Source organism: Gilliamella sp. X-60 (assembly GCF_057063585.1).
This window is the reverse complement of record NZ_JBXSQJ010000008.1, coordinates 1-57,671: the sequence shown is the minus strand read 5'-3', so window position 1 is coordinate 57,671 and position 57,671 is coordinate 1. Positions and strand designations below refer to the sequence as shown.

Genomic DNA, 57,671 nt, shown 5'->3' with positions numbered 1-57,671 from the left:
AATTTAAAAGGAGTATTATTTTGCTGGCCTTATTCGGGTTACATAGATAAACTAAATCGTCACGTAGCTAGCCAGTTATAATGATAAATAAATCATGCGAATACCATTTATAAAATACAATCACCAAAAGTACCTTGATGAATTAGCAAAAATTCAACAAGATGCTAAGCAATACCACATATGTGCTAATCCGAAAGCGTACCGACTTGCTTTAATCGAAAGTATAAAAAAAGCTCAGCACCGTATTTATATTGTCGCGCTCTACCTAGAGCAAGATGAAGCGGGGCAAGAAATTCTTAACGAACTGTATCAAATAAAACAACAGCGCCCAAATTTAGATATCAAAATATTTGTTGACTGGCATCGTGCGCAAAGAGGACGAATAGGCGAAGACAAAGCCCATACCAACGCTAATTATTATTACCAATTAAAACAGCAACACCCTGATATCGACATTCCCATTTATGGCGTGCCAGTTAATCGACGCGAAATACTTGGTGTACTGCATCTAAAAGGATTTATCATTGACGACACTGTCATTTACAGCGGTGCTAGCATTAACAATGTCTACTTGCACAAACGTGAAAAATATCGTTATGACCGTTACCACTTTATTACTAATCCATTATTAGCGGACAGCATGGTACAGTTTATTCACGACCACTTTTTGCCTTATCAAGCGCTGCAACTGCTTAATACGGGTACGCACAAAACCCGCAAACAAATCAAATCAGAAATTAAAACCCTACGCCAGCATTTAATGGATGCTAGCTATCAATACAATGCCAATACTGATAACCAAACCTTGTCAGTTGCGCCAATTATGGGGCTTGGACGCAATAACGCATTAAATAAAATTATCCATCATCTCATTAATGTAACCGAGCAAAAAATCACCTTTTGTACGCCTTACTTTAATTTGCCAAGCATTTTAGTACGCGACATCATTCGCCTGCTACGTAAAGGCCGACAAGTCGAACTGATTATTGGCGACAAAGAAGCCAACGACTTCTATATTCCACCAGATAAACCTTTTAATATATCGGGTGGATTACCGTACTTATACGAAATCAACTTAAGAAGCTTTATTGAGCGCCTTCAACCTTTTATTGATAAGGAACAACTCATCATACGCCTATGGAAAGATAAAAACCAAACCTATCACCTAAAAGGTATCTGGGTAGATAAGAAATGGGTGCTTATAACTGGCAATAACCTAAACCCACGAGCATGGCGGCTAGATCTGGAAAACGGCATATTAATACACGATCCCAAACAAGAATTAAGCAATAAATTTAGCCAAGAGCTTAACACTATTCGCCAAAAAACCACGTTGGTTACGCACTTTCAACAAATCCAAGCGAGCCAATTTTATCCTAGCCAAGTCCATAAATTAATAAAACGGCTTAGTCGAATAAAAGTGGATAGAATTATTAAGCGGTTGTTATAAAAGTGTTTCATTTTGGGGGGTGCTGAAAAGCCTTGAAAAAATTAAAAAAACTTTCCTGATAAACATAGCCACGCTAAACATCCCTGTTTGGCGTGCTAATCTCTCTCTGTTATCGGCACATTCCGACGAAGGATTAATGCCTATATTAATCTTTGAGTGTTATAAAAATTGGCGTGTTTTTCTTACAAAAACCATTTAATCATCATGTTGATTTTATTGAACTTTTTATTTGGCGTGTTTGAGTAAAATCAATTTGTTATCGGGTGCTTTTGCGTGTTTTGGGTAGGTGTTAGTTATTGGCAAATTTTCTCGTGCAAAGTACTAACCTTATTTGTCACCTTTTTCTATCATCCGATTTATAGTTAAACCTAAGCGATACCTCCCAACGAGTGTAGGGTGCTTTGCTATTGTTCTTCAACTTTTGAATAAATGCAATATCAATCATTGGAGGATATTTGTTGGGTTGTCCTGCTAAATGATGGGATAGGTACGTTAACGGAAATGCGGCATAATCAGCAAATATGTAGTGATTTAAAAAAGAGAAAAAACAAAAGCCTCAGCGATTTCCAGTAAAACGCCTTATGAGCTTTTAGAGGATTATTTTAATCACGAAGTGAAAACAACTTGGTGTTTTCCTACATGTTTTTTAATGTGATCTGATTAGTTACGTTTATAAACTTGTACCAAACGATATATTCTTTTTGAAGGATTAGAATGATATTTATCTTTAATTAACTCATATTGCCATAATAAAATACCATTTCTTATTTTAATTATAAAGCTATTTGCAATATCATAACTTTGCTTTTTCTCGTCATCATAATAAAAAAATTTGTGATTAATATAACGTATTTTATTTATTGTTCCACCCTCAACCTCTTGAATATCTAAAGCAAAACTAATAGAATCTAAAGCACTTTTGTTTCGATAAATAGTAAAAAATTTTATTTGAGAAAACAAAAATTCTTTTCCCCCCAATTTAGATGATGCAATCGTTATTTTTTCTTTACCATAAAATATTTCCAGATGTTCATCTAAAAATTTTCTACTGTAGCTTGATACATTATACCAATCAAGATTACAAATAAGAAAGGTAAAAATAAAGGAAAAGCATGAAGGGACGAATTGTTTGTAGGGCTACACAAACAAATAAAAAAATTGCTTGTACTACGATCATTGACCAATAGATTAGAAAAAAAGCGGAATATTTCCGATAATTTACTGAATAAAATTGATAATAACGATCCATTGTTTACTTTTGCCCATTTTATTAATTTGAAAGTTTTTTAAAATTAAGATTTTAAAAAAAAGCTGCACTAACTCAATCACGTTCAATAGTGTGACCTTTAAAGATTCAGTCACAATTTATTCCCTTACTTTTGAGCCAAGGGCTGTGTTGTCTAATTCTTTTGCGAGCATAACAAATTTCTTTGATTACATTTTTATAAAATACATCAACAAGAAAGATACAACATAATATTGAGATGGCTAAATATTATAATATAAGAATCTAAACTAATCGTAAAAAAAGAATTAAATGCTAAATACCCCATTTTATTAAAATACAAAATTGACGTAAAAAATTACGCTGCTAGATAAAGATAAAAAACTTTTTACATTCAAATTGTCGAATAATAAAACCGTATAAACGAGTCTATAATTTAAAATAATAAACCCAATACTTTAAAACACAAATAGATCCATTTTACATTAAGCACCAAATAACCCTCTGTAATAGACTAATAATCAGTTATAATAAAATTATTATATGAATGATTACATCATACAGCTTACATTTATCAAACTTTTAATGACCCTAAAAATGAGGAATCAGTGCAATTTTATGCGTTTTAATGATACTTTGTAAGACTTGTGAATTTGACTTATTACGTTGAAAGATAAAAAACCAAATAATGCCATGATAAATGAAGACAATTTAACCGACCATACCCCAATGATGCGGCAGTATTTAAGATTAAAAGCCGAAAACCCTGATATTTTGCTTTTTTATCGCATGGGTGATTTTTATGAGATGTTTTATGATGATGCCAAGCGCGCCTCGCAGCTTTTAGATATTTCGCTCACAAAGCGTGGCTCGTCTAATGGTGAACCGATTCCTATGGCGGGTGTGCCGTACCATGCGGTTGAAAGTTATTTAGCCAAGTTAATCTCGCTAGGTGAATCGGTGGCTATTTGTGAACAAATAGGCGATCCAGCAACAACCAAAGGACCAGTTGAACGAAAAGTCGTTCGTATTGTTACTCCGGGCACAGTCAGTGACGAATTATTACTAGAAGATCGCAAAGATAATTTACTTGCTTCAATCTGGCAACATAAAAACCATTATGGTTACGCCACACTTGATATTAGTTCTGGTCGTTTTTATGTTTTTGAATGTGACAACTTCGAAGCAATGCAAGCCGAACTGCAACGTACAAGCCCTGTTGAATTGCTATATCCCGAAGAATTTCAATCCATGCCATTAATTGAAAATCGCCATGGTCTGCGCCGTCGTCCACAGTGGGACTTTGATCTTGAAACGGCAAAACAACAGCTTAATTTGCAATTTGGCACCAATGATTTAGTTGGATTTGGTGTAGAGGCGTGCAATTATGCACTTTGTGCAGCTGGTTGCTTATTGCAATATGTTAAAGATACCCAGCGCACTGCTCTGCCCCATATACGTTCCATTATTAAGCAATCGACAAATGACTTTGTTGTGCTAGATGCTGCAACTCGCCGTAATCTGGAAATTACCGAAAACCTAACGGGTGGAACACAAAATACCGTTGCTGACATACTTGATCAAACCCAAACGCCAATGGGCAGCCGAATGCTTAAACGTTGGTTGCACTCACCAATCCGTAATCTGACAATATTACAAAATCGCCAACAGGCGATTAGTGAATTACAAAATTATATTGATGATGTTAATCCGCTATTAAAGCAAATTGGTGATTTAGAACGTATTTTAGCAAGGCTGGCACTGCGTACCGCTCGGCCTCGTGATTTTGCCCGTTTGCGTGATGCTTATAATCTGCTACCGCAATTACAAAAACTATTGACTTGCTTAACTTCACCCGCTTTAATTGGTTTGCGTGCCAAGATAAATCAATTTGAAAGCATCGCCGATCTATTAACGCGCGCCATTGTCGAAGCGCCCCCCGTGATTATTCGTGATGGTGGCGTGATTGCCAGCGGGTATAATGCAGAACTAGACGAATTGCGAAGTTTAGCTGATGGGGCAACCAATTACTTAGAACAGCTTGAAATTCGAGAGCGTGAAACACTTGGCATTGATACGTTAAAAGTCGGATTTAATGCAGTGCATGGTTACTATATTCAAATAAGCCGCGGACAAAGCCATTTAGCGCCAATTCATTATACTCGCCGTCAAACGCTGAAAAATGTAGAACGATACATTATCCCTGAACTTAAAGAGTACGAAGATAAAGTGCTCACCTCTAAAGGGCGAGCCTTAGCACTTGAAAAGCAACTTTACGAACAGCTATTTGATCTGTTAATGCCAGATCTAGCCGATATGCAAATTAGCGCTGAGGCTATTGCCGAACTTGATGTGCTTACCAATCTAGCAGAACGGGCATTAACCCTTAACTACCAAAAACCGACACTATCGACCAATGCCGGTATAGAAATTAAAGATGGACGACATGTGGTAATTGAGCAAGTTTTACAAACACCATTTATTGCAAACTCATTATCACTATTGCCAAATAGGCGAATGTTAATTATTACTGGCCCCAATATGGGCGGTAAAAGTACCTATATGCGCCAAGCGGCCTTAATTGTACTATTGTCTTATATTGGTAGTTTTGTCCCTGCTTCTAAAGCAATCATTGGACCTGTTGATCGCATTTTTACCCGAATTGGCGCCTCTGATGATTTGGCATCAGGTCGTTCTACCTTTATGGTCGAAATGACCGAAACGGCCAACATTATGCATAATGCTACAGAACAAAGTCTTGTTTTAATGGATGAAATCGGTCGGGGTACCTCAACGTATGATGGGCTTTCTTTAGCTTGGGCCTGTGCTGAGAATTTAGCCAATCAAATCAAATCAATGACGCTTTTTGCAACCCATTATTTTGAATTAACCCAGTTACCAGAACATATGCAAGGCGTTTATAACGTCCACTTCGATGCCATTGAACACGATAACAACGTTGCTTTTATTCATGAGGTTTCTGAAGGCGCTGCAAGTAAAAGTTTTGGGATTGCTGTGGCAGGGCTTGCAGGTGTGCCTAAGGCAGTATTAAAACGGGCTAAACAAAAATTGAAAGAGCTTGAAATTATCTCAAAACAATCTGCTAACAGTGGTGTCGATAAATCGCAACTTTCTTTAATCGACGAGCCCGAACCGTCAGAAGTAGAAGAAGCGTTAAAACAGATCGATCCCGATGCTTTAACGCCAAAACAAGCATTAGAGATGTTATATCAATTAAAAAAATTACTATGATCTGAATAACGCGATAGCTGTTGTATCGCGTTGTTATCCGTCTAAAAAAGATTCACAGGAGTTGTTCAATAAAACACCATCAGATAGTATTTTTTGGCGGTTAAATTTCAATACTTGACGGTGTCTACAATTTAACATAACTCAACCATGTATTAAGCCCAATTTTTCTTTTTGGACGTTTTACCTATACCCGGATTAAGACTGTTTGTAGGATCAAGCTCTTGATAGAATTTTTTCAAATCCTCATTGGCATGATACAAATGCCCCACATTGTGCTCGGCTGGATATTGCGCACCACGCTGATCAAGTAATGCTAAAATCTCCTCCTTAACTTTATCGCAATCTACCCCTTTTTTAGCAATATAATCTTGATGGAACACATAACAGAAAAAATGCCCATAATACATTTTGTAAATAAAGTTTTGATCGATGCTTTCTGGCAGTGTTTCAAACCAATCGGTATCATTACGCCTTAGTGCAATATCTAATGCAACAATGTTTTCTACTGTTTTTCTATGTACATTTCGGTAAGACGTTGCAGCCCCCGCTGCTGCAAAACGGTGTAACATTGCCGCTTCGGCCTCTTTTTCATTGCACAAAAAATAATTACCATTTTTATTTTGAAAATAGTCTTTCAAAAAAGCTTCAGCTTCAGCAATCCCATCATCTGCCATCTTTAAAATAAGATGATGTTCATAACGATCACGATAATCACGCAATGACTTTGGTAAATGATTAGGTAAAAATTTGCAGGCGAAGATAGAAAACCGATCCGAAAAGTTTTTGGGGAAAAATGGGATTTTTGCCGTAACACGATCAACCCAATTTTTAAAAACAAACATGCGCGGCATCATATCGGTACCTAACTTCTTAATAGCTAGAAAGGTCGGTTTTCCATAAACCGCAGCAATATCAAACGCCACACGATGTATATATTCACCCGACACAGGCAACGTTTTAAACTGCCCTAAAATATGGCGACGAATACCATTTAGTTCATTAATATCATTGGTACCGATATAAAAGACTGCCGATTTTTGCTCAAGTGGAAAAGTATCAAGACGCACCGCAAAAACCATCAAGCGCCCTGCACTACCTGATGCTTCATAATGACGGGCGGGATCAGCATTAAATCGTGCAGGTGTATCAGCATCAATTTCACGAACATGATCACAATAATGATGATCATGCCCTAAACCAGCATCACGTTTAATATCCTTATCGGTATAGGTATGATTTTGCAAGTTCTGTAAAATCGTTTCTGGATCATCCCCCAGTTCAATCCCTAAATGATTCACTAAGCGCAACTGCCCTTGCTGGTCTAATTGCGCAAACACTGCCATTTGTGTATACGCTGGCCCACGCTGAATAAGTGCTCCACCAGAATTATTACATACACCGCCCATCACAGAAGCGCCAATGCAAGATGAACCAATGACCGAATGCGGTCCACGATGATATTTTTTTAACTCTTTTTCTAACCTAAATAATGTGCTACCCGGCAAACAAACAACCTGCTCACCATTTTCAATCACTTTAATCCCATCTAATCGACGAGTACTGACAATCACAATGGGACGATCATAATCATTACCATCGGGTGTCGATCCCCCTGTTAAGCCCGTATTGGCTGATTGTGTGATAACAATCACGTCCGCTTCAACACACGCTTTTAATACCTGCCACTGCTCAACTAACGTCCCGGGTAAGACAACGGCCAATGCATCACCCTCACCAAAACGAATACCTTGACGATAAGGTAACGTACGGTTAGGGTTTGTTAAAGTATATTTATGTCCAACAATACCTTGTAGCTGCTCAATAAGTTGAGCTGTTTGATTACTTTTCATATCGGTATTTCCTATGCATATTGAAGATTGGGTTGTGTTAATAATGGTTATTAAATAACCACCCATCTTAACCAAAAGCAATACAATAAGCTATCGGTATTTTATTAGAATAAACTAAATGAATTTAAGCTACTTTTTACAACAAAATCTGCTCACTTGAATAACAAAAAAGTGGACTAATTTATTGTGGTTGCTCTGTCTTTTGGGCATTTTTTAACAAAATTTGTTGGCGCTCATGTTGATCAAAAAAAGACCACGCGACAAATCGGCTAATTTTTTGCCCTTGTGCCATGGAAATAATATGGCTTTGAACGACATTGGCTTGTTTCAACTTTTTGTTGATTAATGATAAGGTCTCTTTTTTCGACACTAATGACGAAAACCACAAGCATTGGGTTTTATATTCAGTACTTTCGCGAATCATATTAGCAATAAAAGCGGCCTCGCCCCCTTTGCACCATAACTCTGCATGTTGCCCACCAAAATTAAGTACGGTTTTTGGTTTTGAATGCGTTAATTTACCTAACTTCTTCAGTTTAGTTTGTGCACTTGCCAGCGCATCTTGTTCCGAAGCATGGAAAGGTGGATTACATATCGTTAACGCATAAAATTCGTTAGGCTTAATAATATGCTTAAAAATGGCTTGATTATCTTTTTGTAATCGACACTGCAAAGTGTTTTTTAGTAACGCATTGGCCTGTATTATTAAAGAGGCAACCTTGATAGCCGCTGGATTGATATCACTTCCCACAAACGACCAACCATATTCAGCACAACCAATAATGGGATAAATCACATTGGCACCAACGCCAATATCTAAAACGCGAATTTGCTTACCTATCGGAATGCTATTTTGATTATCTTGTGCCAATAAATCGGCTAAATAGTGAATATAATCCGCTCGACCCGGAATGGGCGGACATAAATAACCATCTGGAATATCCCAATAATTTATTTGGTAATCATTAAATAACAAGGCTTTATTTAATATTTTAACTGCCATCGGATCGGCAAAATCAATTGATAAATTACCATATAGATTCGGCTTTACATATTGAGACAGTTCTGGAAGTCTACTCATGAGCTTTGCAAAATCATAACCATTTCGATGTTTGTTTCGGCAATGTAATTGGGGCTTTTTTAATGAGGTTTGCACGGTTGTCCTATTTTATCCAAAATCAAATAATCGCTATTATAACGGCTTAACTACAATATACGAAAACCCAGCTAACAAATTAATCAAAATTGTTACGGTGGGGTATTGTTTTTTTTTTAGGTTATTATTATGCAATTAAATTCCCAATATAACTATTTTTACCTAATCCCCATATTCAACATTCGATAAATTAAAAACTCTTTGCTATAATCCCTCACCACTTTAAAACCAAAAACAAATCCACAATGAAAGCCCTTATACCTCTTATCACCTTAACCCTCATACCTTTTGACCTTTTTGCTATGGATTTTAACGGTCAAGATTTATCACTCTTTTGGGGTATTCCGTTTGTGGGAATTTTGCTTTCAATTGCATTAATGCCACTATTTTTGCCTCGGCTTTGGCATCATCATTATGGCAAAGTTATTACTTTTTGGACAATTTTGTTTTTGCTGTTTGCTTTGTATGCATTTGGTTTACAAACTACCGTCAACCTGACCGCTCATGCAGTGGTAGCCGAATATATTCCTTTTATTTTGTTATTGCTGGCACTGTTTACTGTTTCGGGAGGAATTTTGATTAAGAGTGATGCGCTCAGTACACCCAAACGCAACGTTACTTTACTGGCAATTGGTACGCTATTAGCGTCGTTCATGGGCACCACAGGTGCTGCCATGTTAATGATTCGGCCATTGATCAGAGCCAATCGTAATCGAAATTGTTCTATGCACACTATTATCTTTTTTATTTTTTTAGTGGCTAATATTGGCGGAGGATTAACCCCGCTGGGCGACCCACCGTTATTTATTGGTTTTTTAAAAGGCGTTAATTTTGGGTGGACAGTTAAACATATGCTGTTGCCAGTTCTACTTAGCTCATTACTATTATTAGCAATTTATTATGTTATTGATTGCCACTACTTTCGTTTGCAATATGGTAATTTATCAGAACTGAATTCCATTTCAAAATCCAAGAACGTTAAAATTTATGGAAAAAACAATATTTTCTTATTAATAGCAATTATTACCTGCGTGCTAATGTCTGGCATTTGGCATTCATCGGTTAGTTTTACAGTTTTAGGTACACATGTTACTTTACCTAATTTAATTCGCGATAGTTTGTTTATTATCATTACCCTCATTTCAATGCTAATCACCCCTAAACAGGTTCGTGCAGGTAACGAATTTAATTGGGAACCTATCATCGAAGTTGCTAAACTATTTATAGGCATCTTTATTACTATCGTTCCGGTACTTACCATGTTACGAGCTGGTAGTCATGGCGCATTAGCCCCAATCGTATCACTGGTAACCAATACACAAGGTGAGCCAATCAACAGCATGTACTTTTGGTTATCAGGTTTACTTTCTGGCTTTTTAGATAATGCGCCAACCTATTTAGTCTTTTTTAATCTAGCTTCGGGCGATGCCACGACCTTAATGACAGTGCTTGAAAAAACCTTACTGGCTATTTCAATGGGATCGGTTTTTATGGGAGCGCTTAGCTATATAGGTAATGCACCCAACCTTATGGTCAAAAACATTGCAACGCAAAATAAAATTAACATGCCAAGCTTTTTTGGCTATATGAAATGGTCAATATGCATTTTAATTCCGGTGTTTATTATCAATAATTTAGTGTTTTTTATACTCTGTTAACTTAGGCGGTTCACAAGCCCCCATTCAAATGATTGTGATACGGCAAATAGCCATTCTATATTCACTAGAAATTAGGTAATGTGTTTCTTAATCCGATCCAGTATAACCCAAGCTTAATTTTTATCTTTAGCCGTGTCATATCATTTTTGTTAAATAGAATTTAAATAACTAGCAATGAATACCATATTTAATTATTTACCATTAACTTTCTTAGGCATGATAAAGTGTTTACAATATTGGTGCTTGATATTACCGATTACACATTATTCATTTTAGCCGTTTTACACTTTATGTATAAATCTTGGTATAATGCCGTATTTCTATCTTTACTTGAGAGTTATATATGTTAAATCAGTTAAAAGCAATTATTCAGTATCTTCTTCCTAAACAGCTATTAACCATCATATTTGGATGGCTGGCAAAAAAACAGTTGGGAAAAGTCACTACATGGATGATTATGGGCTTTTGTAAACTGTATAAAGTGGATTTGAGCGAAGCAAAAATTAACGATGTTAAAGCGTTTAAAACCTTTAATGACTTTTTTGCCCGTGAATTAAATGAGGATGCACGCCCAATTGATGCTACCGATAGTGTCGTTGTTATGCCAGCTGATGGCGTTATTAGTCAGTTTGGTACCGTTCAAGATACCCAACTGTTACAGGCTAAAGGGCATTTTTATTCTTTAGAATCACTGCTTGCTTGTCATCCTGACATGATCAAGTTTTTTAAAAATGGTTCATATGCAACCACTTATTTATCACCTAAAAATTATCACCGCTTTCATATGCCTTGCGATGGTATTTTGCGTGAGATGATTTATGTGCCTGGTTCACTGTTTTCAGTCAATAAGGCGACAACGGAAAGCATTCCAAATATTTTTGCACGTAATGAACGTGTAATATGCCTTTTTGAAACTGATTTTGGACCAATGGCGCAAATTTTAGTCGGAGCAACCATTGTCGGTAGCATCGAAGTACCATGGGAAGGTGTCATTACGCCACCGCGCGAGGGTGTCATGAAACGTTGGACATATTCAGGTGAAGTCAAATTACAAAAAGGGCAAGATATGGGTTGCTTTAAATTGGGGTCAACAGTGATTACGTTATTTGCATCAAATGCAATTGAGTTTGAAAGCCACTTTAAAGTGGGCGATGTTGCACGTGTAGGTCAAAAATTAGCTAATAGGATATAACTTTATGTGGATTCGTGGTTTTTTATGCTTTGCTGCTGTGTTGTTTTCTTCACTAACCTTTGCCGAAGAAACCACGCCCATCATTAATAGCGAGGATGATCTTTCGCAAGTTGTTCAACAATTGAGTGATAAAAATGATGAACTCCGGCAAAATATGGAGTTACAAAAAACGCATTTAACCAGCATTGTTAATGAGCAAAACAATATCACTACGCAGATTTCACACGTACAAAATACGCTAGCAACGCTTGACGAGCAAGGTGAGTGGTTGAGCTTTTCAACCGCTCTGGGCGAAACATTGCGTCAACAGTTATTACGATTACCCGAAAAGCCTAAATCACAAGCACTAGATGCCGAAATTGCTGAGGCCAAAGCCCAACAACTTAATTATAGTAATATTTTAACTGCGTTAGACGATTATCCAACCTTAACAAGTCCGCTTAATAACGTCAAAGAAGCAACACAATATCGCCGTTTAATTCGGGAACAGGCCGAATTACTTAAGACGCTTATTTCAGGTACTGATACCACGATTTTAGAATTGACCAAATTAAAAATTGCTAATAAACAATTAACTAATGCGATTGATGAAGTGAACGATGCCGCACATAGGTACTTCTTTTGGGTGGCGGATGTTAATCCAATATCCTTGAGTTATCCAATCAATTTAGCTAAAGATGTGGTTTATGTCATTTTTTCAATCGATACCCTTTCACAACTTTATAATGCCAGTACTGAGGTACTGAGTGCACCCAAACCGCTATTTTTAATCATTTTATCGTTACTCTTTGTGTTTACGCATTTTAAAATGCGCACCAAATATAATACCTTTTTAACTCAATCAGCCAGCCGCGTGGGTAAAGTGACACAAGATAGTTATTCTTTAACCCTAAAAGTAGTTATCTTTTCATTAATTATGGCGTTACCGGTGCCAATTTTGTGGGCGGTGTTTGGTTATGCATTGCAAATTAATTGGGATTATCCTGTTGCATATGCATTAGGTTATGGTGTAAATGCAGCAGCGCCAATTTTATGGGTGTTTATTATTTCAGCGCACTTTGCATCACCTAATGGGCTATTTATTAGCCATTTTGGTTGGTCTGAACGTAGCGTACGCTCGGCAATGAAATATTATCAGCTTTCGATTTGGCTTGTGATTCCATTAGTGATGATAGTGATGAGCTTTGACGAGTATAACAACCGCCAATTTGCTGCCACAATTGGTCGTACAGCTTTTATTTTTTTATGTTTTGCTTTAGTGTTTATGACTAACGCCATCCATCGCGCTGGCGTGCCTCTTTATATTGATAAAAAAGGAACAGGCGATAATTTATTAAGTCATATTTTGTGGTTTATCTTATTAAGTGCTCCTTGGCTTGCCATTATTGCTGCTTGTTTGGGCTATTTATCAACTGCGCAAGTGTTATTAGGCCGCCTTGAAGCATCAGTTATTATTTGGTTTGCACTATTAGTTATTTATTACATGATTCGCCGTTGGATGTGGATTCAAAAGCGTCGTATTGAATTTGAACGCACCAAGCAACGCCGTTTAGAACGGATGCAGCGGGCAAAATCACAAGAAGATGATCTTAACTCACTGAACGAAAGTGTCGATGAACCTGTTATTAATTTAGATGTTATTAGTGCCCAATCTTTACATTTAGTTAGATCGATTATTATGATGATTGCGCTCATTACTATGATTTTGCTGTGGTCTGAACTGCATTCGGCTTTCGCTTTTATGAATAATATTAAGCTGTGGGGAACCAGTGCCATTGTTAATGGTACCGAAATTGAACAATACATCACCCTTGGTGCGGTATGCATTGCAATTTTAGTGATGACAATTACCGTGCAACTCGTCAAAAATCTACCTGCTTTATTGGAGTTAGGCATTTTACAGCATTTAGATTTAGCCCCAGGAACAGGTTATGCGATTTCGACGGTTTCAAAATATATTACCTTAATGATAGGTAGTATGATTGCGTTTTCGTTTATTGGTATCGACTGGTCTAAAATTCAATGGTTAATTGCTGCACTAGGTGTAGGGTTAGGTTTTGGTTTACAAGAAATATTTGCCAATTTTATCTCTGGTTTAATCATTTTATTTGAAAAACCGGTGCGCATTGGCGATACAGTGACAATTCGCGATTTGACCGGTAATATCACCAAAATTAATACCCGCGCAATTACCATTGTTGATTGGGATCGTAAAGAAATTGTGATGCCCAATAAAGCTTTCATTACCGAACAATTGGTGAACTGGTCGTTATCAGATTCGATCACTCGGATTGTATTAACCATTCCCGCAACTATCGATGCTGATAGTGATCTGGTTATCAAACTTTTACAACAAGCCTCAGATGAATGTGAATATGTGCTTAACGATCCTGAACCACAAGTATTTTTGGTAGATATCCAAGAAGGCATTCAATTATTTGAATTACGTGTTTTTGCTGCTGAAATGGGACACCGAATGGTACTGCGAAGCACTATACATAAGCTGATACTTGAAGCTTATCGTAAACATCATTTGACGCTACCATTTCCACCATTGCAAACCAATTTAGAAGCATTGGGGCGCAAAAGTGGACGTCGTAGTTATACCATAGGCACGCTTTAGCCAAAGAGTGTTTCTAGCCAAGGTACACCAAGCGCACCTGGTGCAAGCAATACAAATGCCCAAACTGGCGCAGAAGCAATATTGGCTAAATTAAATTTGGTGGCTGGCATGTGCATTGCGCCAGCTATTAATGGCACAATTGCGCGTAGTGGTCCAAAAAAACGACCAATAAATACCCCAAATGTTCCATAACTTTGAAAGAATTGTTCGGCACGATAAACTAATTTCGGGTGCTTATTAAGTGGCCACGAAGCAATAACTTGTTGATGATAGTGTTTTCCTAGCCAATAAGAAAGTAAATCGCCAACTACAGCGCCCGCCGTGGCAACAATTAATACCGGTACAAACGATATTGCTCCTCCACCAATTAAAGCCCCTACCCCAAATAAAATGGCAGTTGCAGGAACCAAAAGCGAGATGATTGCCAATGATTCACCAAATGCTAATAAAAATATAATTGGCAATGCCCAAATTTGATGATGCTCAATAAACTGCATAATGGCCAGTGTGATTTCGTGTAATGACATAGGCTTATGTTTGTGAATTATGAATTGATTATGGTCAACTATTTTACCATAATATTGGTTACTTAGCGCTAAGCATGCTATCTATTGATAGAAACTTACACGCGTTAATGTTTATTAGGTTAATTCACATTTGAGCTTGTGCTTATATAGTCGTTTTAATTACAACCCAATTAACAAGAGACAAATCATGGCGATCGGTATTGAATCAATTCTAGTACAAAAATTTAAAAACTGTGAGTTGCAAAACACTCAAACTGATGTGATCGCTATCGAAAAACCTGTTGCGTTAATTTATAACGGTATTTCGCATGTAGTGATGATGGCAACCCCCAAAGATTTGCACTTTTTTGCAATGGGATTTTCGTTAACTGAAAATATTATTCAATCGGTTAATGATATTTATGGCATTGATATTATTGATACCCCAAAAGGTATAGAAGTCCAGATTGAACTTTCATCTCGACGCTTTAGTGAACTGAAAGAAAAACGCCGTAATTTAACAGGACGCACGGGTTGCGGTATCTGTGGCACTGAACAGATAGAGCAAGTTTGTCAAGTCATCCCCACTTTGCCACGAATAAATCAAATTAAGTTAGCTGATTTTAGTGGCAGCTTAAATAGCTTATTGCAAGTTCAACAAGTCGGTCAACAAACGGGTTGCACTCATGCCGCTGTGTGGCTGGATTTGAAAGGCCAATTTATGGCGGGGTTTGAAGATATCGGCCGGCATGTCGCATTAGATAAACTGCTTGGTTTTAGAGCAATGCAATTACCTAATAATCCTAACTATCAACATGGTGTGGTATTGGTTTCAAGCCGCGCCAGCTATGAAATGGTGCAAAAAACGGCCAAGTGTGGTGTGGAATTTTTGTTAGCGGTTTCGGCAGCAACCTCAATGGCCGTTGATTTGGCTAAACAGTGCCATTTAACTTTATTGGGATTTTTTAGAGGCGATAAAGGGGTAATCTATTCTGGCGATGATCGCCTAGCTTAATGACGATTTTAGTATTAACCCATATTGATGGATCAAATTAATTTTTAACTTAATAATTTGAATAATAAAAATAAAAAAACTCATTATTTAATTCATTCTAAGATATCGCAATTCGTACCTTTCTTTATTAAGCAAAAATCTTCATAATATACATCATTACTTTTTTTAATTATTTTATAAGTTTATTGTCTAACTGAACTAATTAATCGGTTCAAACTGTTTATTCATTCTATTTTACTTTATAACATTTAATTTTTGAAAGGATACTATCATGCATCAAACTTCTGATATTCAACAAGCCGTTAACTATATTCAAAAACACACGGACAAAAAACCAACTATTGGAATTATTTTAGGTTCAGGCTTAGGGCCTTTTGCCGATACACTTGAAGATGCTGTTCACATCCCTTATGACACAATTCCACATTTTGCCAAATCAGCAGCAGTAGGCCATGCCAATGAATTAGTTATTGGCAAATGCGGTAACAAAACCGTCGTGGCAATGAAAGGACGCTTTCACTATTATGAGGGATTTTCATTAGATCAAGTCACTTTCCCTGTTCGTGTGATGAAAATGCTTGGCGTTGAAAAATTAATTATCACTAATGCATGTGGTGCAGTCAATACCAGTTTTAAACCGGGAGATTTAATGCTCATTACTGATCATATCAATCTTACGGCTAATAATCCGCTCATTGGACCAAATAATCCTGATTTAGGTGTGCGCTTTTTAGATGTGAGTGAGCTTTATAACAAGCAATTACGCTCAACAGTCCTTGATGTAGCCAAAGAAATTAATATTAATTTACAACAAGGTGTTTATGCTTGGTGGACAGGTCCAACTTATGAAACACCTGCTGAAATTAGAATGATTCGCGTGTTAGGTGCCGATGCAGTGGGTATGTCAACCGTACCAGAAGCAATTATAGCGCACCATTCAGGCATTAAAACCATTGGTATTTCGTGCTTAACCAATATGGCTTGCGGAATTTTAGATCAACCATTAGGACACGAAGAAGTCATTGAAACGGCTGAACGTGTTAAAGCAACCTTTTTACAACTTATTACAAAAACGATTGAACGTTTTTAATCGATACTTTTATATTGGTTTTCTATAAAAAGTTCACTTTATTTTAGGAATAAACAATGGACATACAAAATAGATTAAAAATAATGATGTTTTTCCAATATTTTATTTGGGGAAGTTGGCTAACCACTTTTGGTGCTTATCTATTTAATATCTTACACTTTTCAGGTATTGAAGTATCGATGATTTTTAGTACTAAAGGTTTAGCTGCATTAATTACACCATTTATTATTGGCATCATTGCCGATAAGTTTTTGCAAGCTAAATATCTTTATCTATTTTGCCATTCTGTTTGTGCTATTGCGCTTTTTTACGCCGCATCGGTGAATGATTCAGCCATTTTATTTTGGGTGATGTTAGCCAATGCATTAGCATTTATGCCAACTATTGCCTTATCTAACTCAATCAGTTATCACTGCTTAGATAAAGCAAACTTAGATACTGTTTCTGTCTTTCCTAAAATACGAGTATTTGGCACAGTTGGCTTTATCGTCGCAATGTGGACTATTAGCTTATGCAAATTCGAGTTGAGCAATGCTCAGCTCTATATTGCTTGTTCTGCCTCGGTTTTACTTGTAATTTATAGTGCAACATTACCTAATATTGCTGTATCTAAAAACCAAAAACAATCTTGGATTTCTTATTTAGGATTAGATGCTTTTGTGTTATTCAAAAAACCTGTCATGGCAGTATTTTTTCTTTTTGCTATGTTGCTTGGCGCTATATTACAAATTACCAATACTTTCGGTGGCGCTTTCTTGCATGATTTTGCTAAAATTCCAGAATTTAAAGATAGTTTGATTGTGCAATACCCTGCTATCTTATTATCTGTTTCGCAAATGGCTGAAGTCGCTTTTATCTTAACTATCCCATTTTTTCTCAAAAAATTTGGTATAAAAAAAGTCATAATGATAAGCTTAATTGCTTGGACACTTAGATTTGGTTTATTTGCATTTGGCGATCCAACACCTTTTGGATTTGTGCTATTAATGCTTTCAATGATTGTCTATGGGTGCGCATTTGACTTCTTTAATATTTCAGGCTCTATTTTTATTGAAAAAGAGGTCAATTCTGATATTCGAGCCAGCGCTCAAGGGTTATTTATGACGATGGTTAATGGTATTGGTGCTTATTTTGGTTCAATTTTAAGTGGTATTGTTGTTGACATGTGTACACACGATGGCAACAAAGATTGGCAAACAATTTGGTTAATTTTTGCTTCATATGCACTTGTATTAGGCATTGTTTTTTATTATTCATTTAATTATGACCATACTAAAAGCAATTCTGCTGGATAATGGCAAATCCATTTAAATTAATCGATTTTAAAAGATTATTTATCGCTTAATTATTTAATTTAACTTGTTAAAAAATCTTAGGGGGGTTGTTTGAAATCAACCGCCCTTGAAGATTTTTGTTGTATTTTTATGTCGATAATTTTCGACAATGTTATTTTTTAGTGTGATGAGATTTTGATATGAAAGATAATTTTTTAGGTGGTTTTCTGGTTTTTTTAGGCGCATGCAGCTTTGGTGTACTATCTTCAATTGTAAAAACAGCTTATAAAGCGGGCTATACATTAGGGGAAGTCACGGGTATCCAGTGTTTTTTAGGTATGCTAATGTTGTGGAGTATTCATTTTATTGTTAAAGCTGTACATAAACCCAAAGTATCTTCATCAACTAACACACCATTAGCGACATCGACAACTCAAAATCCTGAATCAACAAAAAAATGGAAGGTTTGTGCCGTTGGACTCTTTCCTGGATTAGTGGGTATTTGTTATTATCAGTGCGTTCAGTTAGTACCTGCATCAATTGCAATTATTTTATTAATGCAATACTTGTGGATTAGCATCATTATCGATTTTGTTATTTTTAAAAATAAACCTACGATTATTCAACTTGCAACAGTAATTGTAATTATATTGGGTAGTAGCTTGGCTGCTGGCATGTTTAACCAAGATATTACTTTAAATTTAACAGGCTGTTTTTTTGGTTTTTTAGCTGCGCTAATGTATTCGCTTTTTATTAGCACTAGCAGCAATATCGGCAATGAGTTACCTAAACTTGAAAAAAGTGCTCTAATGATTACTGGTGCATGTTTTGTTACATTTTTGATTTTTCCGCCGTTGTTTTTCTTTAAACTTGATATTAGCGATAAACTGTATCAATTAGGATTTTTATTAGCATTACTTGGAACGGTGCTACCACCCTTTCTATTTTCGATTGGTATCCCTAAAATTGGTATTTCATTAAGTGCAATTCTTTCAGCCGCTGAATTACCTGTTGCGGTGTCTTGTTCATTTTTTTATTTGCATGAATCAGTCTATTTTATCCAATGGATTGGGGTGGGGATTATCCTACTAGCAATTGCATTATCTAACTTAAAGCATATTAAAAAATCTGATTAATTTTAGATTATTGGGTAGGAGAAGAATTTTCCTACCTTTTTACTTTGATTGAGTTTTGATGTTTCCATTCAAAATTAATGAAGACTCATTGTAATTCAATTAAGCCAATCACGCTTAGATTTACAAAAAATTTGTTGTTCAATCTACTTTAACTTTAACATTCTTAATCTATGTCATATCGTTGAATTAACCTAGCTCGCCTTAATTTTATTATTAATCATTAGCCAAATACTGAGCAGAAATCTCTAATAATACCAATATTTATTATTTAGCAAAAAGTGATAGAATGAAGTGATAATACCTAAAGGTATTGAAAATCTAATCTATCATCACCATTTAAGATCATCTAATAAGTATGATCTACATTGCTGATGTTAACTCAAAAGACAAATGATTCTATGATCTACGCTATTTTAATAGCTTTAATAGTCAAATATATAAAAAATGATTATGGTAGATTTACTTTCTTTTCTGTTTAATTATCGTGAGATTTTAAGAAAAATCTTTAACAAGAAGATTAAATCTAGCAATATTATTGAACTTTCCAAAATTAAATGTGTCTTAGATAAGTATGACTACTGTGAAATGGTATTAGTTTTTTATCTAAAATAGTCGGTCGTTTGCTATTAAGTTATTTTCTCTAATATTAAATTAAGCGTTTTACTGTATTGATAACATCCCGTAATTAGCCTTTAGATAAGGTTTATAAGTAAATAAGACTATTTATTATTAAAATCTAACTATTTTTCGTATAGTAGTTGTTCCCAATAGTGTTTTATTTTTTAAGCTGTTATGCTTTGAAATTTAAATTCATTAATTTGAATATCTAATGGAAAATTTATTAAATTTTTGAATTTTTTTTATTTTTATATTTAAGCATTATATTAACCTGAAACATTTTACATAAAAAAGTAATATTCGCTTTTCTTCATTGGAGGCCTTGTTATCTTTTTATCTTAATTAAAAAGGAAGTTAAAGAATGAAAACATATAAAAAGCCTTTATTTACCTTAGTACATAGTAATGCAGCAATACCCGAGCACAGGACGCTAGCTTATTTAGATCCTACATTAAATTATTATACCGATCATATTGATGAGATTATTGCCTTGCGTGTTAAGGAACTTAAATTACATCATTCTGAATACAGAGAGTACCATGATATGCACAAAGGCAATAATAAAAGTGGGTTTTCTTTTATCTTTCATGAGGTATTTGAGTCAGAACACCATAAAAAACAAATTGGCATGTTGAAAGATGAAATCGCCATTGCCAAAGAGTCTGATAAAGTAAAGGAATTACTAAATACTCGGATAAAAGCAATCGCTAATGTTTATCCAGAATTGCAGTTTAATTTTAATGATATGCAGGTTTTACCGACCAAAGTAAAAGAGTACCTTTTTGCACCGCCTTTAGTCTTAACTGAAGATAATGCCATTATGCTTTGGGATGATTAAAAATATTTACTTAACAATAATTAATAAAAGCCATAATTTACAGGGATCTTCCCTGTAAATTATTTTTCATTTTAACCATTTTTATGTGTAAAAATTAATTAATAACAATTTTACTTAGTGATTAACTATTAAATGCACTTTCGCCGTGGCTGTTAATATCTAAGCCTTCTCGCTCATGCTCCTCTGAAACACGCAAGCCAACACAAAGATCTGCAATTTTATAAGCAACAAAAGAAACAACCGCTGTCCAAATTACACACGTCATAATGCTCATTAATTGAATTCCGACTTGGCTTATCATAGTAATGCCTTCGGCATAACCAATACCACCTAATGATTCTGATGCAAATATACCAGTTAATACACAGCCTACTATACCACATACGCCATGTACGCCAAATACATCACAGGTATCATCAACTTTTAAAATTCTTTTGAGTGTTGATACACCCCAGACACCAGCAAAACCGCAAATAAGCCCAATTAGCATAGCACCACCTACGCCAACAAGGCCCGCAGCAGGCGTTACGCCAACTAACCCCGCTATCACACCTGATGCTGAACCGAGGCATGATGGTTTGCCTCGTAAAGACCATTCAGCTAATGTCCATGCTAAAACCGCAGCTGCTGTTGCAGCAACTGTGTTAATAAAGGCTAAACCTGCGATCTCATCAGCATGCGTTGATGATCCTGCGTTAAAGCCGAACCAACCAATATAAAGAATTGCTGCGCCGAGATAGACATAAGGTAAGTTAAATGGTTTTAGTGGTTCACGGTTATAGCCAAGACGATTTTTAATTAAATAAGCGCCGACAACTCCGGCAATTGCTGCATTAATATGCACAACAGTACCACCAGCAAAATCAAGCGCGCCTTCATCGCCCAAAATTCCGCCCCCCCATACCATGTGTGCCATGGGAATGTACGAAAATGTAAACCATAACACCATAAAGATTAATACGGCTGAAAAACGCATTCGTTCAGCAAAGGCACCAGGAATTAAACAACAGGTAATACAAGCAAATGATCCTTGAAATGCCACCCAAATGAGTTCATAAATCGAACCTGACACATCCGTAATGCCAATACCCGTTAATAGAAAGTGGTTAAAATTGCCATAAAACCAATTTCCTTCACCAAAAGAGAGTGAATAACCATAAGTAATCCATAATACGGCAATCAGTGAAAAGGTTACAAGGACTTGAGATAACATCGATAACACGTTTTTGGAACGTAATAAACCGCCATAAAACAGAGCAATACCGGGCACAGACATAAAAAGTACTAAAGCAGTACAGATCATCATAAATCCATTATCGGCTTTATCAACTATGCCGGCTTCATCAGCAAAGGCAGTACTTGAAAATAAAATAGCTAAAGAAAGAATAAATTTTTTCAACATAATGATATCCTTAACAATAAATTACAGCGCCGAGTCGTCGGTTTCGCCTGTACGTATACGTACCACATGATCAAGTGAGGTGACAAAAATTTTGCCATCGCCAATTTTGCCCGTATGTGCTGCTTTAGCAATGGTACTAATGACTTCGTCAAGCTGCTCATCGCTAATAGCTAAGTCAATTTTAACTTTAGGTAGAAAATTGACATTATATTCGGCGCCACGATATAGCTCTGCATGACCTTTTTGTCGTCCAAAACCTTTGACTTCGGTAACGGTTAATCCAGTGATACCTATATCAGATAAGGCTTCCCGAACTTCTTCTAATTTGAACGGTTTTATAACTACTGTGACTAGTTTCATCAATCGCTCCTAATAAATATGAGATTACAAAATAAATGATGCAAAGAGCATGCCAATAAATGGTTACTTGAACCAAATAGGGTTATTTAAGCTGAATTTATATAAGATAATAAAAGATAGACGTTATAAAAATGTAGGCTATGTAGTTTAGTTTGACATACTAAAAAAGTTATAAATAATCAAGATTTGCTTTAATATATTGTTATCTTGCTATGCACTAATATGGTGCCAATGCATATTCGTGGTGCTCATCCATTATAATCAATTTCTACGAGTTAGAATGTCACCATTAGCTTGCGATATTCGTCATAAGCAAAGTGATCAGTCATACCGCTAATATAATCTTGTAATAAGCGACACCGATAATAAAATTCCATGCAAGCAAAACCTGTTTTATTTGGATGCAGTTTGTTAATTGCTTGTTCATAAGCGACACAATGTTTTGATGATAATTTATGATATAAACGCGTTTCAATAAGATAATCTTTGTGATGTTGGTCTTCAACTAATTTTAAAAAATCTTCGGTAGGCATATCAAGCAATGGGCTATAAATATCTAGCAATCCGCTAATAATTCGGTATCCCTGCAGTTCAATATTTTCGACCGATTCATGATTAAATATATGTTCAAATCCCACTGTTTTAAAAATATTGAGCAATTTATATTCGGCACCGTAATCTTCAAGTAAAGCATGATTAAAAGCGCCGTGATAAATTGCTTCAATATTTTCAATAAATCGTTCGGCTGCATGCGGTACCAGTTTGCCAATGGAGTTGACGCGTAAATACATAAAAAATTGATCGATGCCAATTGCATCATATCCACTCTGCTTTAGGTTTTCATAAGGGTATTTAACCACTGTGTCAAACAAATCACCTTTTTTAATTGGTCCCCATGCTTCAGCTAATTGAATATAAAGCTGTTTTACCGTTAGGATTCTCTTTTCAACAGCATCTTCAAGATCGGCAATACAGTATGAGATATCATCGGCAGCCTCCATAATGTAAGTTAATGGATAACGATGAAATGGTTTGATATCAAGTTGTTTAGAAAGTTCCTCAATAAATGGTTCTTCTGATAAATAATAGCCCGGTTTTTTCATTAAATAAGAAAATTCGATGGGAACCTGCTTAGACCAATAAGCTGGTCTAGAATATTTCAGAATCGAGGCAATTTGTGAATAAGTTAAATTGAGGCGTAATATAGTATGCACTAAACGAATTGCTTGCGCATTACCTTCAAAATTTGATAAATCTTGGCGAATTTTGGTTTTAAGTTCTTTTATTTTGTCATCATCATTGTTATTGATTTCAAGCACTGGATAAATTGTAGATTTGCCAAGACCTAAGCGTTGTGTAAACCATTTATTAATGGCGGCCTCACCAAAATGACCAAATGGAGGATTACCTATATCGTGCATTAAACAGGCCATTTCAACTAAGCTTTCAATCGCCATTATACAATTATCAAGCCCATATTTTTTTAATTTTCCAGCTTTACTCAGGCGGTTGATGATTTCTTTGACAATATAACGGCCCACTTGTTGTACTTCCATAGAATGAGTTAGTCTTGTTCTGACCACAGAATTACGTTCTAATGGGAAGACTTGCGTTTTTTGTTGTAGGCGACGAATGGCGGCTGAGTTTATGATGCGTCCACGATCGCTTTCAAAACAACGTACTATTGAGTACTCATCAGATAGGGGTTCACGCTGTTTACTAGCATAACGTTGATAATTGATTTTTTGATTAAAGTTGATCATGGTTCTATCTCTAATTGCATGCCTTGATTGGTTGAAATTGCTAAATCATTATAAATTTTGCTTTACCCATTCAGCACTTTTTTGATAATCATTAGGCAATAGCAGTATTAGATCTTCTAACGCTTTTAATAATTGATCAAAATGGCTATGAGTTAAGTTTAAATGCCCTACTTTACGCCCCACTCTGACTTCTTTTTCATACCAATGTAGATGCACTAAATTGATAGATAGCCAATTAAGATTTAATTCTGTACCAATTAAGTTGACCATAATCGATGGCGCAAAGACATCAGGCTTAGGGAGTGGTAATCCTAATATTGCGCGAAGATGCAATTCAAATTGGCTTATTGAGGCACCATTTTGTGTCCAATGACCGCTATTATGTACACGAGGGGCAAGTTCGTTGATCAGTAATTCCTCTCCAACAATAAAGCACTCCATTGCCATTACGCCAATATAATTTAATTTATGCATAATGGCAGATAGCATTTGCTCAGCTTTTATTTGTAATGAAGGAGATTCGTTCGGTCGTACAACACTTATTTTTAATATACCATCTTGGTGGAAGTTATTGGTAAGTGGATAAAATACCGTTTCACCTTTTGCATTACGCGCACCCACTAATGACATCTCTTTTTCAAATGGAATGGCCTGTTCAACAATGGCGTTTTGATAAATATCATCTGGGACGGTGGTTGGGTGATTAATGGCTATACGCCATTGCCCTCGTCCGTCATAACCACCAGTCCGACGTTTTATAATTAATAGATCACCCAGTTCACCAAATAACTTTGGCCAATCTTGGGGTTGATTAAGCGCAAACCATTTAGCTGTAGGTAAGCCAAGTTCATCAAGCAGCTGTTTTTGAGTTAAACGGTCAGCAATAAGTGGAAAAACATCCCGATTGATAAAATGGGGATGCTTGGCTAATACCTGTGTAAATGGGGTATCAGACCATCGTTCAATTTCAGTTGTTATTACCGACTGTTGATATGGAATAACTGTCGGATCGACTTCCTGTCCAACTGGATAGACTTTAATACCTAATGGTTCACCAGCTTGCTTAAGCATTCGTCCTAATTGTCCGTTCCCCAGTACACAAACAGATTGAAGTTTCATGTTATGCATTCACTCTTGGATCAGGCTGATTTAATACCTCATCAGTTTGAGTTAATCGCCATGTAGATAAGCGTTGATAAATATCTTTATCATGTAAAGCAAGAATCTGCGCAGCAAGTAATGCCGCGTTAGCTGCACCAGCCTTACCAATTGCTAAACAACCAACCGGAATCCCTTTCGGCATTTGCACGATAGAATAGAGGCTATCTATGCCATTTAGTGCAGCACTTTGTACGGGAACGCCTAATACGGGAACTAATGTTTTAGCAGCTAACATGCCCGGCAAATGAGCTGCACCACCGGCACCAGCTATAATCACCTCAAAACCTTTTCGCTTAGCATCTTCAGCAAAGCGAAATAACTTATCGGGCGTACGGTGAGCAGAAACGATTTCAACATGGTAGCGAATAGTCAATGCATCTAAGATATCTGCAGCTTGTTGCATAGTGTCCCAATCACTTTTAGAACCCATGACAATGGCAATTTTAGGTTGAGTGTGCATAGCGAATGTTTGAATAATTAAAATGAGATGTATGTGAAGTATACACTAAAGTTTAGGGGATTGGGATAGTAACGATTCTATCTATTGACAATAAATGCACCAAGTTAAGGTAGTATAATTTGAATAATCAAAGTGATACCGCCGAATAGTATCGGCGATAATGAAAATGTTAATCTTTTACAGCAGCCACAATTTTAATTTCTATCAGATATTCCTTTTTCATCAAGCCTGCTTGCACTGTGCAACGAACTGGCGCACTCCCTTTAGCTACCCATTCATCCCACGCTTTATTCATTGCAGCAAAGTCACTTTTATTGGCCAAAAATAATGTCGCATCCAATATAAGTGATTTATCACTATCGGCTCGTTCTAATATTTTATCAATTTCAGCCAATGCACTTTTGGTTTGTATATAAGCGTCATTTTCAAGCTCAGTAGGAACACTTGTGTAATAAATCACGTTATTATGAATCACAGCTTCAGACCAGCGATCATCAGGATCAATTCGTGTTATTGTCATCATATTTTCCTTTTTGGATGAGTCATTAAGATACTTTAATAAAATCCGCACGCAATTTTTTTATTTCATCACGTAGTACACCCGCTTTTTCAAATTCAAGATTTTGAGCCGCTTCATACATCATTGTTTCAAGTTCTTTCACTTTTGCTTGTACTTCTTTAACTGAGACATAATGATAAGGTTTACCTGACTCAAATGCTTGTACTTTGGCTGTCGATTTCTTGGTACTTAAACCGGCCTCTAATATATCTTTAATTTCTTTACGTACTGATTTTGGTGTGATGCCATGTGCTGTATTAAAGTTTTCCTGTTTTTGACGACGGCGAGCGGTTTCGTCAATTGTTTTTTTCATAGCTGGAGTAATTCTATCAGCATATAATATCGCTTTACCATTCACGTTTCGAGCTGCACGTCCTACAGTTTGAATGAGCGAGCTTTCAGAACGCAAAAAACCTTCACGGTCAGCATCTAATATTGCTATTAAAGAAACTTCAGGTATATCTAGACCTTCTCGCAATAAGTTAATTCCCACTAGCACATCCACTTTTCCTAAACGTAAGTCTCGAATAATTTCCATTCGTTCAACCGTGTTAATATCTGAATGCAAATATTTGACATTGACATCATGTTCTGACAAATAATCAGTTAAATTTTCTGCCATCCGTTTAGTAAGTGTGGTCACCAAAACGCGCTCGTCATTGTTAATACGAATTTTGATTTCAGATAACAGATCATCAACTTGTGTTGCAACCGGTCGAATTTCAATAATAGGATCTAATAGTCCTGTAGGTCTAACCACTTGCTCAATAATTTCACCACCTGATTTTTCAATTTCGTATTTGGCGGGTGTTGCTGATACATAAATGGTTTGTGGCATAATATTTTCAAATTCTGCAAACTTTAAAGGCCTATTATCTAACGCTGACGGTAAACGAAAGCCATATTCAACTAGGTTAAGCTTACGTGAGCGGTCACCATTATACATTGCACCGATTTGTGGAATTGCAACATGCGATTCATCAATAAATAATAATCCGTCTGGTGGCAAGTAATCGAATAACGTTGCTGGCGGATCGCCCGGATTACGCTGGGCTAAAAAGCGCGAGTAATTTTCGATGCCAGAGCAATAGCCCAGTTCGGTCATCATTTCAATATCAAATAGTGTTCGCTGAGTTAAACGTTGTTCTTCCAGTAGGCGATTGTTATCTAACAATACTTTTTGTCGCTCTTTAAGCTCTTGTTTAATTTGCGCAATGGCATTTTCCATAATATTTCTTGGCGTTACATAGTGTGTTTTTGGATAGATAGTAATCCGTGATACTTCATTGATACTATTACCTGTAAGTGGATCGAACATAACAATACGATCGACTTCATCATCAAATAACTCTACGCGCACGGCAAGTTCATCTGAATCAGCAGGAAAGATGTCTATCACATCCCCTCGAACACGAAACGTACCACGACTAAAGTTGATTTCATTACGCATGTATTGCAATTCGGCCAAGCGAGTTAAGATTGAACGCTGATCGGTTATCGTGCCTTTTGTTAGGTGCAATATCATTGACATATAGGTTTCTGGCGCACCTAAACCATAAATTGCCGATACTGAAGCAACGATCACCACATCACGTCGTTCAAGTAACGATTTAGTGGCAGAAAGGCGCATCTGCTCTATATGCTCATTGATTGAAGCATCTTTTTCAATAAATGTATCGGTTGAAGGTACATAAGATTCAGGTTGATAGTAATCGTAATAAGATACGAAATACTCAACCGCATTTTCAGGGAAAAAAGCCTTCATTTCGCCATATAACTGAGCTGCCAGTGTTTTATTGGGCGCTAAAATGATTGTTGGGCGGTTATGCGTAGCAATAACGTTTGCCATAGTAAATGTTTTACCAGATCCCGTTACGCCCAATAATGTTTGATGAGCAATTCCATCTTCAATATTTTGATTAATTTTTTTTATTGCTTCAGGTTGATCACCAGCAGGCTTAAATTCGGAACATAATTTAAATTTTTTCATTACATCACAACCTAATATTTTACCTATTAATAAAAATTATCCCCAAAAGGACTTGACCTTTAAAAATCTTCTATTTTTCGTTCAGTTCCCTTTCTTATGTATAAAAAAGCCAATAAATTTATACCTTGATTTATGATAAACAATTGATATTAAACAAAAAATATTTTCATGATTAAGTTGCAATCAAATCAAGAAAAATCCTGATAGTGACTGAGGTTAGCGCTTTTTTCAATAAACTACTCACAGAGTTATCCACAGGTAACGGGGATAACTTCATAAGTGTAACCTTTATAAACTTTTTTCAAATATCAAGATAAATTTTCATAAAAAAATCCATTTTATTTTTATGGTTTTCCCTATTTTTAAACCTATTTTTAATAGGTTTAACTAATTATTTCGCTTAACTGTTCAAAGCGATATTGATAGCTATCATCAAAGTCATGAACGAAAGTTAATCGATGAGTGATGCATTTAGGCGCATCTTCTGCATGATGAGACACAAAGAGTAACTGCGTATGTCCTTCACTAATTAAGCGATCTATCCAGCGTTTGACTAATTCTCGATTAAGATGGTCTAGCCCTTGCAATGGTTCATCTAAAATAAGTAGTGTCGGATGTTTGACTAAAGCTCTAGCTATCAAAACTAATCGTTGTTGTCCCCAAGAGAGCGATTGAAATGGATTATCCGCCTGCATCTGTAAACCTAACAACTGTAACCATTCATCAGCCAATTTAGCTTGTCTATCACTAGGAGCCTGATAGATACCGATCGAATCAAAATAGCCAGACAATAATACGTTTTTAACGCTAGAACTAACACGATAATCCAAATGCAAGCTACTGCTGACATAACCAATATGGCGTTTAATATCCCATATGGTTTCGCCCGAGCCACGTTTTCGACCAAATAAAGTAAGATCATTGCTATACCCTTGTGGGTGATCGCCGGTGATTAGACTTAATAGCGTCGATTTACCTGCACCATTAGGTCCAACAATTTGCCAATTTTGTTTGGCTTTGACTTGCCAAGTTAATCCATTAATAATTGTTTTATCGTCATAACGGACATAGCCATTATTTAATATGACTCGATCTAATTGATCTGCTAATCGTGTTGGTGATTCATCAGCTTCTGGTAATGGCATATTGGGTATATTTTCCAAATCAGCTAATTGCTTAACTGTTGCATCGTTTAATATTGTGCTCTTTGTATCAATTTTCAAGAGTTGGCAATCAGCTAATATACCAATATTTTCGATAAAATCAGGAATGTCATTAAACCGATTCAGAACAAGAATAATAGTAATGTTTTGTTTTGCAAGATCAGCAAGTATTTTAGCTAAATTTGCACGTGATGCCACATCTAAACCATCAAATGGCTCATCTAATATCAAAAAATCAGGTTGCTGCATCAAAGCTCGGCAAATTAAGGTTTTTCGTGTTTCGCCTGTTGAAAGATATTTAAAGCGTCTGGTTAGTAGGTGATTAATTCCAAATTGTGTTGCTAATTGCCGACAAAGTTGTTGATTAAAATTATTTTCTTGAATGATTTGTTCAGTAGTTAAGCCTATATCATTTTCACCTTCGCTTAGCATATCTGTATTATTACGCTTAAATTCATCATCAATCAGCTTTTGAAGCTGTTCAAACGAGATACGGATTATAGATTTAAATTGATTGATAACGTTTCCTGTTAATAATTTTTGTTCCCCGGCTAGTGCTTTAGCTAGTATGGATTTACCACTACCATTACGCCCCACAAAAGCAACATGACTGCCTTGATTGATTAACAGCGATTCAATAATAAAAACTTGGTAATCACTAATTTTAAAATGTGCTTTTTCTATTTGTAGCATGGTAACCTCATATTGCTAAACTAATGTCGCAACAATAATATGTTGTGGATGAATAAATAACGTAGTTTGTTTACCTACGGTTAAGGCTGATTGTTTAACTTCATCAGCTAATTTACTAGCATAAAGCACGACGCCAGAAGATAATGAAAAAGTAATTTCGCTCCATTTGCCATCTGTTGTGATCTTTTCAACGGTAACCAACAAGTGGTTCTCATTCTCTACCTCTTTTGTATTTGCCCATTCAATCATCGGAGCTTTAATAAGTAACAAGACAGTTTTATCAATACTCAACTTTAACCGCTCAATACTCGACTGCGTAATGTAAACTGATAACTCAGTTTGATTATCACAGAGTAGTACAGTAATAAAACCAGCAACATCGCTTGTTTGAATCTGCTTAACTGTGCCATATAACTGATTTCGTGCACTTGTTTGCAATGATAATCTTGCAGTAGCTTTTAAAATATCATCCAATGGAACATTATCATCACTCAATATGTTAAATGCAGTTTGTTGCAGCTGAGTTAATAGATCATAAAGTTGAATGAACCTAACAGCATAAGCACTCAGCTTAGTGCCACCACCATTTTTACCGCCAATTGCAGTAATTAAAAAAGGTTTAGGTGCTAATTTGTTAATTTCATTGATAGCGTCCCACGCTGTTTTATAGCTAACGCCAATTTGCTTGGCAGCCTGACTTAATGAGCCGGTTTGTTCAATTGCTTTTAACAGCATAATGCGCCGTGGATCAGTAAATAACCGTTGCTGAATATTCAACGTTAATAAAATTTCAGGAGAGAACATAATTTAACACCATGCACAACCAACCAAGTTGGAGGAGATATGAGTGATTATTGTAAACGCTTTTTAGTATTCCATCAAAATATGCTACAAATCTTATCGATTGCTGTCTGGGTCTGGCATCAGTTTAGTTGTACTTTATAAATAAATTTTGCTAATATCGATATATATTTTTTTATATAGCGATTGTTAGATTATTTACTTAATCACTCGAGATATTCCATCACAGCCAAATATCTACAAAAACATGAATCATCAAAATTAACTTATTTTTATTGTGAGGAAAAAATGAAGAAATTGATTGAAATTATTAGTGCTTTGGCAATGATAGCGATGTCTTTTTCAGCAATGGCAGCTGAAAAATTGACTGTATTTGCCGCCTCGTCATTAACTAATGCGATGCAAGATATTGCGACGCTTTATAAAGCTCAACATCAAGATGTGGATATTGTATTTTCGTTTGCTTCGTCATCAGTATTAGCGAAACAAATTGAACAAGGAGCCCCTGCCGATATATTTATGTCAGCCGATCAAAAGTGGATGGCTTACCTTATTGAGCATAATATTGCGAAGAATAAACAAGACCTATTAAAAAATGCATTAGTTCTTATTGCCCCAAAAAGTTCACCATTAGATAACGTCTTAATTAATAACAATACCAATTGGCAAGCGATTTTACCTAAAAACGAAAGAATTGCCATTGGTGATCCAGATCACGTTCCTGCGGGCCTTTATGCAAAAGAATCACTCACTCATTTAGGAGTATTTGACAAATTATCACCACAATTTGCCCCAGCTAGCAATGTGCGAGACGCTCTGATGTTAGTTGAGCGTAACGAAGCCGCCCTTGGCATTGTCTACAGCACCGATGCCAAAGTAAGTGATAAAGTGAAAATTGTTGGAACGTTCCCTGCAAATACATTCAAATCTATTGAATATCCAATCACGTTATTAAACTTAAAAGCGAACGATTTTTATCAATATCTAAATTCACCACACGCAAAACTCATTTTTGAAAGATATGGGTTCATAACAAAGTAATTTACCACGGGTGGTATAAAAAGATACAACTATGTTATTAAGCGAATTTGAATGGCAAACCTTGCTACTTAGTTTAAAAATAGCCTTTGCAGCAATTGGTTTTAGTTTACCAATAGGTATTTTAACAGCTTGGATATTGGCTCGCTGTCAATTTTGGGGTAAATCACTATTTGATAGCATTGTGCATCTTCCACTTGTTTTGCCACCAGTTGTTTTAGGTTATTTATTACTAATCACCATGGGAAGGCACGGCATTATTGGTGGGTGGTTAAATAACAATTTTCATGTCAGTTTTAGCTTTAATTGGCAAGGTGCAGCATTAGCTTCGGCGATAGTGGCATTTCCACTCATGGTACGTTCGATTCGTTTAGCCATTGACTCAATTGACATACGTCTTGAAAATGTGGCTCGTACCCTTGGTGCCGATAAATGGCGAGTGTTTATTACTATCACTTTACCTTTAGCTTTTCCTGGCATTTTAATGGGAATGGTTCTCGGCTTTGCACGTTGTTTAGGAGAATTCGGTGCAACAATTACATTTGTATCAAATATTAAAGGTGAAACTCGGACCTTACCACTCGCAATGTACACATTTCTGCAAATCCCTAATGGTGAACAAGGTGCATTACGACTTTGTATTATTTCGATTGTGTTGTCACTCATTGCCCTTTTTTTATCCGAATTATTAAATCGATGGCATAAGAAGAAGCTAGCAGGATAATCACTATGTTAAAAATACAGGTTAGCAAACAATTGGCTTCATTTTCTTTCCAATTCAATCATGATATAGATTGCCAAGGCGTTACTGCTATTTTAGGCGTTTCAGGATCGGGAAAATCAACGCTAATCAACCTTATTAATGGATTAATTAAACCGGACCAAGGTTATATCAAACTCAATAACACATCATTGGTTGATTGTGATAAGCGCCTTTTTATCGCTCCTGAAAAACGTCAGATTGGTACCGTTTTCCAAGATGCATTACTCTTTCCTCATTATAATGTGATTAAAAATCTAACTTATGGTGCTAAAAACTTCAATTCTTCAAAATTTGACGAAATCGTGAATGTACTTAATATCCACTCGGTATTAAATCGCTATCCAGCAATGTTATCTGGTGGCGAAAAACAGCGGGTGGCAATCGGTCGAGCACTATTAACCAATCCTCTATTGTTGCTGATGGACGAACCGCTTTCCGCTCTTGATATGCCCAGAAAAAAAGAGCTATTAACTTATATTGATAAGTTAGCCAATGATTTAAATATACCGATTATTTATGTAACACATAATATTAATGAAGTTAAAAAGATAGCCAATAATGTAGCAATTTTAGATCAAGGCAAGCTGATTGAGTTTGGTAAAGTCGAGCATGTTTTACAAAGTGATTATTTAAAAGAATGGTTATAAAGAGCTAAAGTATTACTATTTTGTTCTTGTTTGATATATGTCACGCCATCATGCCATGCCCCCAGCACGATACGAGTTGCTCGGTTGCCTTCAATTTGAAAGTGGTGTGTTGCAGGTTTGTGTGTATGTCCGTGTACCATAATATCCGCATTATATTCAACCATCCTTTCAACCACCTCTTGTTGATTGACATCCATAATAGATTCAGATTTAATTTGATTATGCAGGCTACTTTTTTGCCGCAACTTAGCTGCAATTTTAAGCCTAACAAAGCGTGGAAGTAATAAAAACAGTTTTTGTAACCACTTATTGTGCATAACTTTTCGAAATTTTTGATATTGAAGATCGTCAATACATAATAAATCGCCATGTAAAAAAACAATATTTTTTTCTTGATTGGGCAAGCAGTTAATTTCTGGCAATAAAATCATATCACACTGCTGAGCATATCTTTTACCTAACAGAAAATCACGATTACCATGCACAAAATATTTTTTGATATGACGTTTTGATAAGGCTTGTAATGCCAGTGCAATTTGTTGTTGTATATTGGTTTTGACATCATCACCAACCCAATAGTCAAACAAATCACCTAAAATATACAGTTCGCAATTATCGGGTAGTGAATTTAAAAAAGACAGAAAGCCTGCGGTTATACCCATATAACCATCAGGCTCATTATCAGCTAGATGAATATCAGCGATAAAATAACGAACAGGATTATTCAACCGTAACACTCGTAATAATGACATCTTCCACAGGAACATCTGAATGCATACCGCTACGCCCTGTTTTAATGACTTTGATTTTATCAACAACGTCTAGCCCTTCGACGACTTGTGCAAAAACACAATAGCCATAGCCATTAACATCAGCAGAGCGGAAGTTAAGATAATCATTATCCACTACGTTGATAAAAAATTGTGCAGTGGCAGAGTGTGGATCAGATGTTCGTGCCATCGCTAAAGTGCCACGATCATTTTTTAGTCCGTTATCTGCTTCATTTTTTATTGGCGATTTTGTTTTTTTCTGCTTCATACCAGGTTCAAATCCACCGCCTTGAATCATAAAATTATTAATAACACGATGGAAGATTGTGTTGTTGTAAAAACCGTCTTTGCAATATTCAACAAAATTTTTAACGGTTTCTGGCGCCTTATCGTCAAAAGTTTTGATTTTAATATCACCTAAATTAGTGTGAAATGTAATCATAAAAAATCCCTACTCCTTTTTTAATTTAACGTAAATTTATTAATTCCAAACTCAATGAATTTAAAGTAATTTTATTTATTTGCTAAACTTTTCACAGGCTTCAAGCGTGTTACTCATCAACATAGCAACAGTCATTGGACCAACTCCACCTGGCACAGGCGTTATCCAACCAGCCCGTTTAACGGCAGCCTCAAACTCCACATCGCCAGCTAATTTACCATCTGGTAGACGATTGATACCAACATCAATAACAATTGCGCCTGGTTTTATCCACTCACCCTTAACATAATTAGGAATGCCAACTCCTGCAACAACGATATCTGCATTACTCACATGTTTGGCTAAATCAACGGTACGACTATGGGTAATGGTTGTTGTGCAACCTAATAGCAATAATTCTAATGCCATAGGACGACCTACAATGCTTGATGCACCAACCACAGTGGCATTTAATCCTGATAAATTAATACCTGTTGATTCAAGCATTTTAACCACACCATATGGTGTACATGGTCGTAAAATCGGATCACGTTGTAATAAGTGGCCAATATTGTAAGGATGAAAACCATCAACATCTTTACTCGGATCAATACGTTCAAGCACCTTAGTTTTATCAATATTATCAGGTAAAGGAAGTTGTACTAAAATACCATGCACATCTGATCGTTGATTGAGTTCATCAATTAATGCCAACAACTCATCAGTAGTCGACGCTGGGAGGTCATACGCAAATGAAATAAAACCAACATCATCACAAGCTTTTTGCTTATTTTTGACATAGATTTTTGATGCGGGATCTGAACCCACTTGAATTACTGCAAGCCCTGGAACAGATAGACCTTTTTCAATACGTGTGTTAACTTTATTAGCAATGTCAGTTCGTATTTGTTGTGCTAATGCTTTTCCATCAATGATATGTGCAGTCATAAGCTTCCGTTTAGCTATCATAGTAAAGGCATCATTTTCGCAAAAGTTTTTATTAATGTCTATTTACTTATGAATAGATTGATTAAGTTGAGTTAATATTTCTTTGTATTGCGCATCAATATCGGTAATCACAGAACAAATATGAGCATCAAAAGCTTTTAATTTAGGTTTTTGAGCTTTCCACTCATTTTTAGAGATTTGCTTGATTGCGCCTAAATTTTTAAAGAACTCGAAATGCAAAATACTTCCTCCCACAATATTATAAAAAATGCGCTGACCGATATCTTCGCCATCTTTTTTTAGATTATTGAAATTTTGGTAAGAAAATCGTGTATTGCCATTTTCTGTAATAATCGAAGCATGTAACAACTTGACTAAACGTTTATATAACTTGTTTAATTCACTTTTTAGTTCATTATCGTCGCCCAATTGATTTTTTATCGCCTGTTCAAAAGTCATTTTCACATCTAATAAAAGACTTAACGATTGTTGTTCTAATTGCGGTAACTGTTGGCGTAAATCTTGTTGAAATTGAACTAGTTTTTTTTGTAATGGCGGATTAAGTGTTACTGATTGTTTATTTAAAACCACTATTCCATTTGGCATGATAGTGAAATCATTTTTTTTATTAAAAATATGCACACTTTCTTTGCTAATCGTAATATCATAACTGGGTTTAACGCCACACTCTTTTTTAGCAGCAAATACGGTGATAGGTAGTAATAAAGCAGTCAATAACAATTTTTTCAGCATATTCATATCCAGCTAGTTAATTAATGAAGATTATAACTTCTACCTAACAATTAACATAATAAAATTAAATGAGTGCTATAATTTTAAAAGCGATAATCTTTCAACACTCTAATTGCTTTATATGATATTTTAGCTAGACGCATTATATGCAATTATTCGTATTATCCATTATACGCCCTCTTTAAGAACATCTATACTTTGCTCAGTTATTCAGTTTTTTCCTAAAAGAATCGACACACTCCCGTGAAGTGCTACCCACTGCATCACGGCACTCGTAGTGCTAATTTGCACTTTACGAATAATCGAATATCGGACATAACTTAAGCCAAAACTATTGGAAACTCGATTTAGTTTTTGCTAAGCAGCATTATAAATACTTGTCAAAAACTTTCAGGTAACTATGTGTTTTAGTATAAAATAAAAAAATGGATAATTCTAAGTTTTCGATTAATCATGTATATAATTAAGTTTCACCAAATAAAGCAATTTAATTATCCTTCTTTGATTTGCTATAATCGTTTTAACTCTTTATTAACCGTTGTTCTGAGCCTTTGCTCATTTATTTTTTTGTAAAAATTTTTAAAAATGATATATGATGAATTTTAATAAATAGAAATATTTTAAATATTAAATCTAAATTGCAAAAAAACGAGCAAGTAAATTCAAATTTTTATGAATAATAATCGATCATCTTTCCAATCTCACTATCAATAGGTATAATCTATTTAATTAACTATATTTTACTGTTTTTTTTTCTTTAAAAGTTAAGTATAGTAAGGCTATATTTAAAGATAAACGATTAGAGGTAAAAATGTATACAGTAATTTTTGGACGTCAAGGTTGTCCTTATTGTGTTCGAGCGAAAGAATTAGCTGAAAAACTTTCTCAAGAGCGTGATGATTTTTCTTATCGCTATGTCGATATTAATGTAGAAGGCATTACTAAAGAAGATCTTTCTAAAAGTGTAGGTAAACCTGTTGAAACTGTACCGCAAATTTTTATTGATGAAAAACCAATCGGTGGCTGCACTGATTTTGAGGCCTATGCGAAAGAGCATTTAGGGCTTTATAAATAAAGCGCCCCCTAATTTTAAGCAAAAAAAGCCACATATAAGTGGCTTTTTTGTTTTATATTATTGCCATTATCGTCCTGGCAACTTTTTCCAAGTCACTTCGTTACGTAAATAAGTTGGCTCGACATCTTCAACATTCAAGAGCTCATTCTTTTGCCATTGATTCTTAGCAAGAACAACAAGATCTTGTGCATGAGGTAACAAGATATCGCTTTGTTTTATATCGTTAATCATATCAGGATAAGTTTGCCACCCCGTACCAGCACAATAATCATTTTGACTAATATTCTTCACTTTTTCGATTACTTTTTCAGGCTTAATAACACACTCAGCAATAACCGCTTGCCATTGGTCCTTAACGTACTGGTATTGACCTAAATAGACTTCGTTCATTCTAGCATCAATTGCGGCAATAACGTTTGTTGCTTGCGTTGTTCGATAAACACCTTGAGCCAAAGTCATCAGCGTTGATACACCTATCACGGGTTTATCAATACCTAACGCTAAACCTTGAGCCACGCCAATACCAATTCTAACTCCGGTAAAACTACCTGGCCCTTTGCCAAAAGCGATTGCATCAACTTGCGTAAGTGAACAGTCTGATTGTTTAAGAAGTCTATCAACCATTGGTAATATTTGTTTAGTATGATCACGAGCTGATACAATAAAATCGTGAGTGATTTCGTTACGGTAAAGTAAAGCAACCGAACAAGCTTCTGTTGAGGTATCAATGGCTAAAATAGTACTCATTTTTTTTCCAAAATATTTTATCTATTATCATTTAGCTTTTAGTTATTAAAAAGTTTATAACTTTATTTATGTCCCGTGTTCTTGGTGAAGGTGGCAGGCTATTAATAAATGTTGCACCATAAGGTCGCATTACTAAACGATTATCACAGATAATAACCGCCCCACGATCATTATGATGGCGGATTAGTCTCCCGACACCTTGTTTTAAGGTGATCACAGCTTCTGGTAATTGTACATCATTAAATGCGTCCCCGCCCTGCATTTGACAATCTTCCATACGTGCTTTAATTAACGGATCATCAGGAGACGTAAACGGTAATTTATCTATAATAACACATGATAAGGTATCGCCTCTAACATCAATCCCTTCCCAAAAACTGCTCGTAGCAATAAGTAGCGCATTGCCCGTATGAATAAACTGTTCAAGCAATTTAACTTTACTGGTTTCACCTTGTACTAATACTGGCAATTTGGTTAATTCTCGAAATTGTTTAGCTAGTGCATTCATCATTGCATATGAGGTACACAAAAAGAAACAACGACCATTATTCGCTTCAATAACAGGCAATAAAATATTGGCTAATTTTTCAGCATTGCCTTGCTCATTTGGCGATGGAATATAACGTGGAACACACAAAATCGTCTGGTTAATATAATCAAATGGGCTTTCTAATATTAGTGAATCAGCATTTATTAGCCCTAAGCGTTTAGTAAAATAATCTAATTGATTATCAACCGATAACGTTGCTGACGTAAAAATCCAACTGCCTTTTCGCTGTGTTAATAGTTCAGTAAATTTATCGGCAACAGACAAGGGCGTTAGCGCAAAAACAAAATAGTTATGGCTACTTTCATACCAATAACTAAAACCAGTTACATTTGTCTCCTGCAAGCGTTTTAATAGCGTATTATATTGATTAATTCGTTCAAAACAGTTATCTAATGTTGTCGAACGCCCAACCGTCAATAACAAAACTTCATGACAAAAGTCTAATGCATCGACAAGATAAGAAATCTCTTTTTTAACTGCTTCTTGGTTAAATAAAAAACGCAAGTTACCTTTTGGTGGTTGTTGGTTAATAACAATTCGTAAGTCTTGCGTACATTTTTGTAGTTTATCCGCACATTGCTGTAGCTGGGACATATCTTTGACTTCGGTACGATAAACTAGGTTAATTTCTTTAGCTAGGTCAAAAAGTTGCCGACTGGTTAGCTGCTCACCAAAATAGAGACAAGCAAGATCTGGTAGTTGATGAGCCTCGTCAAAAATCATGACATCTGCTTTAGGAATAAGTTCGCCAAAACCAGTATCTTTTACTACAACATCAGCTAAAAATAAGTGATGGTTAACTACAACAACATCTGCATTTAGGGCTCGTTTGCGCGCCTTGACGACATAACAATCACTATAGTGTTCACAGTCACTGCCTAAACAATTATCATTTGTGCTTGTTAATATTGGCCAAATTTGGTTTTCTTCTGTGACAGTAGTGCATTTGCTAATATCTCCATCTTTGGTTTTAATTGACCAATTTTTTACACGAACTAAATCAACACGTAAATCTTTATCAAGATCTCCTGCTGCTGCATATTGATGATACAGGCGTTCTAAACAAAGATAATTAGCTCGACCTTTAAGCAAGGCTATTTTACCTGTGTAATTTAATGCTTTTTTGATTATTGGTAAGTCTTTACTGAATAACTGTTCTTGTAAATTTTTAGAGCCAGTTGAAAGTATTACTTTTTTATCGCTACGTAATGCAGGAACTAAATAAGCAAAGGTCTTGCCAGTCCCTGTTCCCGCCTCAACCACAAGAGAACGCTGTTTTTTTATTGATTCAGAGACTTTACTTGCCATGTTTCGTTGTGGCTCTCTTGCCACAAATCCATCAATAGCTTGAGCAAGCAAACCATTCTCAGCAAAATCATCAATCACTTAAAATACACCTAATAAAAAAAGATAAGTTCAATACAACAATAAAATGAAGAAAATATATTCTAGGGAAAATACAACATTATGAAAACATCACAACTTATTTCCAATAATGAGATGAATTTATTGTCACAGAATGAAACAATTAATAATATAAAAACTGCTGTACTATACCAGTAACCGCGCGAAAAAGATATATAGGCATCCTTGAGTCACCAAAGCCATCTTTAATTGTGAACGTTACTCATCAAAGTAAATAACGCCCTAGATTTCAAAGAATAAAGAACCAATAAACAAATTTTATTTTGTCAATTTGGTTTTCAAATAAATAAAATAATGCTTAAGTCCTGATAAATATTTTTTTTGCTTAAACATTAATCGAGAATAAGCTCGTATTGAGGAGGTTTTTTTGTCGTTATATAAAATTAAAGTCTCATTTTGCCAAGGTGAACTCAAAAAATAATGATCAAACAATTTTGTTTTATAGGGTCGATGCCATGGCTTATTTTTAGTTATATAATGAATTATTTTTGTATTTCCGCCTACTAAAGCATCTTCATTGCCACCAATAGAAAGAGCTGTTAGCCTATTATAATCAGTGGGTAACATTATCGTTTGATTTTTCATTACAATATTTAAAACATCTTGATCGGCAAACGTATATACTTCTCCGTTATTTATGAGATTAAATGTTTTCTTAGTCAACTGTTTTTTATTCCATAGCGTTGTATTGAAATAAATCACCCCAGCATTAAAATATTTTCCATATTCGATATTATAATGCTTTCCTTGCGTTTTTTGCATATTATCTATATCAGGAACAACAGCTGCAATATGGGTATTTATATCTTTATGGAAAAGCTCATCCAATTTACCTACACATAAGGTATCACAGTCTAAATATAGCACTTTCTCTGTTATTTTTCCGACAATTTCAGGAACCATAAATCTTAAACAAGTAGCAATGGATATACCCAATACTAAAGTATCAGAATTAATCGAAAAATTATTATTCACTATATAACAAATAATTTCACAATTAAGATCTTGCGCTAATACCTTAAATTTAGATATATTTTCTTCGGAAAGTTTATTGACAAACAAATGAAAAGTAATATCCATATGCCTATTATTTTCAATAACTGACATTAAAGATAAACCAGCAGGCATCGCATAGTTATTATCAAAACAATATGCAATGTGAAATGTGTTGGTTCTGTTAGCTTTCTCATTAAAAATTAGGGTGTTTTTTATAAATTTATCGCAAAAGCACATATGGTATTTACCGTTAAACTATGAAATATACAAAATTTATTAAAAATTCTAAATAAACTATTTTTTATTTAATTTATGCTTTAAATAAAGCAAATAATATCTAAATGCAGAGAAATATTTATGTTGGCTTGCAAGAAGCTTAGCGTATCGTCTTGTCGTTGATGGTGCATTCTCATTAGCGAGTAATAATTTATCCTTAGCCCAAGGAGAGGAAGCAATATAACTTTGATAGAGTGGCGTTAAATATAGTTGATACCAAGGCTTATTTCCGGTGACATAATGAATAATCACATTATCTTTATCAATAAGATTGTCCTCTTCACCACCTACTGTAAGTGACGTTAATTTATTGAAACATTGAGGTAAAAATACGGTTTTACCCTGCATTAAAATATTTAACACATCTTGATCGGCAAATTTGTATACTTTGCCACTATTAATCATTGAAAATGCTTTTTCAGTAAGGTTATTTTGCACCCACATATCCGTATTAATATAAATCATTCCTGCATTAAAATATTCGCCATATGGAATATCGCAAGCTGCACATTGTTTTTCTTGCGTTTTATCCACATCAGGGACGACAGCAGAATATTTATCAGTTAAATCAGTGTTGATTAATTCATTAAGATTACGGGTGCATAAGACATCACAATCCAGATATAAAACCCTCGAAGTAATTTTATTTAAAATTTGTGGAACAACAAACCGCAAACACGTTGATGCTGAAACATGTAAAACTAAAGTATCAGGGTTAATGGAAAAATCATCACTAATTTCATAACAAATTATAGTCACATTTTCTTTACTTAATTGATTAAATCTTATGATTTTTTCATTCGATACGTTATTAGCAAATAAGTGAAACACCAAATTTTTATCTGGATTATTCAAAACAACAGAAGACATAGCAATACCAGCAGGCATTGCATAATTATCATCGAAGCAAAATGCGATATGTGTGGTTTGTGAAGATTCTATGGTATTATTAAATAATGTTGTAATTTTACTAATAAAAAGGTTTTCTTTCATCTTATGCTGTCTTAAAACCAAGATTAAAAATTTACAATATTGTAACATACGTTAAATTAAACAATGAAGTAATAATAAATTTTATATTGACATATAATGTCAGTAATGACTAAATAACAACGTTAAGTTTTTAAAGAGTATTGGAAATGGATAAGAGTATTAATATTGCATATTGTACAGACTCGAATTATCTTGAACATGTAGGTGTTTCAATTACCTCTATCATGCTTAATAATATGCATAATAATAATATTCATTTTCATGTTTTTTTATATGATGTAACTGCAGAAGAAAAAGAAAAATTACAACATATTAGTTCATCAATCACGCTCTATTCAATTCCTGCCGATGAATTAAACAAGTATTCAGATACACAAAATAACAAAATAAAACATATTAATCGCTCAATGTACCTTCGATTGTCAGTTCCTAGACTATTGCATGGCATTGTTGATAAATTTATTTATTTAGATGCAGATGTACTGTGCTTTACTGACATATCGCCGATTTTAAACACAAATATAGATTCAGTTATTTGTGCTGTAACACCTGACTCGTTAGATAAACAAAATATGTTAAAAAATAAAGAAAGACTCAAGTTAACGTCTGAAAATTATTTTAACTCTGGTTTTTTATATATTAATGTTAATAACTGGATGCAATTTGATACAGAAACTAAAACAAATAACATCTTATTATCGTTAGAACAAAAAGATTTAATCTACCCTGACCAAGATGCACTAAATATAGTTTTACAGCATCAAGTCTTATTTATCGATCCTAATTGGAATTATTTATTTACTTGGATGGATGATAAACAAAAAGAAACATTTTTTTATAATAAAGAAGATTTACCCTATATCATCCATTTTACGGGTGCCAGAAAAATGTGGTATCAAGAACATATAGGACTTGCGCAAAATATCTATTGTTTTTATAAACATTTTACTCCTTGGACCAATAGTCCACTTAAAAGTTATAAACCTAAAATGCGCGTTAATGATTATCGTATTTATGCCAAAAACAGCATCAAAGAGAAAAAATTCATCACTGGCTTAAAATATTATTTACTTTATTTAGGCTATAAATTAAAAAATTAGATCTAATTCGCTTAAATATATTTACCAATTGACTCTATTAAAGTATCTGGGTCAATCTTTTCCACACTATTAACATAAAAAACAATTTGTTTTCCATTTATATCGTTGGGTGACCAAATATGACTATTTACTTGCAAATTAAGATTCGGACTGTATTTTTTTATATACTTTTTATCTAAAAATAAATCTTGTTGTAAATATTTATAATTACTCAATTCTCGACTATAAACAGATTTCAAACTATTTGATTCAGGAGGTGGTGGTTCCATATAAATTGAAATACATTTAGTTGAGAAAGCTGAAGCAATATGTACTATTGATGTATCAACACTAATAACCAAATCTGCTTTTTTTATTAAGGGAATGACATCAGAAATTGCAGGAGATTGAAATTTAATACAGTCTGGTATAAATAATTTATCAAATTTTTCACCTTGACCAATTAATATTATTTTATATTTCTGATGACAATTTTTTAACAGATCACACAACATTTTAATCTGGAGCTCAGATAAACAACGATAGTTTGAACTACCATAAGGATTTATTACCACAAATTTATTCTGAGGTTTAATATTATTAGTAATAAATATGTCTACATTTTTTTCTTTAACAGAATCAATAAAAATTTCGTAATTAAAAGAACCGTATTTGATACTAAGGTATGTTAAATAATATTTAAGTTGATTTGTAACATGATCTGCCGGCTGATAATAAGGTAAAGAAATATTGAATGATTTTATATTGCTTTTATTGTAACTAAGCAAATGTGTACTTTTAACAAAACAACAAAAAAACAAATGTTTTAAATCTAACCGTCTGTGAAATCTTGCATCAATTGCCAAGTCAAATTTATGTTTTCTGACAGTTTTTAGCGAGTTAACTAACTCACCAAAATTTTTATCATTATACAAAAAACGCCCAGTTATATATGGGTTGTTATCTAAAATTTCTAAGCTACTTTTTCGAGAAGAGATATAAACTTCATATCCATTATCAGCCAAATACCGGATAAATGGCGTTGTAACTATCATATCACCAATACAATCATTTCTAATAACAAGTACTTTCTTTATCGTATTGGCATTAAATAAAGTTTTTTTCTTTTTTAAAAAAAGAGTAAAAATAAACAAAAATTTCATATATAAAATATATTTAATTTTTTTAGTAATAAAATTACGTTTCCAATTTAACTGTCGCAATTTTTGCTTTAAATCCATCAAAATTATTCCTATTCTTTTGATCAACTTTTATAATTTTTCTATTTCTAATTTTAATTGTTCGAGCACAATACCAATATCAAGATTGGCTATCGGATCACCAAGTCCGGTACCTAAATTATCATTAGTAAATATTTGTATTGCATTGGAATAATTAGGTCCCCACACATAATTATTAATAAACTTATTATCAATAATCCGATTATTATAAACACAAAGCATTTTTTTATTATAAATGGAAGCAATATGCACAATTGAAGTGTCAACAGAAATCACCAAATTTGAAAACTTCACTAAAGCAACACTTTCAAAAAAAGAAGATAATGGATTGATAATAATATTTTTTTTAGCTTTAATATGAGATATTTTATTAGGTTCGCCCACGACAATTGTTATACAATTATCATATTGTGATAAAAAGGATAAAGTTGTATCAATTTGAGAATTAGAAAAACTTCTAGCCTCATTTGAACCATAAGGATTAAAAATAATGATATTTTTATTCGAAGAAAGCAACGAACTTATAAAATCTTTAGCCGAAAGCTCAGCTTCTGTTGGAATATGAACAAAGTATCTTATAGGCGTGGACTGAATACCCATAAACTCAAGTATTTTCTGACTTCGCTTTGAAATATGAGATTTGTATTCGTGATAATAAATTGATGTATCATACAATTTATATTTATCTTGATTAAAACCAATTGTATGTAATGGATTGATAGCTTGAATTATTTGAGCGCGCCTTACACTATTTTGGCCTTTATCAACCAGATCAATTGCGACATCAATTCTTATACTCTGTAATTGTTCTTTTATCTGTTTTATGTTTTTATTCCTATCGTAGAATAAAACCCCATCTACAGAAATAAATTTATCAAAAAGAAAGGCTATCCTTTTTTCTACTACGACATAAACCTGAAAGCCATTTTCTCGAAGAGTATTAATTAAATAGGAAGTAACTATTGCATCGCCAATTCCTTGATCATTCATAAGAATTGCTACAGAACGATACTTTTCTGGAAAAAATGCAGACCTTACTTTTTTTTTTCGATTTAACAAAGCTAATTTAATAGCCAATTTAAACGGTTTTACCTTTAAATTTCTCTGCCTATTCAAGTATTTAATACATTCTAGTACTTTATTAATCATATGTCTTTTAATATCCTATCATGCAAAATATATTTATATCTAAATTTTAAAAACTCTTCATCATATTAATTTGTAAAATTTCCTTGATATAACTTTGCATATAATCCATTCATTGATAACAATTCTTGATGATTACCTTGCTCAATAATCTTGCCACTATCAATGACAAGTATTTTATCCGCATTTTCAATTGTTGATAACCGATGAGCAATAACTATTGATGTCCGTCCTGTTTGTAGAACATCTAAAGCTTTTTGGATTGCTTGTTCTGATTCAGTATCTAAGGCTGAAGTCGCCTCATCAAGTATTAGTATCGGCGTATCTCGTAATAAAGCTCTTGCTATTGCAATACGTTGTCGTTGACCACCAGATAATAACACACCACTTTCACCCACTATTGTATCAAATCCATTTTCAAGCTCTATAATAAAATCATATGCATACGCTTTTTTAGCGGCTTCTTCTATTTCATCTCGAGAATATTCACCTACTTTCCCGTAAGCGATATTATTTGCAACAGTATCATTAAACAAATGTACATTTTGTGAAACTAATCCAATTTGATTACGCAAACTATATAAAGTTAAATCTTGAATATTATTATTATCAATTAAAATTTCACCTTCACTTATATCATAAAAACGCGTAAGCAAACTCGCGATAGTTGTTTTTCCTGATCCCGAACGCCCAACTAACGCTACTGTTTTACATGGCTCTACCATAAAGCTAATATCTTTTAATGCTGGCTCTTGTCTATTTTCATAAGTAAAACTGACATGTTTAAATTCAATATTGCCTTTAACTCTCTCAATATTGATTTTTCCATTATCTTTTTCTATTGGCTGTTCAAAAATAGCAAACAAAGTTTGACAAGCCGCCATCCCTTTCTGAAACTCGGCATTAACACTAGTTAAACTTTTTATTGGTTGCATTAATGCAACTAAAGAAGAAAAAACGACCGTAAACTGTCCGGGACTAATACTCAAATCAGGGTTACTCGCCATTAACAAAACAAAAGCAATAGCAAACGAAATGATAAGTTGAACAATAGGCGTTGATAATGCAGAAATAGACACTAATCTCATACCATCGCGACGAAATTTGTTATTCACTTTATCAAAGTTTTTTGACTCTTCATCTTGGGCGCCAAAAAGAATAATTTCTCGATGGCCTTTTAGCATTTGTTCAACAGACATGGTGACATTACCCATTGAATTTTGCATATTTTTGGCTAATCTTCTAAATTTTATAGAAATAAAAGAGATTAACCCAATAACAATTGGCGTAATAATAATCAATGATAAAGACAACTGCCAGCTATTGCTGAACATTGTATAAAATAACCCACAAATAAAAGCTGATTCACGCACTATCGTTATCAAAGCATCAGATGATGATGAAGCGACTTGATCGGTATCATAGGTAATGCGAGACAATAATCTTCCTGTAGAATTTTGGTCATAATAACTTACTGGAGCATCAACAAAATGACTAAAAAGGCGCTGACGAATATTAAGTACGATTTTTGTAGAAATCAAAGATAAAAAGAAAGAATATCCATAATTTGCGATACCACGGAGTAATACTAGTCCGAAAATATAAAAAGGCGCCATCATCAAAAAATGCTGATCATTTTCAACAAAACCTTTATCAAGTAAAGGCTGTAACAACGCAATAAGTGAAGTATCAGCAAATGCACTAAAAACAAGCAATATGACTGAAAAAAACAGAATCAATTTGTGTTTAGCAATATAAGGCCATAACTTAGAAAAGGTCTTCCATGTAGATGAGTCTCGATCAATATCGTGATTGATTGATTGATTATTATTTTTTTTCATAATATTTATTTGGTTAAGAATTAAATTGCATTTGATACATCTTGGCATAAATACCATTTTGAAGTAATAATGAGCTATGAGAGCCATCTTCAATTATCAAGCCATCATCAATAACTAATATACGATCAGCTTTTTCAATTGTTGACAACCTATGCGCGATAACAATAGACGTTCGATTTTTTTGTAAATGCTCTATAGCTTGTTGAACAAACCGTTCAGATTCATTATCCAACGCAGAGGTAGCTTCATCAAGAATTAAAATAGGGTTATCACGTAAAAGTACTCTTGCAATAGCAATTCTTTGTCGTTGTCCACCTGATAATAAGACACCATTGTCACCAATTTCTGTATCCAAGCCATTTTCTAATTTTTCGATAAACTCCATTGCATTAGCTTGTTTAGCTGCATTAATAATATCTTCTCGAGTGTACTGTTCTTTAGCACCATAAATTATGTTATCCGCTATAGTTCCATTAAATAAATGGACTTTTTGTGAAACATAACCAATTTGCTTCCGCAATGAGGCAAGCGTATAATCTTTGATATCAATACCATCTAACAGTATTTTTCCTTTTTCTACATCATAAAACCTAGGTATCAGGCTTGCTATTGTTGATTTTCCTGCACCAGAACGCCCCACTAAAGCTACTGTTTCGCCTTTTTTAATTTTAAAGCTAATATTATTTAAAGATGGTGTTGTTCTTGTTGGATAAGTATAAGTGACCTGACAAAACTCAATTTCACCTTTTGCTCTATTCAACTCAATTATTCCGTTGTCTTCTTCAAGTGGTAAATTTAAAAGCCCAAATAATGATTCACAAGCTACAGAACCTTTTTGTAATTCAAGATGAACACTGGTTAACTCTCTTAAAGGACGCATTACTGCAACCATAGCAGAAAAAACCACAGTAAAAGAACCCGGTGTGATCTCCAATGCTTGGCTTGCAACAAGAAATAAAATTAATCCTAAAGCCAATGTAGCAACTAATTGAATTATCGGCGTTGATAACCCCGAAACAAGTACGATTTTTAAGATACTTTTCCTAAAAAGTTTATTGATTGAATAAAAATTATTTTTTTCATATTTTTGAGCATTAAAAATTAAAATTTCTTTATGCCCCTTCAACATTTCATCTGCTGCAGTTGTAATATTACCAATTCCTTGTTGCATAGAAACAAGTGTATTCCGAAACTTCTTTGCAATAAATTGAGCTATAAAAATAACTAACGGTACAACAATAATTAACACTAGAGCCAACTTCCAATTACCATAAAACATAACGACACACAAGCCGATAGCATAAGCAATCTCTCTTACTAAAATAATAAGTGCATCCGATGAGGCTTTTGATAGTAGTTGAGTATTATAAGTAATTACAGTAACAAGTTCCCCAACAGGGTTTTTATCAAGAAAACTGATAGGACTTTTGACTAAGTGATTGAAAATCATCTGTCTAAATTTAGTGACCACTTTACCTGATAACCAAGAAAGACAATAAGTAGAACAATAGTTAGATAGCCCGCGTAACGCAATTAACCCAATGATGCCAATTGAAAAAAGAATTAATAACTCATAATTTTTATCCATTAACCCATTATCTAGTAGGGGTTTTGTTAGTGAGATGAGAGTTGCATCAGTTGCAGCATTTAACAAAAGTGCGATAATTGCAACAATTAACGCTTTTTTATGTGGATAAATAAAAGGCCACAATTGCTTAATGGTATTCAATGAGCTATATTTATTAGGCATAACAAAGTAACAAAGTTAATCAGAATGAGGATTATACTATACATAATCTATTAACTTAAAATTTTATTACAATTCTTTTTCAACTAGAAAAAATTTGTTTTATCTATATAATACAAACAAGGTCAAAGCAAAGTTTTATTCTTTACTGTATAAAAGCTGAACTCAATAATGAATAATTTTATTAAAGGATGATGCAATAGGAAATAAGCAATGTATTTCAATGCAAATAATATTATAAAAAAAAGAATAAGATTTGGACTCAGTCATGACGTTAACCAATTAAATATTGCATATGGCATTGATAAAAATTTTTTTTTAGGTTGCGCTGTTTCTATTACTTCTATTTTATTAGCTAATCCTAATTTGGATTTTAGTTTCCATATATTTACAAATTACATTAACGATGATATTGAACTAAAATTAGAACAACTCACCGATAAATATAATACAAATATAACAATTTATTTAGTGGATGATAATAGTTTATCACACTTACCAACTACTAAAAATTGGACAATTGCAACCTACTTTCGATTTATAGTTGCTGATTATTTCTATGAAAAAATGGATAAAATTCTTTATCTGGATGCCGATATTATCTGTAAAGGCTCATTGCAAGAATTAGTTACATTAAAGTTTGATGATAATATTGCCTATGTAGTGACAGAAAAAGATCCAATATGGTGGAGTAAATGTGCAACCCGACTCAACGAACATAAATTATCATCAGGCTACTTCAATGCAGGTTTTTTACTAATTGATCTAAAAAAATGGAAAGAATTTAGTGTAAATAGCAAAGCGTTAGAATTGCTTTCCGATTCAAATCTATCAAAAAACTTTACACATTTAGATCAAGATGTATTGAATATTATATTACTCGAAAAGGTTAAGTACCTTGATAGAAAATATAACAAACAAGTCAGTATTAATTACGAATTAAAATATAAATCAAGCGGTAATGGCTACTCGCCTATTTTAGATGAAACAATACTAATTCATTACATTGGACCAACCAAACCGTGGCACAAATGGGCTAGAGATTATAAATGCTCGCAATATTTTCTTGAGGCAAAATCAGCATCTCCATGGGAATCAACACCTCTGTTATCAGCCATTACAGCGACACAAATGAGATATTGTGCAAAGCATAAATTACATCAAAAAAAATTTTTTTGTAGTATTTTTTATTTTTTTAAATATTTCTTATATAAAATTAATATTCAAAAAAATTTTACATTCAATCGAAAAACTCGATAATATAGGGTATAAAAAAACCAAATTACCTTATTATTTCTATTTATAATTTTAAATTTTTCCCAATCCTTTTTATTGAGTTTATCCTTTTCAAAAAACCGTGCCTTTTCATTAAAATCACTATATTTTAAATAATATTTAATGTTTTTATATTTCATTTTTTTTACACAATCAATTAGGTAGGATATTTCACGTTGAAAAATACAAGCGGAAGCTAATTTGAGTATTTCTTGTTTGTTATTTTTATTATAATTATTAACCAAATAAAGTAAAATTTGTTTACGCCCATCGATATCGGAAAGCCATTTATTTTCAGACCATGCAGAGGACATCACAGAGCCGGAGTGATGGATATAATTAAATAAATTTTCTTTTACACAATAGCAATTACAGTTATTAAGAAGTTGAACAGTAAATAACAGATCTTCGGAGATATTACGGCCAACCTCAAAATATATTTGTTTTTCTAATAAAATATTTTTACGGATTAACATACCTGAAAAATGAAAATATCCATTTCGTTGCAAATAAAAATTTAAGATACTTCCTTCCTTAAATAAACAGGGAACAGCCTTAAGTTTACCTGAAGCACTAGTTATATTATACCCACAATAAACTAAATCAGCATTTTCTTCTTTTTGCCTACATAAAATTTTTTCTAAAAATTTTGGTGAATAAGTATCATCACTATCCAAAAATGTTATAAACTCACCATTTGAGAGCTCAATACCTTTATTCCTAGCAACTGATACTCCACTATTTTTTTGATTATATAAAATCACGTTATTATGCTTTTTTCTATAATTTTCTAAAATATCAAGCGAATTATCAGTAGAACCATCATTTATTAGAATGATTTCATAATTATTATAAGATTGAGCTTCTAAAGAAGCCAACGTAGCTAATATGAATTGACTAGAATTGTAAACAGGTATAATGATTGATATCAACGGCATTTTTTTCATTTAATTACTCTGTAAAGTATCAACTAAAGATTGATCCTTGTATATAACATCTTGATTCAAAAAATACAAATAAATAATTCGTATTAAACCTATTTATTAGTTGCTTTTTCATATCAACAATATACTATAATTATAGCTTTTTATTCATATATTTAATTAAATCAATAAGAGAAAACTATGAAATATGACTATTTGATTGTTGGCAGTGGCCTATTTGGAGCTATATGTGCTTATGAGTTAAAGAAAAAAGGGTTTAAAATACTTATAATTGAAAAACGAGAGCATCTTGCAGGAAATATATTTACTGAAAATAACCAAGGAATTCAAGTTCATAAGTACGGAGCTCATATTTTTCATACTAATAATAAAACCGTATGGGATTACATTAATAGCTTTGCAGAGTTTAATCGTTTTACCAATTCACCTATAGCAAGTTACAAAAATAAACTGTACAACCTTCCATTCAATATGAATACTTTTTATCAATTATGGGGAGTAAAGACCCCAAAAGAAGCTCAAGAAAAAATTGAAGAACAAAAGAAATTATATCATATTGAGAATCCAAAAAATCTTGAAGAGCAGGCAATATCGCTAATCGGTAAAGATATTTATGAAATATTAATTAAAGGATATACAGAAAAACAATGGGGAAGAAAAGCAACTGAACTTCCTCCATTCATAATTAATAGGTTGCCTGTTCGATTTACTTTTGATAACAACTACTTCAATGATAAATATCAAGGTATTCCAGTAGGTGGATATACACAAATTATTGAAAAAATGCTTAAAGGTATTGATGTAAAATTAAATACTGATTTTTTTGAAAACAAACAAGATAATCTTGAACTAGCAAATAAAATTATTTATACCGGTCCAATCGATAAATTTTATGATTATCAATATGGTGCTTTAGAATATAGATCTTTACGTTTTGAAAACGAAACAATTAACAAAGCAAATTATCAAGGAAATGCTGTAGTCAATTATACTGAGTACGAGATCCCTTATACGCGTATCATTGAACACAAGCACTTTGACTATGTAGAAACAGATCATACAATTATAACTAAAGAATACCCTTGTGATTGGAAAATTGGCGATGAGGCATATTATCCAATCAATGATCATAAAAATGCCACATTATTTAGGAAATATAAAGATCTTGCAGATAAAGAAAAACACATTTATTTTGGTGGTAGATTAGCTGAATATAAATATTATGACATGCATCATGTAATCGAAAAAGCTTTGGATTTTGTTAAAACATTGTATTAAATTAAAAATACACCAGCCATTCTAAATGGCAGGTGTATTTTTAATAATGAATTTAATTAGAAAATACATTTATATTTTCAATATTTTAACCCAAAAATCTCTAGATGTAAGTTTTCCGAAGTTATTTTTATACTTCGCTAAATTAGCTTTATAATTCCATTTCATTCTAAAAATATCAATATAAAGACACAATAATAATTTAAAGAATTTAACACGTGAAACTTTCACGATAAAACCTGTTTTATTACTTGGCTTATAATAAAGGATATTTTTAAATCTAAAAATATGATCATAATTAGCACAGAAGCCAAACTCCTGATATGCCACTTTATTTCTCATTGGAAATAATAAACCATTAAATGACATTTTTTTGATAAACTTTTTCTTAGGTTTATAAATATAAACAGGTTTTAATAACCCTATATCAATATCCGTGAATTTTTCTATTTTTATAAGTTCACTAAATGATTTCCTTACATCACTTAAATCATAATTTTTAAACCAAAAATCTATATCTCCCCAGATTTGGCTAAAAGCTAATCTTATAGCTGCTACAGTTTCATATTTATGTGAATAGAGTGCGGATAAATACAATCGTTTATAAGTTTTTACTATCTTTCTAACAGAACGTTGTAAATAAAGAGAGTTAACAATATTATTTCTAGTATCTAAATAAATAGTCAGTGGTGAGGTTTTTGTTGAAAAACTTTCTCCATAGCAAGCAATACCTATTGGTGCAATGCAATTAAACTCATTAGAAAGACTAAAAAAAATATCATCCCCTCTCACAAAAAAAGGAAATGTGTAATTTTTGATATGGGCTATAGGAAAAGCAAAAAACCACCATGCGCCATAAGTTATTTTAGGTTGCTCAGCCAGCTCTGAGGCAAGTAAGCTCGCCCTAACAGTCATATTATAATTATGACTGTTAGGGCGACCATATGTATCAAAAGAAGCGCCTTTTTCAATCAAAAAATCAGGCCTATCATCAATAAATAATGATCCACAAATAGCAGTATTACTTTTTATGGCATACGATAAAATCCAATAAGTTCTTATTATACTTTCTGTTTCACAAGAAGCATCGTCATCCATAAACAAAACATGCGTCGCATTGGTATTAGATTCATAATGAAGCAAACCTCGCATAAAGCCACCAGAACCACCAGTATTCTCATTAGCAATAACATTTACACCATTCGCTTCTTCTTTAGTAATATTCTTAGAATTATCAACAACAGTAAAAAGTATTTTATCTGCATATTCCGGGTTATCTAATATCCTTTCTTTAACTCTCTTAATTGCAGGCAAAACATAGTTTTTACGATTAAAATGCGTAATAGTTATTCCAAGTACTACGTTTCTTTTTGGTTGTTCTCGCGTATACCATCCACCACCTTTAATAACAACTCTATCTTCAATAGGAGAAATGGTAACGTAAAGTAGACCATTATGTTCTAACTTCGATAAATCATATTCTAAAATAGATTGTAAACATTCCGTTAACTCTACCGTTTGATTAGCTAACTCATAATCAGTATTGGTAGTTGCAATAAACAACTTAATAACAGCTTTACCTTTCCCTTTTGCGCAAAATTCAATGCTATTTAAACCACACTGTTCTTTCCATACTGGCATTGATAAAGCATTATAATAAGAGTCAAAAGATACAACTCCTCCAGAAAAAATTATTAGTTCATCACTAGAATAACTAATTAAATATGAGTTCAAATATTTGGTTGGATTGGAACCAAAACTTTTATTTGGGATAAGAATATTTTGAATACATGTTAAATTATTTGGAATCATACGATAGTAATTAATAAATTAGTTATAATTTAACCATTCTATCAAAATTACATTTTTTTACAAAAAAATAATTTCAGACTGTTGTTAAAAAACTCTTTTTAGCAAGTTATTTAATCTAACAGATTATAGAAGAATATTTAATCAGCATAAGTCTTCTCGTATACTTAGAACATCAGCACCGGCAACACCCAAAAAATATAGCAAATCTCGCATGAATCACTGGTTCCTGCCAATCATCTTTACCGAAAAAATGAAAGCGATTAATTTTCAATTCATTCGGGAAGCAGTCTTCCCATTTTAATATGTAGATAATGATTGTACAGTATAAAAGCCAATCAGATTGTTTAACATCATATTATTGTGTTATTTTTTGGTATTCCTAGTAAGCGCTGAATGGTACAGAAATTCTTACTAATAAAGCAATGTTCAAATTCAGTGTTGATGAGCAGCCACCAAACAAACAACGATGATAAAGCTATTTTTATTACGAATTTGGATCTATTAAAACAAAAAATTATTTTTAACAAAAATCAAATTATCAAATTAATAATATCATATTTCTTAGATATTTTGACTATTATATCATTAATTAACAAATTACTTTAAAATGAAACTAAATGAGTAACCTACAAAATACAAATAAGGGATAATATATAATCATGTTATTTAAAAAAGTCTTATTTTTAGATGATATAGCTCGCACTGAATTTTGGCCTGCAAAAGAATTTTTTTATGATATGCTCAGAACTATTATTGAACAATCTAGTGGCATAAAAGTCGGATTAAGCCTAAGAAAATATATAGAAAAAGATCCTAACCTAACAAATTTATTGTCTCAAATATCTTGGACTCATAACTATGAAAATTTAAGTCAAAATTACATAGAAATTATTGAACCTTTAATCTCAGAAGATATGTTAATCATCGGTTACGAAATGACGCCATCGTTGATCAAGTTCTTGTCTCAAAAAAAAGTCCCATGGATAGACTTTAGAATATCTCCTATTAGATTTTTACCTGATTTAGCCATAGCGATTCGCTCTTCTCTTAAAATTATTAATAAAAAATTATTCACTAACTCTTTATCTAAAGATGAAGTAAAACTAGAAGCAACAAAAATCGCAGCATCATATAGACACAATGAAAACTATAAAATATCTTCTTTACGATATAAAAATACAGTTTTTGTTATAGGTCAAACACCTAGCGATGCAAGTATCATTTATAATAACAAATATCTAACACTACAAGATTTCGAACAACAAATTCGTTCGATAGCAAATGAAAAAGATATAGTTTACATTCCTCATCCTTCATCAAATGAACTCCATATCATAAACGACGTATCCTTTCTAAAAACTATAAACAAAAATGTATTAATTAGCTCTATCCCTTTATACAATCTATTTTGTGAACAACAAGAATATTCTTTTATTGGTATTTCTTCCGGCGCATTGCAAGAAGCAATATTTTTTGAAAAAGAATCTACTATTCTTTTTCAACCTATATGTGATGTTTTATATAGAAATGATAAATACAAAAAAAACGCTTTCTGGCAAATCGGATTTATGGATTTTTTATCTGTTGATTTTTGGAGAATGGTATTAATTAGAAAAAATTATAAAAGAGTAACCTCGATTGAAAAGTTTCAACGTAATGAATTACGAAAGTTACATAATGTTTGGTGGGGTTACTCAACTATAGATTTAAGAAACAGTAATATATTGCATGAATCTACTTTAAATACCGAGTTGAAAATTAAACAAATGCTACATTTTTGCTTACAAGAGCCTTCAAAAGACTCCTGCAACAATTATAATTTTATCGGGGGTGAATACTGTTGGAATGATCGCATCGTAAACTTTTCCATTGACGGAAAAATATACTGCAATAATATTGAAGAAGGACAATGGTACTTAGGTAGCCCATTTGAAAAGAGCATTATAATCATTTGGAAAAATGGTTTTTGGATTGATAAAGCGACAACTTCAGATAATTGGAATCATCTAAACTGTTCCAATAATTTAGGGCATAATTTTATTATAAAAAAATCTTTTCCTGATCCTCACCAAAAAAGTGGACAAACATCGCCTCTATGATATAAACAAAAATCAAATATCATGGTCAAAAAATTTAGCTTCGAATTCAAACAACAATCAGTCTATTATGCGTTGTCTCATGTTCACCTTTCTATCAGCGAACTTGCCAACCACCTAGGTGTGGATAAATCAACCCTAGATAAGTGGATTAGGCAACTTGCCCGAATAAAACTAGCCGTCGAGAGTTAACGGCTGAGCTACAGCGGATTATAGCGTTAGAAAAAGAAATTAAAAAATTGAAAATGGCCAATGACATACTAAAAAAGGCTCATGTGTACCTCATCAACAATCCCATTCGGTGAAGTACGCATATATGAAAAATCATTTAATGTAACTCCCCAACCATTAAAATTCTTACAATATCACCAAAATTAGGTTTTCCCAGATGGCAATGAAGCAACTTTAATGCAACTAGCGTCAGTAAAATTGAAAAGATATAAACTGGAAATGTAACTATCCCCTAAAATAGTACAGCAAAAAAGTAGAAAATTCTCTATGATAAAAGTAAAGGGGATTTAATTATGAAAAAAATGACTGAACATCAAATCGTCGCTATTTTAAAAGAAGCTGAAGCG

The 57,671-nt window shown here is 33.7% G+C and carries 45 protein-coding genes and 1 pseudogene; 19 read left to right on the top strand and 27 right to left on the bottom strand.

Annotated features, from left to right (window positions below):
- The first annotated feature begins 94 nt into the window (after positions 1-94).
- Entirely contained in the window at positions 95-1,450 is a 1,356-nt protein-coding gene (gene pssA / locus ACYIAM_RS05790) for a CDP-diacylglycerol--serine O-phosphatidyltransferase (protein ID WP_174796098.1), read from the top strand.
- A 660-nt stretch (positions 1,451-2,110) separates the two neighbouring features.
- On the opposite strand, the gene ACYIAM_RS05785 is transcribed toward pssA, so the two are convergent.
- Entirely contained in the window at positions 2,111-2,428 is a 318-nt protein-coding gene (locus ACYIAM_RS05785) for a hypothetical protein (RefSeq protein WP_483747592.1), read from the bottom strand.
- Positions 2,429-3,368: 940 nt separating this feature from the next.
- Here ACYIAM_RS05785 and mutS point away from each other — a divergent pair.
- On the top strand, positions 3,369-5,927 hold the full coding sequence (mutS, locus tag ACYIAM_RS05780) for a DNA mismatch repair protein MutS (protein ID WP_483747619.1): 2,559 nt from the start codon (positions 3,369-3,371) through the stop codon (positions 5,925-5,927).
- A 152-nt stretch (positions 5,928-6,079) separates the two neighbouring features.
- Here the strand turns inward: mutS and dld are convergent, their stop codons facing one another.
- Both dld and rlmF read right to left on the bottom strand, forming a co-directional pair.
- Positions 6,080-7,777, bottom strand: coding sequence for a D-lactate dehydrogenase (dld, locus tag ACYIAM_RS05775; RefSeq protein ID WP_483747591.1), 1,698 nt, complete (start codon positions 7,775-7,777; stop codon positions 6,080-6,082).
- A gap of 181 nt (positions 7,778-7,958) precedes the next feature.
- Complete coding sequence (rlmF, locus tag ACYIAM_RS05770) at positions 7,959-8,933, bottom strand: 23S rRNA (adenine(1618)-N(6))-methyltransferase RlmF (RefSeq protein WP_483747590.1); 975 nt, start codon at positions 8,931-8,933, stop codon at positions 7,959-7,961.
- A gap of 245 nt (positions 8,934-9,178) precedes the next feature.
- Here rlmF and ACYIAM_RS05765 point away from each other — a divergent pair, with 245 nt between their 5' ends.
- The 3 genes and pseudogenes from ACYIAM_RS05765 to mscM all read left to right on the top strand — a co-directional run.
- Entirely contained in the window at positions 9,179-10,591 is a 1,413-nt protein-coding gene (locus ACYIAM_RS05765; protein ID WP_483747589.1) for a sodium:proton antiporter, read from the top strand.
- Between the two features lie 343 nt (positions 10,592-10,934).
- Entirely contained in the window at positions 10,935-11,783 is an 849-nt protein-coding gene (gene asd, locus ACYIAM_RS05760) for an archaetidylserine decarboxylase (protein WP_483747588.1), read from the top strand.
- A 76-nt stretch (positions 11,784-11,859) separates the two neighbouring features.
- A pseudogene (mscM, locus tag ACYIAM_RS05755) lies at positions 11,860-14,406 on the top strand (miniconductance mechanosensitive channel MscM); the annotation flags it as partial.
- Here mscM and ACYIAM_RS05750 read toward each other — a convergent pair.
- Entirely contained in the window at positions 14,403-14,933 is a 531-nt protein-coding gene (locus tag ACYIAM_RS05750; RefSeq protein ID WP_174796091.1) for a DedA family protein, read from the bottom strand. The pseudogene mscM and the gene ACYIAM_RS05750 sit on opposite strands and share 4 nt — an antisense overlap.
- 187 nt (positions 14,934-15,120) lie before the next feature.
- On the opposite strand from ACYIAM_RS05750, the gene fdhD reads away from it, so the two are divergent.
- The 5 genes from fdhD to ACYIAM_RS05725 all read left to right on the top strand — a co-directional run bounded on the left by fdhD (position 15,121) and on the right by ACYIAM_RS05725 (position 20,883).
- Complete coding sequence (gene fdhD, locus ACYIAM_RS05745; protein ID WP_483747587.1) at positions 15,121-15,927, top strand: formate dehydrogenase accessory sulfurtransferase FdhD; 807 nt, start codon at positions 15,121-15,123, stop codon at positions 15,925-15,927.
- A 271-nt stretch (positions 15,928-16,198) separates the two neighbouring features.
- A complete protein-coding gene (locus ACYIAM_RS05740; RefSeq protein WP_174796089.1) occupies positions 16,199-17,017 on the top strand; it encodes a purine-nucleoside phosphorylase in 819 nt (272 codons plus the stop codon).
- A 56-nt stretch (positions 17,018-17,073) separates the two neighbouring features.
- A complete protein-coding gene (locus ACYIAM_RS05735) occupies positions 17,074-18,312 on the top strand; it encodes a nucleoside permease (RefSeq protein WP_483747586.1) in 1,239 nt (412 codons plus the stop codon).
- A gap of 179 nt (positions 18,313-18,491) precedes the next feature.
- Positions 18,492-19,427, top strand: coding sequence for an EamA family transporter (locus tag ACYIAM_RS05730; protein WP_483747585.1), 936 nt, complete (start codon positions 18,492-18,494; stop codon positions 19,425-19,427).
- Between the two features lie 979 nt (positions 19,428-20,406).
- Complete coding sequence (locus ACYIAM_RS05725; RefSeq protein WP_483747584.1) at positions 20,407-20,883, top strand: hypothetical protein; 477 nt, start codon at positions 20,407-20,409, stop codon at positions 20,881-20,883.
- Positions 20,884-21,004: 121 nt separating this feature from the next.
- Here ACYIAM_RS05725 and amtB read toward each other — a convergent pair whose 3' ends face one another.
- From amtB to ACYIAM_RS05680, 9 genes are all read right to left on the bottom strand, one after another.
- Positions 21,005-22,285, bottom strand: a complete 1,281-nt coding sequence (amtB, locus tag ACYIAM_RS05720) for an ammonium transporter AmtB (protein ID WP_483747583.1) — start codon at positions 22,283-22,285, stop codon at positions 21,005-21,007.
- Positions 22,286-22,306: 21 nt separating this feature from the next.
- Entirely contained in the window at positions 22,307-22,645 is a 339-nt protein-coding gene (gene glnK / locus ACYIAM_RS05715; protein ID WP_160432205.1) for a P-II family nitrogen regulator, read from the bottom strand.
- A gap of 275 nt (positions 22,646-22,920) precedes the next feature.
- On the bottom strand, positions 22,921-24,408 hold the full coding sequence (gene dgt, locus ACYIAM_RS05710) for a dGTPase (protein WP_483747582.1): 1,488 nt from the start codon (positions 24,406-24,408) through the stop codon (positions 22,921-22,923).
- A gap of 48 nt (positions 24,409-24,456) precedes the next feature.
- Positions 24,457-25,527, bottom strand: a complete 1,071-nt coding sequence (purK, locus tag ACYIAM_RS05705; protein WP_483747581.1) for a 5-(carboxyamino)imidazole ribonucleotide synthase — start codon at positions 25,525-25,527, stop codon at positions 24,457-24,459.
- A 1-nt stretch (position 25,528) separates the two neighbouring features.
- On the bottom strand, positions 25,529-26,029 hold the full coding sequence (purE, locus tag ACYIAM_RS05700) for a 5-(carboxyamino)imidazole ribonucleotide mutase (protein ID WP_483747580.1): 501 nt from the start codon (positions 26,027-26,029) through the stop codon (positions 25,529-25,531).
- A 169-nt stretch (positions 26,030-26,198) separates the two neighbouring features.
- A complete protein-coding gene (locus ACYIAM_RS05695) occupies positions 26,199-26,549 on the bottom strand; it encodes a RidA family protein (RefSeq protein WP_483747618.1) in 351 nt (116 codons plus the stop codon).
- A gap of 25 nt (positions 26,550-26,574) precedes the next feature.
- Positions 26,575-28,578 (bottom strand): excinuclease ABC subunit UvrB, encoded by a 2,004-nt coding sequence (gene uvrB, locus ACYIAM_RS05690; protein WP_174796081.1) that lies wholly within the window; start codon positions 28,576-28,578, stop codon positions 26,575-26,577.
- Positions 28,579-28,961: 383 nt separating this feature from the next.
- On the bottom strand, positions 28,962-30,434 hold the full coding sequence (gene modF / locus ACYIAM_RS05685) for a molybdate ABC transporter ATP-binding protein ModF (RefSeq protein ID WP_483747579.1): 1,473 nt from the start codon (positions 30,432-30,434) through the stop codon (positions 28,962-28,964).
- Positions 30,435-30,449: 15 nt separating this feature from the next.
- Complete coding sequence (locus tag ACYIAM_RS05680; protein ID WP_483747578.1) at positions 30,450-31,238, bottom strand: TOBE domain-containing protein; 789 nt, start codon at positions 31,236-31,238, stop codon at positions 30,450-30,452.
- 285 nt (positions 31,239-31,523) lie between these two features.
- Here ACYIAM_RS05680 and modA point away from each other — a divergent pair, with 285 nt between their 5' ends.
- The 3 genes from modA to modC are packed head-to-tail and all read left to right on the top strand — an operon-like array spanning position 31,524 to position 33,683.
- Positions 31,524-32,276 carry a molybdate ABC transporter substrate-binding protein gene (gene modA, locus ACYIAM_RS05675; protein WP_483747577.1) on the top strand — a complete coding sequence of 251 codons (753 nt, stop codon included), beginning with the start codon at positions 31,524-31,526 and terminating at the stop codon, positions 32,274-32,276.
- A gap of 31 nt (positions 32,277-32,307) precedes the next feature.
- Positions 32,308-32,997 carry a molybdate ABC transporter permease subunit gene (gene modB, locus ACYIAM_RS05670; RefSeq protein ID WP_483747576.1) on the top strand — a complete coding sequence of 230 codons (690 nt, stop codon included), beginning with the start codon at positions 32,308-32,310 and terminating at the stop codon, positions 32,995-32,997.
- A 5-nt stretch (positions 32,998-33,002) separates the two neighbouring features.
- Positions 33,003-33,683, top strand: a complete 681-nt coding sequence (gene modC / locus ACYIAM_RS05665; RefSeq protein WP_483747575.1) for a molybdenum ABC transporter ATP-binding protein — start codon at positions 33,003-33,005, stop codon at positions 33,681-33,683.
- On the opposite strand, the gene ACYIAM_RS05660 is transcribed toward modC, so the two are convergent.
- The 4 genes from ACYIAM_RS05660 to ACYIAM_RS05645 form a co-directional block, all read right to left on the bottom strand.
- Complete coding sequence (locus ACYIAM_RS05660; protein ID WP_483747574.1) at positions 33,662-34,450, bottom strand: UDP-2,3-diacylglucosamine diphosphatase; 789 nt, start codon at positions 34,448-34,450, stop codon at positions 33,662-33,664. The genes modC and ACYIAM_RS05660 overlap by 22 nt on opposite strands.
- Positions 34,404-34,895 (bottom strand): peptidylprolyl isomerase B, encoded by a 492-nt coding sequence (ppiB, locus tag ACYIAM_RS05655; RefSeq protein WP_483747573.1) that lies wholly within the window; start codon positions 34,893-34,895, stop codon positions 34,404-34,406. Before ppiB ends, ACYIAM_RS05660 begins: the two co-directional genes overlap by 47 nt.
- 75 nt (positions 34,896-34,970) lie before the next feature.
- Complete coding sequence (gene folD, locus ACYIAM_RS05650) at positions 34,971-35,822, bottom strand: bifunctional methylenetetrahydrofolate dehydrogenase/methenyltetrahydrofolate cyclohydrolase FolD (RefSeq protein ID WP_174796073.1); 852 nt, start codon at positions 35,820-35,822, stop codon at positions 34,971-34,973.
- 63 nt (positions 35,823-35,885) lie between these two features.
- On the bottom strand, positions 35,886-36,575 hold the full coding sequence (locus ACYIAM_RS05645) for a DUF2884 family protein (RefSeq protein WP_483747572.1): 690 nt from the start codon (positions 36,573-36,575) through the stop codon (positions 35,886-35,888).
- An 811-nt stretch (positions 36,576-37,386) separates the two neighbouring features.
- Here ACYIAM_RS05645 and ACYIAM_RS05640 point away from each other — a divergent pair.
- A complete protein-coding gene (locus ACYIAM_RS05640; RefSeq protein WP_091347437.1) occupies positions 37,387-37,650 on the top strand; it encodes a GrxA family glutaredoxin in 264 nt (87 codons plus the stop codon).
- Between the two features lie 66 nt (positions 37,651-37,716).
- On the opposite strand, the gene tsaB is transcribed toward ACYIAM_RS05640, so the two are convergent.
- From tsaB to ACYIAM_RS05620, 4 genes are all read right to left on the bottom strand, one after another.
- Positions 37,717-38,397, bottom strand: a complete 681-nt coding sequence (gene tsaB, locus ACYIAM_RS05635) for a tRNA (adenosine(37)-N6)-threonylcarbamoyltransferase complex dimerization subunit type 1 TsaB (RefSeq protein ID WP_483747571.1) — start codon at positions 38,395-38,397, stop codon at positions 37,717-37,719.
- A 31-nt stretch (positions 38,398-38,428) separates the two neighbouring features.
- Positions 38,429-40,333, bottom strand: a complete 1,905-nt coding sequence (gene yoaA, locus ACYIAM_RS05630) for a DNA repair helicase YoaA (RefSeq protein WP_483747570.1) — start codon at positions 40,331-40,333, stop codon at positions 38,429-38,431.
- 297 nt (positions 40,334-40,630) lie between these two features.
- Positions 40,631-41,605 (bottom strand): glycosyltransferase family 8 protein, encoded by a 975-nt coding sequence (locus ACYIAM_RS05625; protein WP_483747569.1) that lies wholly within the window; start codon positions 41,603-41,605, stop codon positions 40,631-40,633.
- Between the two features lie 57 nt (positions 41,606-41,662).
- Positions 41,663-42,637 (bottom strand): glycosyltransferase family 8 protein, encoded by a 975-nt coding sequence (locus tag ACYIAM_RS05620; protein ID WP_483747568.1) that lies wholly within the window; start codon positions 42,635-42,637, stop codon positions 41,663-41,665.
- Positions 42,638-42,783: 146 nt separating this feature from the next.
- Between ACYIAM_RS05620 and ACYIAM_RS05615 the strand changes: the two genes are divergently transcribed.
- Entirely contained in the window at positions 42,784-43,737 is a 954-nt protein-coding gene (locus tag ACYIAM_RS05615; RefSeq protein WP_483747567.1) for a glycosyltransferase family 8 protein, read from the top strand.
- An 11-nt stretch (positions 43,738-43,748) separates the two neighbouring features.
- On the opposite strand, the gene ACYIAM_RS05610 is transcribed toward ACYIAM_RS05615, so the two are convergent.
- The 4 genes from ACYIAM_RS05610 to msbA (ACYIAM_RS05595) form a co-directional block, all read right to left on the bottom strand.
- Entirely contained in the window at positions 43,749-44,957 is a 1,209-nt protein-coding gene (locus tag ACYIAM_RS05610; RefSeq protein ID WP_483747566.1) for a glycosyltransferase family 9 protein, read from the bottom strand.
- Positions 44,958-44,987: 30 nt separating this feature from the next.
- Positions 44,988-46,106, bottom strand: a complete 1,119-nt coding sequence (locus tag ACYIAM_RS05605) for a glycosyltransferase family 9 protein (protein WP_483747565.1) — start codon at positions 46,104-46,106, stop codon at positions 44,988-44,990.
- Between the two features lie 65 nt (positions 46,107-46,171).
- Positions 46,172-47,944 (bottom strand): lipid A ABC transporter ATP-binding protein/permease MsbA, encoded by a 1,773-nt coding sequence (msbA, locus tag ACYIAM_RS05600; protein ID WP_483559072.1) that lies wholly within the window; start codon positions 47,942-47,944, stop codon positions 46,172-46,174.
- Positions 47,945-47,957: 13 nt separating this feature from the next.
- Positions 47,958-49,694 (bottom strand): lipid A export permease/ATP-binding protein MsbA, encoded by a 1,737-nt coding sequence (gene msbA, locus ACYIAM_RS05595; protein WP_483747564.1) that lies wholly within the window; start codon positions 49,692-49,694, stop codon positions 47,958-47,960.
- Between the two features lie 210 nt (positions 49,695-49,904).
- On the opposite strand from msbA (ACYIAM_RS05595), the gene ACYIAM_RS05590 reads away from it, so the two are divergent.
- Positions 49,905-50,951 (top strand): glycosyltransferase, encoded by a 1,047-nt coding sequence (locus ACYIAM_RS05590; protein WP_483747563.1) that lies wholly within the window; start codon positions 49,905-49,907, stop codon positions 50,949-50,951.
- On the opposite strand, the gene ACYIAM_RS05585 is transcribed toward ACYIAM_RS05590, so the two are convergent.
- Positions 50,915-51,913, bottom strand: coding sequence for a glycosyltransferase family 2 protein (locus tag ACYIAM_RS05585; protein ID WP_483747562.1), 999 nt, complete (start codon positions 51,911-51,913; stop codon positions 50,915-50,917). The two genes, ACYIAM_RS05590 and ACYIAM_RS05585, sit on opposite strands and share 37 nt — an antisense overlap.
- A 177-nt stretch (positions 51,914-52,090) precedes the next feature.
- On the opposite strand from ACYIAM_RS05585, the gene glf reads away from it, so the two are divergent.
- Complete coding sequence (gene glf / locus ACYIAM_RS05580; protein WP_483747561.1) at positions 52,091-53,188, top strand: UDP-galactopyranose mutase; 1,098 nt, start codon at positions 52,091-52,093, stop codon at positions 53,186-53,188.
- A gap of 69 nt (positions 53,189-53,257) precedes the next feature.
- Here glf and ACYIAM_RS05575 read toward each other — a convergent pair whose 3' ends face one another.
- Positions 53,258-54,997 (bottom strand): glycosyltransferase, encoded by a 1,740-nt coding sequence (locus tag ACYIAM_RS05575; RefSeq protein WP_483747560.1) that lies wholly within the window; start codon positions 54,995-54,997, stop codon positions 53,258-53,260.
- A gap of 659 nt (positions 54,998-55,656) precedes the next feature.
- Between ACYIAM_RS05575 and ACYIAM_RS05570 the strand changes: the two genes are divergently transcribed.
- Positions 55,657-57,096: a hypothetical protein gene (locus tag ACYIAM_RS05570; protein WP_483747559.1), complete on the top strand. Its 1,440-nt coding sequence runs from the start codon at positions 55,657-55,659 to the stop codon at positions 57,094-57,096.
- A 21-nt stretch (positions 57,097-57,117) separates the two neighbouring features.
- Positions 57,118-57,285, top strand: coding sequence for a transposase (locus tag ACYIAM_RS05565; RefSeq protein WP_483747558.1), 168 nt, complete (start codon positions 57,118-57,120; stop codon positions 57,283-57,285).
- Positions 57,286-57,671: the final 386 nt, after the last annotated feature.

Excerpts from the sequence above, each read along its gene's own strand:
- ACYIAM_RS05660 (WP_483747574.1), bottom strand. The coding sequence starts at position 34,450 with ATGTTCCTGTGGAAGATGTCATTATTACGAGTGTTACGGTTGAATAAT.
- ACYIAM_RS05725 (WP_483747584.1), top strand. The coding sequence starts at position 20,407 with ATGAAAACATATAAAAAGCCTTTATTTACCTTAGTACATAGTAATGCA.
- dgt (WP_483747582.1), bottom strand. The coding sequence starts at position 24,408 with ATGATCAACTTTAATCAAAAAATCAATTATCAACGTTATGCTAGTAAA.
- mutS (WP_483747619.1), top strand. The coding sequence starts at position 3,369 with ATGATAAATGAAGACAATTTAACCGACCATACCCCAATGATGCGGCAG.
- glnK (WP_160432205.1), bottom strand. The coding sequence starts at position 22,645 with ATGAAACTAGTCACAGTAGTTATAAAACCGTTCAAATTAGAAGAAGTT.
- dld (WP_483747591.1), bottom strand. The coding sequence starts at position 7,777 with ATGAAAAGTAATCAAACAGCTCAACTTATTGAGCAGCTACAAGGTATT.
- uvrB (WP_174796081.1), bottom strand. The coding sequence starts at position 28,578 with ATGAAAAAATTTAAATTATGTTCCGAATTTAAGCCTGCTGGTGATCAA.
- purK (WP_483747581.1), bottom strand. The coding sequence starts at position 25,527 with ATGAAACTTCAATCTGTTTGTGTACTGGGGAACGGACAATTAGGACGA.
- ppiB (WP_483747573.1), bottom strand. The coding sequence starts at position 34,895 with ATGATTACATTTCACACTAATTTAGGTGATATTAAAATCAAAACTTTT.
- ACYIAM_RS05615 (WP_483747567.1), top strand. The coding sequence starts at position 42,784 with ATGGATAAGAGTATTAATATTGCATATTGTACAGACTCGAATTATCTT.
- ACYIAM_RS05565 (WP_483747558.1), top strand. The coding sequence starts at position 57,118 with ATGGTCAAAAAATTTAGCTTCGAATTCAAACAACAATCAGTCTATTAT.
- msbA (WP_483747564.1), bottom strand. The coding sequence starts at position 49,694 with ATGCCTAATAAATATAGCTCATTGAATACCATTAAGCAATTGTGGCCT.
- ACYIAM_RS05640 (WP_091347437.1), top strand. The coding sequence starts at position 37,387 with ATGTATACAGTAATTTTTGGACGTCAAGGTTGTCCTTATTGTGTTCGA.
- ACYIAM_RS05625 (WP_483747569.1), bottom strand. The coding sequence starts at position 41,605 with ATGTGCTTTTGCGATAAATTTATAAAAAACACCCTAATTTTTAATGAG.
- ACYIAM_RS05575 (WP_483747560.1), bottom strand. The coding sequence starts at position 54,997 with ATGATTCCAAATAATTTAACATGTATTCAAAATATTCTTATCCCAAAT.
- ACYIAM_RS05585 (WP_483747562.1), bottom strand. The coding sequence starts at position 51,913 with ATGAAAAAAATGCCGTTGATATCAATCATTATACCTGTTTACAATTCT.
- ACYIAM_RS05730 (WP_483747585.1), top strand. The coding sequence starts at position 18,492 with ATGAAAGATAATTTTTTAGGTGGTTTTCTGGTTTTTTTAGGCGCATGC.
- ACYIAM_RS05610 (WP_483747566.1), bottom strand. The coding sequence starts at position 44,957 with ATGGATTTAAAGCAAAAATTGCGACAGTTAAATTGGAAACGTAATTTT.
- modC (WP_483747575.1), top strand. The coding sequence starts at position 33,003 with ATGTTAAAAATACAGGTTAGCAAACAATTGGCTTCATTTTCTTTCCAA.
- ACYIAM_RS05590 (WP_483747563.1), top strand. The coding sequence starts at position 49,905 with ATGTATTTCAATGCAAATAATATTATAAAAAAAAGAATAAGATTTGGA.
- modF (WP_483747579.1), bottom strand. The coding sequence starts at position 30,434 with ATGCTACAAATAGAAAAAGCACATTTTAAAATTAGTGATTACCAAGTT.
- pssA (WP_174796098.1), top strand. The coding sequence starts at position 95 with ATGCGAATACCATTTATAAAATACAATCACCAAAAGTACCTTGATGAA.
- ACYIAM_RS05645 (WP_483747572.1), bottom strand. The coding sequence starts at position 36,575 with ATGCTGAAAAAATTGTTATTGACTGCTTTATTACTACCTATCACCGTA.
- ACYIAM_RS05735 (WP_483747586.1), top strand. The coding sequence starts at position 17,074 with ATGGACATACAAAATAGATTAAAAATAATGATGTTTTTCCAATATTTT.
- folD (WP_174796073.1), bottom strand. The coding sequence starts at position 35,822 with ATGACTGCACATATCATTGATGGAAAAGCATTAGCACAACAAATACGA.
- modA (WP_483747577.1), top strand. The coding sequence starts at position 31,524 with ATGAAGAAATTGATTGAAATTATTAGTGCTTTGGCAATGATAGCGATG.
- ACYIAM_RS05605 (WP_483747565.1), bottom strand. The coding sequence starts at position 46,106 with ATGATTAATAAAGTACTAGAATGTATTAAATACTTGAATAGGCAGAGA.
- ACYIAM_RS05750 (WP_174796091.1), bottom strand. The coding sequence starts at position 14,933 with ATGTCATTACACGAAATCACACTGGCCATTATGCAGTTTATTGAGCAT.
- purE (WP_483747580.1), bottom strand. The coding sequence starts at position 26,029 with ATGCACACTCAACCTAAAATTGCCATTGTCATGGGTTCTAAAAGTGAT.
- ACYIAM_RS05570 (WP_483747559.1), top strand. The coding sequence starts at position 55,657 with ATGTTATTTAAAAAAGTCTTATTTTTAGATGATATAGCTCGCACTGAA.
- amtB (WP_483747583.1), bottom strand. The coding sequence starts at position 22,285 with ATGTTGAAAAAATTTATTCTTTCTTTAGCTATTTTATTTTCAAGTACT.
- ACYIAM_RS05740 (WP_174796089.1), top strand. The coding sequence starts at position 16,199 with ATGCATCAAACTTCTGATATTCAACAAGCCGTTAACTATATTCAAAAA.
- asd (WP_483747588.1), top strand. The coding sequence starts at position 10,935 with ATGTTAAATCAGTTAAAAGCAATTATTCAGTATCTTCTTCCTAAACAG.
- msbA (WP_483559072.1), bottom strand. The coding sequence starts at position 47,944 with ATGAAAAAAAATAATAATCAATCAATCAATCACGATATTGATCGAGAC.
- ACYIAM_RS05695 (WP_483747618.1), bottom strand. The coding sequence starts at position 26,549 with ATGACAATAACACGAATTGATCCTGATGATCGCTGGTCTGAAGCTGTG.
- ACYIAM_RS05620 (WP_483747568.1), bottom strand. The coding sequence starts at position 42,637 with ATGAAAGAAAACCTTTTTATTAGTAAAATTACAACATTATTTAATAAT.
- fdhD (WP_483747587.1), top strand. The coding sequence starts at position 15,121 with ATGGCGATCGGTATTGAATCAATTCTAGTACAAAAATTTAAAAACTGT.
- ACYIAM_RS05765 (WP_483747589.1), top strand. The coding sequence starts at position 9,179 with ATGAAAGCCCTTATACCTCTTATCACCTTAACCCTCATACCTTTTGAC.
- modB (WP_483747576.1), top strand. The coding sequence starts at position 32,308 with ATGTTATTAAGCGAATTTGAATGGCAAACCTTGCTACTTAGTTTAAAA.
- glf (WP_483747561.1), top strand. The coding sequence starts at position 52,091 with ATGAAATATGACTATTTGATTGTTGGCAGTGGCCTATTTGGAGCTATA.
- ACYIAM_RS05680 (WP_483747578.1), bottom strand. The coding sequence starts at position 31,238 with ATGTTCTCTCCTGAAATTTTATTAACGTTGAATATTCAGCAACGGTTA.
- tsaB (WP_483747571.1), bottom strand. The coding sequence starts at position 38,397 with ATGAGTACTATTTTAGCCATTGATACCTCAACAGAAGCTTGTTCGGTT.